The sequence below is a fragment of the Streptomyces sp. NPDC090032 genome, from assembly GCF_044748025.1.
Taxonomy (GTDB): Bacteria; Actinomycetota; Actinomycetes; order Streptomycetales; family Streptomycetaceae; genus Streptomyces.
The window spans coordinates 1-56,259 of sequence record NZ_JBIVFF010000024.1 but is presented as its reverse complement, the minus strand read 5'-3'; the positions used below and the strand labels follow the sequence as shown (position 1 = coordinate 56,259).

The 56,259-nt window shown below is 71.1% G+C and carries 50 protein-coding genes (1 of these 50 only partly in view); 28 read left to right on the top strand and 22 right to left on the bottom strand.

The genetic code is table 11. The features are described from left to right. The 3 genes in view from ACIPWY_RS38515 to ACIPWY_RS38505 are tightly spaced (at most 37 nt apart) and all read right to left on the bottom strand, a layout consistent with a single transcriptional unit that may run on beyond the window. A protein-coding gene (locus ACIPWY_RS38515; RefSeq protein ID WP_393705700.1) for an SDR family NAD(P)-dependent oxidoreductase crosses the window boundary here: on the bottom strand, positions 1-64 show its beginning. 725 nt of this gene lie to the left of the window's left edge; 64 of the gene's 789 nt are visible here — the first part of the coding sequence; its start codon is at positions 62-64; its stop codon lies beyond the left edge, outside the window. A 37-nt stretch (positions 65-101) separates the two neighbouring features. Further along, positions 102-1,550, bottom strand: a complete 1,449-nt coding sequence (locus ACIPWY_RS38510) for an aldehyde dehydrogenase family protein (protein ID WP_393705701.1) — start codon at positions 1,548-1,550, stop codon at positions 102-104. Beyond that, a complete protein-coding gene (locus ACIPWY_RS38505; RefSeq protein WP_401536899.1) occupies positions 1,547-2,782 on the bottom strand; it encodes a M20 family metallopeptidase in 1,236 nt (411 codons plus the stop codon). The genes ACIPWY_RS38510 and ACIPWY_RS38505 overlap by 4 nt, the downstream gene beginning before the upstream one ends. A 142-nt stretch (positions 2,783-2,924) precedes the next feature. On the opposite strand from ACIPWY_RS38505, the gene ACIPWY_RS38500 reads away from it, so the two are divergent. Then, on the top strand, positions 2,925-3,704 hold the full coding sequence (locus ACIPWY_RS38500; RefSeq protein WP_362910077.1) for a FadR/GntR family transcriptional regulator: 780 nt from the start codon (positions 2,925-2,927) through the stop codon (positions 3,702-3,704). A 179-nt stretch (positions 3,705-3,883) separates the two neighbouring features. On the opposite strand, the gene ACIPWY_RS38495 is transcribed toward ACIPWY_RS38500, so the two are convergent. Next, positions 3,884-4,414: a MarR family transcriptional regulator gene (locus ACIPWY_RS38495; protein ID WP_362910079.1), complete on the bottom strand. Its 531-nt coding sequence runs from the start codon at positions 4,412-4,414 to the stop codon at positions 3,884-3,886. Then, positions 4,411-6,228, bottom strand: a complete 1,818-nt coding sequence (locus ACIPWY_RS38490) for an FUSC family protein (RefSeq protein WP_401536897.1) — start codon at positions 6,226-6,228, stop codon at positions 4,411-4,413. The genes ACIPWY_RS38495 and ACIPWY_RS38490 overlap by 4 nt, the downstream gene beginning before the upstream one ends. 271 nt (positions 6,229-6,499) lie before the next feature. On the opposite strand from ACIPWY_RS38490, the gene ACIPWY_RS38485 reads away from it, so the two are divergent. The 3 genes from ACIPWY_RS38485 (at position 6,500) to ACIPWY_RS38475 (ending at position 8,897) form a co-directional block, all read left to right on the top strand. Then, entirely contained in the window at positions 6,500-7,057 is a 558-nt protein-coding gene (locus ACIPWY_RS38485; protein ID WP_401536895.1) for a DUF5134 domain-containing protein, read from the top strand. Between the two features lie 154 nt (positions 7,058-7,211). Beyond that, entirely contained in the window at positions 7,212-8,147 is a 936-nt protein-coding gene (locus tag ACIPWY_RS38480) for a M56 family metallopeptidase (RefSeq protein ID WP_362910085.1), read from the top strand. 75 nt (positions 8,148-8,222) lie between these two features. Continuing rightward, positions 8,223-8,897, top strand: a complete 675-nt coding sequence (locus ACIPWY_RS38475) for a phosphatase PAP2 family protein (RefSeq protein WP_401536893.1) — start codon at positions 8,223-8,225, stop codon at positions 8,895-8,897. 61 nt (positions 8,898-8,958) lie between these two features. Here ACIPWY_RS38475 and ACIPWY_RS38470 read toward each other — a convergent pair whose 3' ends face one another. Together ACIPWY_RS38470 and ACIPWY_RS38465 are read right to left on the bottom strand one after the other, a co-directional pair. Further along, positions 8,959-9,204: a DUF2630 family protein gene (locus tag ACIPWY_RS38470; RefSeq protein ID WP_362910089.1), complete on the bottom strand. Its 246-nt coding sequence runs from the start codon at positions 9,202-9,204 to the stop codon at positions 8,959-8,961. A 29-nt stretch (positions 9,205-9,233) separates the two neighbouring features. Continuing rightward, the gene (locus ACIPWY_RS38465) at positions 9,234-9,818 is read right to left on the bottom strand and encodes a GNAT family N-acetyltransferase (protein ID WP_362910091.1); all 585 of its coding nucleotides are present in this window, start codon (positions 9,816-9,818) and stop codon (positions 9,234-9,236) included. A 145-nt stretch (positions 9,819-9,963) separates the two neighbouring features. Between ACIPWY_RS38465 and ACIPWY_RS38460 the strand changes: the two genes are divergently transcribed. Then, positions 9,964-10,665: a 2-phosphosulfolactate phosphatase gene (locus tag ACIPWY_RS38460; protein WP_401536910.1), complete on the top strand. Its 702-nt coding sequence runs from the start codon at positions 9,964-9,966 to the stop codon at positions 10,663-10,665. Positions 10,666-10,907: 242 nt separating this feature from the next. On the opposite strand, the gene rox is transcribed toward ACIPWY_RS38460, so the two are convergent. Continuing rightward, the gene (gene rox, locus ACIPWY_RS38455) at positions 10,908-12,524 is read right to left on the bottom strand and encodes a rifampin monooxygenase (RefSeq protein WP_401536908.1); all 1,617 of its coding nucleotides are present in this window, start codon (positions 12,522-12,524) and stop codon (positions 10,908-10,910) included. A 534-nt stretch (positions 12,525-13,058) separates the two neighbouring features. Between rox and ACIPWY_RS38450 the strand changes: the two genes are divergently transcribed. Then, positions 13,059-13,751 carry a TetR/AcrR family transcriptional regulator gene (locus ACIPWY_RS38450; RefSeq protein WP_401536891.1) on the top strand — a complete coding sequence of 231 codons (693 nt, stop codon included), beginning with the start codon at positions 13,059-13,061 and terminating at the stop codon, positions 13,749-13,751. Here the strand turns inward: ACIPWY_RS38450 and ACIPWY_RS38445 are convergent. Beyond that, complete coding sequence (locus ACIPWY_RS38445; protein WP_401536889.1) at positions 13,739-15,241, bottom strand: LVIVD repeat-containing protein; 1,503 nt, start codon at positions 15,239-15,241, stop codon at positions 13,739-13,741. The genes ACIPWY_RS38450 and ACIPWY_RS38445 overlap by 13 nt on opposite strands. Positions 15,242-15,357: 116 nt before the next feature. Here ACIPWY_RS38445 and ACIPWY_RS38440 point away from each other — a divergent pair, with 116 nt between their 5' ends. From ACIPWY_RS38440 to ACIPWY_RS38430, 3 genes are all read left to right on the top strand, one after another. After that, positions 15,358-16,002 carry a DUF305 domain-containing protein gene (locus ACIPWY_RS38440; protein ID WP_362910097.1) on the top strand — a complete coding sequence of 215 codons (645 nt, stop codon included), beginning with the start codon at positions 15,358-15,360 and terminating at the stop codon, positions 16,000-16,002. A 95-nt stretch (positions 16,003-16,097) separates the two neighbouring features. Continuing rightward, positions 16,098-17,447, top strand: a complete 1,350-nt coding sequence (locus ACIPWY_RS38435; RefSeq protein ID WP_393705708.1) for an FAD-dependent oxidoreductase — start codon at positions 16,098-16,100, stop codon at positions 17,445-17,447. Positions 17,448-17,638: 191 nt separating this feature from the next. Next, positions 17,639-19,000, top strand: a complete 1,362-nt coding sequence (locus tag ACIPWY_RS38430; protein WP_362910101.1) for a nucleobase:cation symporter-2 family protein — start codon at positions 17,639-17,641, stop codon at positions 18,998-19,000. Here the strand turns inward: ACIPWY_RS38430 and ACIPWY_RS38425 are convergent. Next, positions 18,956-19,348 (bottom strand): helix-turn-helix domain-containing protein, encoded by a 393-nt coding sequence (locus ACIPWY_RS38425; protein WP_362910103.1) that lies wholly within the window; start codon positions 19,346-19,348, stop codon positions 18,956-18,958. The genes ACIPWY_RS38430 and ACIPWY_RS38425 overlap by 45 nt on opposite strands. Before the next feature lie 165 nt (positions 19,349-19,513). Between ACIPWY_RS38425 and ACIPWY_RS38420 the strand changes: the two genes are divergently transcribed. Beyond that, positions 19,514-20,593, top strand: coding sequence for an NADH:flavin oxidoreductase/NADH oxidase (locus ACIPWY_RS38420; RefSeq protein WP_393705709.1), 1,080 nt, complete (start codon positions 19,514-19,516; stop codon positions 20,591-20,593). Positions 20,594-20,664: 71 nt separating this feature from the next. Here the strand turns inward: ACIPWY_RS38420 and ACIPWY_RS38415 are convergent, their stop codons facing one another. The 3 genes from ACIPWY_RS38415 to ACIPWY_RS38405 all read right to left on the bottom strand — a co-directional run bounded on the left by ACIPWY_RS38415 (position 20,665) and on the right by ACIPWY_RS38405 (position 23,784). Then, positions 20,665-20,919: a type B 50S ribosomal protein L31 gene (locus ACIPWY_RS38415; RefSeq protein ID WP_362910107.1), complete on the bottom strand. Its 255-nt coding sequence runs from the start codon at positions 20,917-20,919 to the stop codon at positions 20,665-20,667. Positions 20,920-21,058: 139 nt separating this feature from the next. Then, positions 21,059-22,606 carry a M81 family metallopeptidase gene (locus tag ACIPWY_RS38410; RefSeq protein ID WP_401536885.1) on the bottom strand — a complete coding sequence of 516 codons (1,548 nt, stop codon included), beginning with the start codon at positions 22,604-22,606 and terminating at the stop codon, positions 21,059-21,061. Then, positions 22,603-23,784, bottom strand: a complete 1,182-nt coding sequence (locus ACIPWY_RS38405; protein ID WP_362910111.1) for an ROK family transcriptional regulator — start codon at positions 23,782-23,784, stop codon at positions 22,603-22,605. Before ACIPWY_RS38405 ends, ACIPWY_RS38410 begins: the two co-directional genes overlap by 4 nt. A gap of 259 nt (positions 23,785-24,043) precedes the next feature. On the opposite strand from ACIPWY_RS38405, the gene ACIPWY_RS38400 reads away from it, so the two are divergent. From ACIPWY_RS38400 to ACIPWY_RS38365, 8 genes are all read left to right on the top strand, one after another. After that, entirely contained in the window at positions 24,044-25,936 is a 1,893-nt protein-coding gene (locus ACIPWY_RS38400) for a peptide ABC transporter substrate-binding protein (RefSeq protein WP_393705711.1), read from the top strand. Beyond that, positions 25,933-26,883, top strand: a complete 951-nt coding sequence (locus ACIPWY_RS38395; protein ID WP_362910115.1) for an ABC transporter permease — start codon at positions 25,933-25,935, stop codon at positions 26,881-26,883. The genes ACIPWY_RS38400 and ACIPWY_RS38395 overlap by 4 nt, the downstream gene beginning before the upstream one ends. Then, the gene (locus tag ACIPWY_RS38390) at positions 26,880-27,785 is read left to right on the top strand and encodes an ABC transporter permease (protein WP_362910117.1); all 906 of its coding nucleotides are present in this window, start codon (positions 26,880-26,882) and stop codon (positions 27,783-27,785) included. The genes ACIPWY_RS38395 and ACIPWY_RS38390 overlap by 4 nt, the downstream gene beginning before the upstream one ends. 27 nt (positions 27,786-27,812) lie before the next feature. Then, positions 27,813-29,864 carry a dipeptide ABC transporter ATP-binding protein gene (locus ACIPWY_RS38385; RefSeq protein WP_393705712.1) on the top strand — a complete coding sequence of 684 codons (2,052 nt, stop codon included), beginning with the start codon at positions 27,813-27,815 and terminating at the stop codon, positions 29,862-29,864. Positions 29,865-29,956: 92 nt separating this feature from the next. Continuing rightward, positions 29,957-31,045 carry an exo-alpha-sialidase gene (locus ACIPWY_RS38380; RefSeq protein ID WP_362910121.1) on the top strand — a complete coding sequence of 363 codons (1,089 nt, stop codon included), beginning with the start codon at positions 29,957-29,959 and terminating at the stop codon, positions 31,043-31,045. Positions 31,046-31,079: 34 nt separating this feature from the next. Next, positions 31,080-31,757: a uracil-DNA glycosylase gene (locus ACIPWY_RS38375; protein WP_362910123.1), complete on the top strand. Its 678-nt coding sequence runs from the start codon at positions 31,080-31,082 to the stop codon at positions 31,755-31,757. Then, positions 31,754-32,800: an N-acetylglucosamine kinase gene (locus ACIPWY_RS38370; RefSeq protein ID WP_393705713.1), complete on the top strand. Its 1,047-nt coding sequence runs from the start codon at positions 31,754-31,756 to the stop codon at positions 32,798-32,800. Before ACIPWY_RS38375 ends, ACIPWY_RS38370 begins: the two co-directional genes overlap by 4 nt. A gap of 133 nt (positions 32,801-32,933) precedes the next feature. Beyond that, the gene (locus ACIPWY_RS38365; protein WP_362910125.1) at positions 32,934-33,884 is read left to right on the top strand and encodes a hypothetical protein; all 951 of its coding nucleotides are present in this window, start codon (positions 32,934-32,936) and stop codon (positions 33,882-33,884) included. Positions 33,885-33,992: 108 nt separating this feature from the next. Here the strand turns inward: ACIPWY_RS38365 and ACIPWY_RS38360 are convergent, their stop codons facing one another. From ACIPWY_RS38360 to ACIPWY_RS38350, 3 genes are all read right to left on the bottom strand, one after another. Then, complete coding sequence (locus tag ACIPWY_RS38360) at positions 33,993-35,033, bottom strand: lactonase family protein (protein ID WP_393705714.1); 1,041 nt, start codon at positions 35,031-35,033, stop codon at positions 33,993-33,995. Between the two features lie 175 nt (positions 35,034-35,208). Beyond that, a complete protein-coding gene (locus ACIPWY_RS38355; RefSeq protein ID WP_393705715.1) occupies positions 35,209-36,567 on the bottom strand; it encodes a nitric oxide synthase oxygenase in 1,359 nt (452 codons plus the stop codon). A gap of 309 nt (positions 36,568-36,876) precedes the next feature. Next, complete coding sequence (locus ACIPWY_RS38350; protein WP_362910129.1) at positions 36,877-38,388, bottom strand: FUSC family protein; 1,512 nt, start codon at positions 38,386-38,388, stop codon at positions 36,877-36,879. Between the two features lie 355 nt (positions 38,389-38,743). Between ACIPWY_RS38350 and ACIPWY_RS38345 the strand changes: the two genes are divergently transcribed. From ACIPWY_RS38345 to ACIPWY_RS38325, 5 genes are all read left to right on the top strand, one after another. Then, positions 38,744-40,213, top strand: a complete 1,470-nt coding sequence (locus ACIPWY_RS38345) for an aldehyde dehydrogenase family protein (protein ID WP_393705716.1) — start codon at positions 38,744-38,746, stop codon at positions 40,211-40,213. 39 nt (positions 40,214-40,252) lie between these two features. After that, positions 40,253-41,821 (top strand): APC family permease, encoded by a 1,569-nt coding sequence (locus ACIPWY_RS38340; RefSeq protein ID WP_393705717.1) that lies wholly within the window; start codon positions 40,253-40,255, stop codon positions 41,819-41,821. Positions 41,822-41,841: 20 nt separating this feature from the next. Further along, positions 41,842-43,386, top strand: coding sequence for a GMC family oxidoreductase (locus ACIPWY_RS38335; protein WP_393705718.1), 1,545 nt, complete (start codon positions 41,842-41,844; stop codon positions 43,384-43,386). Between the two features lie 153 nt (positions 43,387-43,539). Next, the gene (locus tag ACIPWY_RS38330; protein ID WP_362910137.1) at positions 43,540-44,427 is read left to right on the top strand and encodes an LLM class F420-dependent oxidoreductase; all 888 of its coding nucleotides are present in this window, start codon (positions 43,540-43,542) and stop codon (positions 44,425-44,427) included. Positions 44,428-44,595: 168 nt separating this feature from the next. Continuing rightward, positions 44,596-45,183 (top strand): dihydrofolate reductase family protein, encoded by a 588-nt coding sequence (locus ACIPWY_RS38325; protein WP_362910139.1) that lies wholly within the window; start codon positions 44,596-44,598, stop codon positions 45,181-45,183. A gap of 76 nt (positions 45,184-45,259) precedes the next feature. Here ACIPWY_RS38325 and ACIPWY_RS38320 read toward each other — a convergent pair whose 3' ends face one another. Continuing rightward, complete coding sequence (locus ACIPWY_RS38320) at positions 45,260-47,482, bottom strand: NADP-dependent isocitrate dehydrogenase (protein WP_362910140.1); 2,223 nt, start codon at positions 47,480-47,482, stop codon at positions 45,260-45,262. Between the two features lie 220 nt (positions 47,483-47,702). Between ACIPWY_RS38320 and ACIPWY_RS38315 the strand changes: the two genes are divergently transcribed. The 4 genes from ACIPWY_RS38315 to ACIPWY_RS38300 all read left to right on the top strand — a co-directional run bounded on the left by ACIPWY_RS38315 (position 47,703) and on the right by ACIPWY_RS38300 (position 50,639). Then, positions 47,703-48,185 carry an Lrp/AsnC family transcriptional regulator gene (locus ACIPWY_RS38315; protein WP_362910142.1) on the top strand — a complete coding sequence of 161 codons (483 nt, stop codon included), beginning with the start codon at positions 47,703-47,705 and terminating at the stop codon, positions 48,183-48,185. Between the two features lie 25 nt (positions 48,186-48,210). Beyond that, positions 48,211-48,909: an HAD family hydrolase gene (locus ACIPWY_RS38310; protein WP_393705719.1), complete on the top strand. Its 699-nt coding sequence runs from the start codon at positions 48,211-48,213 to the stop codon at positions 48,907-48,909. A 114-nt stretch (positions 48,910-49,023) separates the two neighbouring features. Next, on the top strand, positions 49,024-49,647 hold the full coding sequence (locus ACIPWY_RS38305; RefSeq protein WP_362910146.1) for a PAS domain-containing protein: 624 nt from the start codon (positions 49,024-49,026) through the stop codon (positions 49,645-49,647). Positions 49,648-49,676: 29 nt separating this feature from the next. Next, complete coding sequence (locus tag ACIPWY_RS38300) at positions 49,677-50,639, top strand: threo-3-hydroxy-L-aspartate ammonia-lyase (protein WP_362910148.1); 963 nt, start codon at positions 49,677-49,679, stop codon at positions 50,637-50,639. A 64-nt stretch (positions 50,640-50,703) separates the two neighbouring features. Here the strand turns inward: ACIPWY_RS38300 and ACIPWY_RS38295 are convergent, their stop codons facing one another. Then, a complete protein-coding gene (locus ACIPWY_RS38295) occupies positions 50,704-51,348 on the bottom strand; it encodes a hypothetical protein (protein WP_362910150.1) in 645 nt (214 codons plus the stop codon). Positions 51,349-51,394: 46 nt separating this feature from the next. Further along, positions 51,395-52,501, bottom strand: coding sequence for a chemotaxis protein (locus ACIPWY_RS38290; RefSeq protein WP_401536876.1), 1,107 nt, complete (start codon positions 52,499-52,501; stop codon positions 51,395-51,397). Positions 52,502-52,699: 198 nt separating this feature from the next. Here ACIPWY_RS38290 and ACIPWY_RS38285 point away from each other — a divergent pair, with 198 nt between their 5' ends. Beyond that, the gene (locus tag ACIPWY_RS38285) at positions 52,700-53,962 is read left to right on the top strand and encodes an arginine deiminase (protein WP_362910154.1); all 1,263 of its coding nucleotides are present in this window, start codon (positions 52,700-52,702) and stop codon (positions 53,960-53,962) included. 21 nt (positions 53,963-53,983) lie between these two features. On the opposite strand, the gene ACIPWY_RS38280 is transcribed toward ACIPWY_RS38285, so the two are convergent. The 3 genes from ACIPWY_RS38280 to ACIPWY_RS38270 all read right to left on the bottom strand — a co-directional run bounded on the left by ACIPWY_RS38280 (position 53,984) and on the right by ACIPWY_RS38270 (position 56,129). After that, a complete protein-coding gene (locus ACIPWY_RS38280) occupies positions 53,984-54,847 on the bottom strand; it encodes a 3-hydroxybutyryl-CoA dehydrogenase (RefSeq protein WP_362910156.1) in 864 nt (287 codons plus the stop codon). Positions 54,848-54,913: 66 nt separating this feature from the next. Continuing rightward, on the bottom strand, positions 54,914-55,327 hold the full coding sequence (locus ACIPWY_RS38275) for a Zn-ribbon domain-containing OB-fold protein (protein ID WP_393705720.1): 414 nt from the start codon (positions 55,325-55,327) through the stop codon (positions 54,914-54,916). A 133-nt stretch (positions 55,328-55,460) separates the two neighbouring features. Next, positions 55,461-56,129 (bottom strand): TetR family transcriptional regulator, encoded by a 669-nt coding sequence (locus ACIPWY_RS38270; RefSeq protein WP_393705724.1) that lies wholly within the window; start codon positions 56,127-56,129, stop codon positions 55,461-55,463. Between the last annotated feature and the right edge of the window lie 130 nt (positions 56,130-56,259).

Sequence of the window (56,259 nt, the reverse complement as noted above, 5' to 3'; positions counted from 1 at the left end):
CGCTCGCGCCGCCGACGACCGCGACGCGCCTGCCGTCGAGCCGGAACAGATTCGCGTAGTCCATGAAGTGCTGCTGCCTTTCTGTCTGCTGAGGTGATCCGTCAGGGGCGGATGACGGCCATCCGTGTCACCGTCAGCTCCTCGATGGCGAACCGTGGCCCTTCGCGTCCGGCGCCGGAGTCCTTGACGCCTCCGTAGGGGGCGATGTCGCTGCGGTAGCCGGGGACTTCGTTGATGACGACGCCGCCGACGTCGAGCGCGTCGACCGCGCGGAAGGCGGCGCCGAGGTCGCGGGTGTAGACCGCGGCGTGCAGCCCGTACCGGCTCGCGTTGACCAGGTCGTACGCGGCGTCGAGGCCGGGGACGGAGCGCAGGCACACGACGGGCCCGAACACCTCCTCGTCCCAGGCGGGTTCGCCGTCGGGGACCTCCGCGAGCAGGGTCGGGGCCAGGCACCTCGCGTCCGTGCGGCCGCCGCCCGCGACGACCCGGGCACCTGCCGCCCTGGCCCGCCCGATCCAGTCGAGGACGCGTTCGGTGGCGGCTTCGTCGATGAGGGCGGAGACGCGGGTGGCGGTGTCGCGCGGGTCGCCGACCACGACGTCGGGCAGCCGTTCGGCGATCTTCTTCTCCAGGGCGCCGGCGATCTCCTGGACGGCGATGACCCGCTGCACCGAGATGCAGGCCTGCCCGGACGCGTAGTAGCCGCCTCGGGCCACGGCGTCGGCGGCGGCGTCGAGGTCGGCGTCCGCCGCGACGACGAGCGCCGCGTTGGATCCGAGTTCGAGGACGACCTTGCGGGGCGCAGCGTCGCGCGCGATGCGGTGCCCGACCGTGGCGGAGCCGGTGAAGGAGACCGCCGCGACCTCGGGATGCGTGGTGAGGGTGCGGCCCACCTCGGTGTCACCGGTGACGAGTTGGACCGCTCCGGTCGGCGCGTCCGCCGCGGCGAGGCGCTCACGGACGAGGTGGGTGAGCCAGAGGGTGGCGAGCGGGGTCGCCGGTGCGGGCTTCACGATCACCGGGCAGCCCGCCGCCAGCGCCGGTGCGATCTTATGGGAGGCGAGGAGCACGGGGTAGTTGAAGCCGGCGATTCCGACGACGACCCCGATGGGCCTGCGCGTCCAGAACCCGAACATGCCGTCGCCGGAGGCCTGGAGGTCCAGCGGGACGGTCTCGCCGTGCAGGTGGGCCACCTCGTCGGCGGCGGCCCGCCAGGTCGCGGCGGCGCGCTGCATCTCGATGTCGCAGTCGACGCGCGGCTTCCCGGTCTCCAGGACGAGCAGCTCCGCCATCCGGGACGCGAGGCGTTCCAGGTCGGCCGCGACGCCGGCGAGCACGTCCCGCCGCACCCTCGCCGACAGGGCGGCGACTTGTCTGCGCAGCCCGGCGGCGTGCTCGACGGCGCGCCGCGCGAGGTCCGCGTCACCGACGGGCGCCGAGGCGAACTCGCTGCCGTCGTACGGGAAGACGACGGACTGTCGCGAGGGCGCGGGCACCCAGTCGTCCCCGACCGGCAGGCCCGAGGGCAGTTCTCGCGGAGACGTCATCGCGCCGCTCCCCCATCCGTACGGGTGGTGAGGAATGCCTGCGCGGCGGCCGCGTACACGCGCGTGTACTCGGCGATCTCGCGCACCTCGACGTACTCGTCGGCCTGGTGCGCGATCCACTTGCCGCCCGGGCCGTACACGACGGTGGCGAGACCGGCGTCGCGGGTCAGGACGGTGCCGTCGGTGGTACCGGGCACGGCTCCGAACGCAGGTGCCTGGCCGTGTACTTGGCGGTGCGCGTCGACGAGGGCGGTGACCACGGGGTGGTCCTCGGGGATCTCGATGGCGGGCCGGTCGTCGACGACGGTGAGGTCGACGGAAACCCCCACACCGGAGGCCACCCGTTCCGCGAACTCGCGGACATGCTCGATGAGTTCGGCGTGATCGGTGCCCGGGACGGTCCGTACGTCGATGCCGACGACGCCGTGCGCGGGGATCACGTTGAGCTGGTCGGGGTCCCCGCCGAGGAGCACGGTCGGGGTGACGGTGACGCGGCCGGCGTGGGGGTGCTCGCCGTAGCGCGCCTCGGCCCACTCCTGCACGCCTGCGAGCGCCTCGACGATGCGGGCACCGGCGACGATCGGGCTCCTGCCCTCCTGCGGCATGGCGCCGTGGGCCATCACGCCGTGCAGGTCGAGACGGAGGCGGATGCCGCCGCGCGCCGAGGTGCACACCTCGTAGCCCTCGGGTTCACAGACGATGACACCGTCGACCTCGCGGGCGAGTTCCGTAGCGGCGAACGCCTTCGCGCCGAGCATCAGCCCCTCCTCGTCGCAGAGCACACCGACGACGATGCGGCCGGGGAAGGGTCCGGCCAGCTGAAGGGCACGGACTCCGTAGATCATGGCGGCGACACCGGACTTCATGTCTGCGGAGCCGCGCCCCCACAGTTTTCCGTCGCGGATCTCCGCGCCGTAGGGATCGACGGTGCAGTCGTCCGTGTCGCCCTCGGTCACGACATCGATGTGCCCCTCGAACATGAGCGTGGGGCCGTCCCCGCCGCCGCCCTCGACCACCGCGACGGTGTTGGGCCGCCCGGGGACGACCTCCACCACCTCGTACGTCCAGCCGAACTCCGTGAAGAGCCGCTGGACGAGGTCGGCGGCGGGGCGCTCCACCTCGGCGGCTCCCGCGGCGTTGACGGTGCGCAACCGCACGAGTTCCTGGGTGAGGGCGACCGCGGCCTCGGCGTCGGTCACGGGGACGGGCAGGGCTGTTGAGCGGGAACGCATGGAACCTCCAAGTCGGTCGGCCACGAGGCCAGTCGACTGGTCAGACCAGTTGATTTCCCGTACTCTGCCCCCACGTTCACGCCCGGGTCACTGGCCGGATCATGGATTCACTCCGGCGTAACGGCCCGACACGGAGAGGCCCATGGCGCCCGACGACGATCTCTTCCAGCCGGTCAAGCCGGTCCGCGCCTACCAGCGGGTGGCCCAGCAGATCGAGGAGCGCATCCTCAGCGGCGACCTGCCGCCCGGCTCCCGGCTCCCTGCGGAGCGCGAACTCGTCGTGCGCTTCGACGTGGGCCGCTCCACGGTCCGCGAGGCCCTGCGCGTGCTCCAGTCGGCGGGCCTGATCCGCTCACGGCCCGGCGACCCGCTCGGCGCCGAGGTCCTCGGCGTCTCCCCCGACAACCTCAGCCAGGCTCTGAGCCGCCTGACCCGCTCCCGGATCGCCTCGCTCGGCGAACTGGTGCAGTTCCGCATGGTGCTCGACGCGGAGAGCAACCGGCTCGCCGCCCGCCTGCACACCCCCGACGACCTGGCCCGCATGCGGGAGCAGATAGACCGGATGGAGCGCCTCGGCGCGTCGTCGCGGGGAAACCTGCACGCCTTCAGCGAGGCGGACGCCCTCTTCCACCGGGCCATCGCAGAGGCGAGCGGCAACTCCTTGCTCGGGCTGTGCGCCCGCGCGGTGCACGAAGCAGTGGTCGGGATCATCGAGGAGAAGATCGCGGGCGCTACGGACACCGCCACCTGGATGGAGCGCTCGGTCACCCACCACCGACAGGTGCTCGACGCGATCAGTTCCGGCGACGCGCCGCGCGCGGCCCGGCTCGGCCGTGAGGCGCTGTACGCGTACTACGCCGACCACGTGGAGCCGGAGACGCGGCGGTTGCTCGCGGCGGCGGTGGAGGACCCGACGGAGTAGCGGCTTCCGACGACGGCTAGGGGGAGGCGGAGGCGGACAGGAGTCGCCCTGCCCTGCGACAGTCGACGCCCGTGCTCACCACGTGACCTGGCCGCACGCAGACATGGGGAGGCCCGTCGTCGGCGTGAATCCCCGTACCGGCGAGCACGTCCCGCATCCGCTCCGGTTCGGGGGGCGGATCAGGCGCGCGGACCACCCGGGCGGCCTTCGAGCTGACTGAGCAACTCGCCCAAGAGGACGCTGAGTTGACCCTGCCCGTCGCCACCGAGACCGGACAGCACCGTCTTCTCGTACGCGAGCTGGTCGGGCAGCAGCGCGTCGACCAACTCGCGGCCGGCGTCGGTCAGGCTGAGGTGGGAGACGCGCCGGTCGCGGGTGTCGCCGCGCCGGTCGACCAGGCCGCGCTCCTGAAGCTGCTTGAGCCGCTTGGTGACGGCGGCGCCCGAGGAGAACGTCTCCCGCGCGAGATCGCCCGGGGTGAGTTCGTGGCCGGTGCGGCGGAGCGCGCCGAGCAGGTCGAACTCGGCGCGGGTCAGCCCGGCGCGGCGCAGCGGGGCGTCCTCGGCCTGCTGGAGCAGGGCGGCGCAGCGGTTGATCCGCCCGATGACCTCCATGGGCCCGGTGTCGATGTCGGGGCGGACCGTCTGCCACTGGTGCACCACCGCGGCGACGGTGTCGTCCGCCGTCGCCCTGCCGTTCCGTGTCGTCATGCTCGTGTGTTCTCCCGGGCGTCCGTACCGCCCCTGTGCTCGTCTGCGTTGTGCTCGTGTGCGTTCTCGGGGTTCCCGACGGTCCGCGGCGTCCCGCGTAGGACCGTCGCCGCGAGCGTACGGTGTCCGGCCCGCTCGGCGGTGACCACACGCTCCTCGGGCAGGGCGCGCTGCCACCATTCGCCGGCCGCGGTGTCGTCTGCGGCGCGCAGTTCGACGAGGGCGGTCGCGAGCCGGCGGCGCGCGGACTCCAGCGCGCCGGGCTCCGGACGCGGGTCGGCGAGGGTGCGCTCCGCGGCCTCGCGGGCGCTGTCGGTCGCATCGAGGGCGAGTTCGATGTGATCGGCGGCGCGCCGGTTGGTGACGATCACGGCCGCGATGATGCCGAGCAGCGCCCCTACGAGGGTGTCCACGACCCGGTCCGTGATGAGCTCGCCGGCCTCCTGCGTCCTGGCGAACTCGGTGATCAGCAGCGCCATGGGGGTCACACAGACGCTGCCGAGCCAGTAGTTGCGGGAGATGAACGCCTCCGCGCCGAAGCTGAAGAGCAGGCAGAACAGCACGACGAAGATCTGGCCGGCGTGAGCGAGGGGCACCACGGCGGCGAAGACGAGCACTCCGGCGAGATTGCCGGCCACCCGCTGGACGGTGCGGTTCCAAGTGAGGGTGACGTTGGCCTGATAGAGCGAGGCCGCGGTGACCAGGGCCCAGTACGGGCGGCCGATACCGAGGGCGAGGGACCCGTATCCGGCGAGGGCACAGCCGACGGCGGTACGCAGGGCGACCGGCAGAAGAGGGGACCCGGGGGCGAGCCTGCGCCACAACGACGGCTTGCCGAAGGCGAGTTCGGCCTCGATGCCGAGCACCTCGTCGTCGATGTCGTTGGAGCTAATGGTGTTGGTGGTGGCGTTCTTGGTGTTGATGGTGGCGCTGATGCCGTCGTGGCGGGCCGGGCGCGGGACGGGGCCCGTGCCGCTCAGGCCGGCGGCCCAGTCGCGCAGGAGTGCGGCGTCGGTGTCGGCGGGGGCGGCGAGGGCGACCTCGGCGCGGACCACGAGGCGCTCCAGGCCGCGGCGGGCGGCGCCGCGGTCACCGGTGGCGAGGAGGGACTGCCAGGCGGCGTGCACAGCGGCGGCGGCTCCCGCGCGGGCACGCCCGCGCGCCCCCTCGGGAGCGCTCACGTACACGGCGGCGGCGTTCAGGGCGCGGGCGGTGGCGCGCCGCTCCGGGCCGTGGGGGCGTACGAGGGCGGGGGCCATGCCGACGAGCCAGGCCACGGCGCCCGCACCGGCGGTCAGGGCGAGGTGACCGGGTATCTGCCCCAGGGTCTGTGGGGCGAAGAGGCTGGCGGAACTGATGAAGGTGAGGATCAGGTGACCGGGCGGGCCGATGCGGGTCGCGTCGCACAGGGTCTTCTGGGCGGCGGCGAGAAGCGCGCCGACGGCCACGAGCACGGCCGCCGACGAGGTCAGCGAGGCGGCGAGCAGGGCCACGGCGAGACTCGCGAGCATGCCCAGGACGACCCAGGCGAGGGCCCGGGCACGTGCCGCGTACGGCAGGTTGTGGGCGTAGAGGGCGCACAGCGACCCGGCCATCGTGTACATCGCGAGGTCGAGGCGGCCGAGGGCGAACAGCGTCAGGTTCGGCACCGCCGCGGACACGACGACGCTGGTCGCGGGCTTGAACCAGATGTCGGACGGCTTGTTGAGGCGCAGCACCCCCGCGAGCGGGAGCCGAGGGACGGACCGGGGCCTGGACGGGGACGGGGACGCAGACGGTGCGGGAGGTGGCGTGGGGGGTACTGAGCTGCTCATACGGAGAAGTTTAGCAAGTGTTTTACCCGAAAACTTTCTGTACGGCCGGCACCCGGCCACGGACCAGCCGGTCCGCCGACCGCGCAGCACCCGCGCACGGTCGCACTGCCGAACGCGCCCAGTGCTCCCCTGCGCTCGATTGCGCCCCGCCGCGCACGGGCATCTCGTCCCCGACGCGGTACGGCGTTCGCCGTTCGCGCGCTCACTGTTCGGCGTTTTCCACGTTCAGGGTTCGGGGTTCGGGGTTCGGGATTCGACTGGGGAGGTTCGCGTGCACGGACCGGGCTCGGCCGCCTGGCTGCTCGTCGTGCTGTGCGCGGCGACGGGGGCGTACTGCCTGCTGCGGATGCGCAGCAGGGTCGAGGAGCAGCGCCGCACGGCGGGCGGCGAGGCCCTCATGGGGTTCGGCATGGCTCTCATGGCGATACCCGCCGCGGCGGTCACACCTCCGCGTGCCGCCTGGGTGGCATACGCGCTCGTCTTCGGAGCCGCGGCGCTGCGCACACTGTGGGCGGCCCGTTCGGGCACGCACCACCTGCACCACCTGGTGGGCGCGTTCGCCATGGCGTACATGGCGGTGGCGATGGCCGCGGCGCCGAGCGGCCACGCGGGTCATGGAGGGGCGGGCACACCGCTGGTGACCGGACTGCTCCTGCTCTATTTCGCGGGGTATGTGCTGTGGTCGGGGGCGCGGCTGGTGCCGGTGGCTCCGGTGGCGGCGACCGGGGGCGGCCCGCAGGTGTCCGGATGGGGCGACCGCCCGGAACTGGCACGGGCCTGCCGTCTCGCGATGGGCATCGGCATGGTCGCGATGCTCCTGACCATGTAGACCGGACAGGCTGACAGGCTCCTGACCGGGTAGACCGAACAGCCGCTCAGGGAAACTGCTCCATTACGGACAACTGCCCGTTCAAAACCGTGGCGTACGTCACTTGACGCGACAGCCCGTACCCTCCGGTAGCCCCGGCTCATAGGCTGAGGCCATGACGGTCCCCGTAGCACTGCTGCTGCTCGGCACCCTCGCCGCTGTCGTCGCCCCGCGCCTCCTCGCGCGGGCCGACTGGCCGGAGCGCGAGCCGGTGGTCGCCCTGTGGGTGTGGCAGTGCGTGGTGGCCGGTGTCCTCCTGTGCTGCGCTCTGTCGATGACGCTGAGCGCGGCCGCCGCCTGGCAGTTCGTCCGCGGCCATGTGTTCGCGTCCGCCCCGCACGCCGTCGTCGACGCGTACGCGCTCGGGGCGGCCGGCGGGTGGGCGGCGACGCTGGCCGTGACGCTCGCACTCGGCGGCCTGTGGACCGCGGCGATGCTTGCCCGGGAGATCTTCCGTTCGCGGGCCAGGCGCAGTCAGCGGCGCGCCGAACTCCTGGTGCGTTCCCCGCTGTTGCCGGGCGAGGAACCGGGCAGCGACCGTCTCGTCGTCCTCGAAGGTGAACGCCCCGACGCCTGGTGGCTCCCGGGCGCTGCGCCTCAACTGGTCATCACCACGGCCGCTTTGCGCCGCCTCAAAGGCCGTCAGCTGGACGCGGTCCTGGCGCACGAGATGGGGCACGCACAGTGGCGGCACGACTGGCTGCTGCACTGCTCGGGGGCGCTGGCCACCGGATTCCCGCAGGTTCCGGTCTTCGCCGCGTTCCGCGACGAGATGCACCGGCTCGTCGAACTGTCCGCCGACGACATGGCGTCGCGCCGTTTCGGTCGGCTGACGATAGCCCTCGCCCTGGTCGAACTCAACGAGGACCGCGGGGTGTTCGGCCCCTGCCCCACACCGCTGGCCCATGTGCCGCAGCGCGTGCACCGGTTGCTGACCCCGCCGCGACGGCTCACCCCCGGCCGGCGCCTCCGCCTGACCGCCGCCGCCGCGCTCGTACCGGTGGTGCCGCTCCTGGTGACCTTCGTGCCGGGCCTGCGCGCGCTGGGCTGACCGACGCGGCCCGAGCCGGACTCGTCCGCTCCGCATGATGGCCACCGGCACCGTCCATGGGTGAGGATCTTCCCCATGCATCCGGCACCGGTCGACTCCCCTCCCAGCCCCCGGCATCCGCGGCCCGCACGCGCGACGGCCGTGCTCGCCGCTCTCAGCGCGCTCCTGCTGATCGCGGTGGCCGTGCGCTGGAACCCACTGATGACGCTGGACGTCGAGCTGGCCCGCACCGCCCACCGCTGGGCCGTCGACGATCCCGGGCTGACGCGGGTGAACCGGGTTCTGACGGACTGGTTCTGGGACCCGTGGACGATGCGCGCCCTGTGCGCCGTGGTCGTCATCTGGCTTGTACGGCGTCATAACGCCTGGCGGCTCGCGATGTGGGTGGCCGCCACATGTGCGGTGGGCACACTGATCCAGCAGGGCCTGAAGGCGGCCGTCGGCCGCGACCGCCCCGTGTGGACCGACCCCGTGGATTCCGCGCACTACGCGGCCTTCCCGTCGGGGCACGCCATGACGGCGACGGTGGTGTGCGGGCTGATTCTCTGGCTGCTGCACCGCTACGGCGCGGGGCGCGTCCTGTGGCGCACGGCGTGCGCACTCGCCGCGGTGTCGGTCGTCGGCGTCGGCCTCACCCGGCTGTGGCTCGGCGTGCACTGGCCCTCGGACGTACTCGGCGGCTGGCTGCTCGGAGCACTGACGGTGACCGTGTCCGTGACGGCCTACGAGCGGCTCACAGCGAGCAGCTGACCCATCAGGACCGGGCCGTCGGAACCAGGCCGTCAGAAACCAGGCCGTCGGGACCGGGCCGTCACGACTCGTAGCCCTCGACCTGCGACTCCGGCCTCGCCCTCGCCTCGTCGGGGTTCTCACCGAACTCGGTCTTGGCGCGACGCTGGCGCAGCAGGTCCCAGCACTGGTCGAGCTCGCGCTCCACGGCGGCCAGCCGCTGCTGCTCGGTCGCACCGTCGATCTCACCGGAGGCGAGCGACGCGCGGAGCCTCTTCTCGTCGTCGACCATCGCCGTGATCCGGGCCAGGATCTGCTCTTGATCCATGTCGGTACGCCTCCTAGGTGGCCTGCCCGTCACCCCTTGCCCACTGTAGGGAGCGTTCGCCCGGTGTGCGATCCGGATCCGGTGGGTGCCCAGTACCGCAGCACCCCGTCGTCCTCGCCCGAGTCGTCCCGTACTCCGCCGCAGGACTCGATGACGCGGCGGGAGGCGGTGTTGTCCGTGTCGCAGGTGATCAGCGCCGGGTCGACGCCCAGACCCGCGGCGAGCGGGAGGGCGGCGCGGAGCATCGCGGTGGCGTGTCCGCGGCCACGGGCACCGGGCCGTACGTCGTAGCCGATGTGCCCGTCGCGCAGCCAGGCCTCGGTGAGGCGGTGGCGGATCGCGAGACGGCCGAGGTAGATGTCCCCGTCGACGTACCAGAGGGTCGTGCACTCGACGTCGTACTGCAGGACACTGCGCGGTCCGTGGGTGAGCCGCATGCGGGCGACGTATTCGGCGAAGACGGCCGGGTCCTGCCAGGTGTCTCCGTACGCGCGCAGGCTGAGCCCCGCGGTGGAGTCGTCGTCGGGGCCGCCGTGGCCCTCGTCGCGGGCCTCGTCCATGGCGGCGAGGAAGGAGGCGTGGACGCGGACGTCGGGAGCGATCAGCTGCGGCATCGGGCCAGTGTGCCCGGGAGGCGTCCGCCGCGGCGGGGGTTTTCGGCGCGGGCGGCCGGGCCGGAATCCCGTACCGGGCGGGTGTCCGGACGGCGCACATCAAAATCCCTGGTGCCTTGGGTCAGACCTGCGGATCATGACCGGAATGGACGCTCGTTTTCTTGGAATCGCTGATCTGGTCGAAGCCCCGTCCGTGGCGGTCGTGGTCGACGTCATGCGTGCTTACACCGTGGCTGCCTGGGCCTTTGCCCAGGGGGCGGAGAAGATCGTGCTTGCTGAGTCGCTGGACGAAGCCCTGGCGCTCAAGGCTCGCCACCCGGATTGGGTGGCGCTCAAGGACGGTCCGCCCGCGCCCGGTTTCGACGCCGTCAACTCGCCGGGCCTGCTGAGGTCCGTCGACCTCGGCGGACGGACCGTTGTGCAGAAAACCACCGCAGGGACGGTCGGCGCCCTTGCGGTCAAGGAGGCGTCGCTGGTGCTGTGCGCCGGCTTCGTGGTGGCGGAGGCGACGGCTCGGGTCTTGCGGACGCGCGCGAGTGACAGCGTCACGTTCGTGGTCACTGGCGAAGACGGGCAGGCCGATGAGGATCTGGCGTGTGCGCAATACATCGCCCGGATAGTCACCGAGGCCGGGACGGACGCTGCTGAGTTCCTCCGCCGCGCCGCCGAGTCACGCGCCGCTGCCGAGCTGACGGAGGGTGTGCGTCAAGGAGTCCATCTCGATGACGTCGCACTCTGTCTCGAGCTCGACCGGTTCCCATTTGCCATGGTGGCGGCCTCGGAAGGCTCGCTCATGGTCCTGCGTCCCTGCGCCATGCCTTCGGCGACCGACGGTGCGCCGATCTGATCGATGGCGAGCTTCCAGGGCCGGATTCGCGGCTTGTGGTGAGGCCGGTCCCAGTCGTGGCGCAGTCGCGTCGGTTGGCCTCTTGAACAGCGGCTTGAACAGCGGGGGCCGGTGTCCGGACGGCGCGGCACCGACCCATCCGGACACCGGTCCCCGCCAACCCGTCACCCCTGTCTGACGGATGCGCAGCTTCCAGGTCATTCGCCCGTTCTGCGGCGACCTCTTCGGTTGTTCGGGCGCAATCAGTCGGCGGGCTTGCCGAACCAGCGGGAGAGGTGGTCGTCCAGGTCCTGCTGATCGTCACCGATCCATGCGACGTGGCCGTCGGGGCGTAGCAGGACGCAGGGAACATCGAGTGCGGCAGTGGGGTCCGCGAGGTGGTCGACCCGGTCCGACCAGCCGCCGACGGTCAGGCGTTCGGTGCGGTCCAGCAGCAGGCCGCGGCCGCGATGCAGCAGACCGTAGAGGTGGCCGTGTTTCACGTCGATGTCGGGCAGGCGGCGGCCGAGCAGGGCGGGGCCTTCCCCGAAGTCGTAGCGGATGCCGATCGCGGTGATCTTCTCGATGAGACAGCGGTTCACCTCGTCGAAGTCCATCAGTTCGGTGAGCAGCCTGCGCACGGCCTGCGGGCCCGGTTCGGTGGAGAGCAGTTCCATCTGGGCGCGGGTGTTGTCGAGCACGTCCTCGGCGACCGGATGGCGTTCGGCCTGGTAGGTGTCCAGCAGTGTTCTGGGCGCCCAGCCGCGGATTTGTGCGGCCAGTTTCCAGCCGAGGTTGAACGCGTCCTGAACGCCCAGGTTGAGGCCCTGACCGCCGGTCGGTGGATGGATGTGCGCCGCATCGCCGGCCAGCAGCACCCGCCCGACCCGATAGCGCTCCGCCAGCCGGGTGGCATCGCCGAAGCGGGACAACCAGCGCGGGGAGTGCACGCCGAAATCGGTTCCGGCGACGGTGCGCAGCTGTTGTTCGAACTCCTCGAGAGTGGGTGGCTTCGCGCGATCGCCGAGATTGCTGACATCGCCGGCATCGCTGACCACCGCGGCCGGGACCACGACGCTGTATGTCCCGTCGCCGAAGGGCCTGAGCGAGAATCGCTTGTTGGTCCGGCTGATTTCGGTGACCTTGGCGGCGACCTCCTCCCGCGGCACACCCACTTCCATCTCGCCCATCAGCGTCTCGGTCCGTGAGGGCTCACCGGGGAAGCCGACGCCGAGTAGTTTGCGCACCGTACTGCGCCCGCCGTCACAGCCGACGAGATAGCGCGAACGCAGCTGTACGCCTCCCCCGCCGGCTACGCCCTCACTGGCGGGGGTGCCCCCACTGGCCAGCTCGACGGTCACCGTCACCCCCTCGTCGTCCTGCTCGAAATCGGCCACCGCACAACCGCGCCGGACCTGCGCGCCCAGTTGGGTCGCATGCTCTTCGAGCAGGCGGACGACGACCGGCTGCGGGATGCCCAGCAGATAGGCGTGCGCGGAGTCCAGGCCCTGGGGCGCGGGTTTGTTGATGGCGGCGAAGAATCCGCCGGCCGGTCGTTGCCTTCCGTGTTCGCGCATGCGGTCCAACAGCCCGCGCATTGCCATCAGTTCGAGACTGCGCATGTGCAGACCGACGATGCGGACGAACGAAACGGGCTCGGTTTCCTTCTCCAGAACGAGTACCCGCACATCGTGCAGCCGTAGTTCGGCGGCCAGGATCGCGCCGGTCGGCCCGCACCCGGCAATGATCACGTCGAACATGAGGGGCGCACGATCGTCGCCGGAGGTGGGCGACCGGAGTCCGGGGACGTCGCTCACGGTGGAGTCGCGCCCGACCGCATCGTTCGAAGACGGCTCGGTGGTGAACTGCGAAGAGTCCATGGGTGTTGCCTTTCGGGAGTGCCTTGTTGTGGAGGCGCTCCCGGCGACACCTACGTCAATCGCCGGCCCGTGACGGAAAGGGGGAGCACCCACGTCGATACTGCGTTCATGGGTCTCACCTCCTCGGGCGGTGTCACGTTCCACCGCAAGCTACAAGCCCGACCTTCACCCCGTCCAATCTTTTCCCAGCCACGTGATCACGACGCGGCGTCGAAAGGCCCGAGAGCCCACGCGCAGGTGTCTCCCTGCATCTGACTGGCATCTCCCCCGTATCTCCCAGGGAGGAATTCGCGGCTCGGCGAGGCCGGTCCCGGTCGTGGCCCTGTCCCATCGGATGGCCTCGAAACCAGCGGCGCCGGGGTCCGGCAGGCGCCGACGCCGTCCGGACACCGGCCCGGTAGGGCCAGGCGTATCCGACGATCCCCCGCGTCGCCGGATACGCCCGGAAGCCCTGGCCAAAGGTTCGCAAAGGGCCCTCTGCCAGGGACGTACTGAGTATACTGGCTGGGAACCAGTCAACGCAGGAGTTACAGGATGTCCCCGCGCAGCGCATCGGTCAATGAGGAGTTGCGGCGGCGATCCCGCGAGCGGCTTCTGCAGGCGACGGTCGAGCTCGTCGCGGAACGGGGGTACGACGCGACGACCCTCGGCGACATCGCGGACCGCGCAAGTTCGGCGCGGGGGCTGGTCTCGTACTACTTCCCGGGCAAGCGGCAGCTGCTCCAGTCCGCGGTGCACCGCCTCATGCACCGGACGCTGGAGGCGGCGCTGGAGCACGAGCCGCACACCGAGGACGGGCCGGAGCGGCTCGCGCGGGCCGTCGACGCGATCCTGGGTCTGGCCGTCGACCATCCCGTCCTGATGCGGACGCACATGGCGGGGATCCTTCAGGCCGAGGGCTTCGTGCAGTGCCCCGAGCAGCAGAGGCTCGCCGAGTTGCTGCGCGACACGGTTCTGCGCAACGGCTCGCTCAGCGTCGACCGCGATTATCCGCTGCTGCGCTCCCAGCTGATGGGCGCCGTGTTCACGGCGCTGGTCCCGGGGGCCCCGATGCCGCTGCCGACCCTGCGGGCGGAGCTGTTCGCCCGGTACGGGCTCGCGTGGGAGCTCGGACTCCGGCCGGACGGCGCGGCGAGCGACGCGGCGGCCGGCGGGAGAAGCCCGGAGAGGGCTCCGGACTTCTCCCCATACTTCGACTCCGGACGTCCGGAGTCTCAGTCGAAGTAGTCCGGCTGCGTCTGGACGTTCAGCTCGCCGACGCGAACCCGATCGGCCGGGTCGGTGCGCCGGTCACTGAGCTTCAGGACGTCGAAGCCCTTGGCGATGTCGTTCGAGTAGATGTAGCCGTTGTAGTAGTACGCGGACCAGGAGCCGCCCACCTGGAGCGTGTCCGTGGTGAGCGGGCCGCGCTCGAAGTAGCCGATCTCCTTGGGCTTCGAGGAGTCGGTGAAGTCCCAGACCGAGACGCCGCCCTGGTACCAGGCCTGGACCACGATGTCCTTGCCCTTGACGGGGATCAGCGAGGCGTTGTGCGCCACGCAGTTCTCGGTTTCCGCCTGGTGGCGGGGGATCTTGAAGTAGCTCTTGAAGACCAGCTTGCGGTGGTCGCCCTTGCCGACGATGGCGTAGATGCCGTCGGCGCCGCGGTCCGGCCCCACGGCCTCGTTGCAGGTGGCCGCCCCGCCGCCGCCCAGCTCGTCCGTGAAGATGACCTTGTCGGCCTTCTGGTTGAACGTCGCCGAGTGCCAGAACGAGAAGTTGGTGTTGTCCTCGACCTGGTCGATGACCTTCGGGTTCTCGGGGTCCTTGATGGAGAACAGGATGCCGTCACCCATGCAGGCGCCGGCGGCGAGGTCCTTCGAGGGCAGGACGGTGATGTCGTGGCAGCCGGTGGTCTTGGAGACGCCCGGGTTGGTGGGTCCGCCGGGGTTGCCGCCGCCGTCGGGTCCCTCACCGGGGAACAGGACGGGGAAGTTGACCAGCGCGGCCTTCTCGGGTGCCTTGCGTGGCACCTTGATCACGGAGATCCCGTCGTGCGGCGGCTGGCAGTCCGGGAACGTCGCGCTCGGTGAGTACGAGGAGACGTAGACGTAGACGTTCTTCTTCTCCGGGACCAGCGTGTGCGTGTGCGAGCCGCAGGCGGTCTCGACGGCGGCGACGTACTTCGGGTTCCTCTTGTCGCTGATGTCGAAGACCTTCATGCCCTCCCAGGAGGACTTCTCCGTGGCGGGCTGCGTGGTGCTGGCACAGGAGTTGTCGCTGCGCGACGAGTCCGTCGACAGGAAGAGCAGGTCACCGGAGACGGAGATGTCGTTCTGCGATCCGGGGCACAGGACCTGCGCGACGGTCTTCGGTGCCTTCGGGTTGCTGATGTCGAAGATGCGGAAGCCGTCGTAGTTGCCCGCGAAGGCGTACTTGCCCTGGAACGCGAGGTCCGAGTTGATGCCCGGCAGCACGTCCTTGGGGATGTTGGCGAGATGTTCGATGTTGTCGGAGTGGACGACCTCGTCCTGGGCGGGTATGTCGCCGTTCGCGATCGCCGCCCGGGTGTCGGCCGCCACGCTCTTCGAGAGCCGCTCGGTCTTGGCCGGGGCGTCTCCCGGGTCGGGGGTCGCCGCCGCCGGCCCGCCCATGAGCAGCGCGGCCAGCAGTCCGGCCGCCGTCGCGGCAACTCCCAGCCGTCTGCGGCGCGTTCGGGACTCGTTCAACAGGGTCACTGTCGTCTCCCTTGTCGATGACTTCCCCGTCTCCCCCTTTCATGCGGGAGCGGAGCACGGACCCCCCGAGTATCGTCTTCATCATGCACAGATCAACAGATGGCAACGTACTCGTCATGAAAGTTGTTCTGCCGTTGACGGTCGCGGTCGCCGCGCTCGTACTCGGCGGCTGTGACACGGCGTCGGACGGTGGGGACAGGGACACCAAATCCCGTGCGCAATCGGGGCCTTCGGTGATCGCGCCGGGCAAGCCGGGCGAGGGCGCCGAGACGCTGTCGGCCCAGGATGCGAAGAAGCGCAAGCCGGACGACAGCCCGAACTCGGCCGACTTCAGTTACGCGCAGATGATGATCGCGCATCACACCCAGGCCCTGCAGATGACCGAACTCGCCCCGAAGCGCGCAGAGTCGGGCCAGGTCAAGCGGCTCGCGGAGCGCATCGCGGCGGCGCAGGGACCGGAAGTCGGGGCCATGGAGGGCTGGCTGAACTCCCACGGCAGGGAACGCGAGAGCGGCGGGCACCACGAGCACGAGGCGATGCCGGGGATGGCGACCGAGGCGCAGCTGAAGACGTTGCGCGCGGCGCACGGCGCGGCCTTCGACGAGCTCTTCCTGAAGCTGATGATCACGCATCACACCGGGGCGGTCACCATGGCGACGGACGTGCTGTCCGAGGGGAACAACGTCCAGGTCGAGGAGATGGCGAACGACGTGATCGCGCAGCAGACGGCCGAGATCGGGCGTATGCGGAAGATGTCGTGACGCCGGGCGGGTGAGCTCCCTGCGCGTCGCACCCTCCCGGCCCGGCCCTCGCGGTGTCATGCTGGAAGTCCGTCGGCCTGCGGAAGGAGTCCGCCGTGCTGCGCGTCGCCGTTGTGGGGTCGGGGCCGAGCGGGGTGTACACCGCGCAGAGCCTGGTCGAGCAGGAGCGGGTGCCGGATGTCCATGTGGACGTCCTGGACCGGCTCCCCTGCCCGTACGGCCTGGTGCGCTACGGCGTGGCACCGGACCACGAGAAGATCAAGTCGCTGCAGAACAATCTGCGCACGGTCCTGCAGCACGAGCGCGTCCGCTTCGTCGGCGGCGTAGAGGTCGGCCCCGGTCTGCCCCCCGACCGGCTCCTGGAGATGTACCACGCGGTCGTCTACTGCGTCGGGGCCGCGACCGACCGCCGGCTCGGCGTACCGGGCGAGGACCTGCCGGGCAGCTGGTCGGCGACCGACTTCGTCTCCTGGTACAGCGCGCATCCTGACGCGGTGGCCGAGGGCTTCGTACGGGGTGTGGAGTCGGCCGTCGTCATCGGCGTGGGGAACGTCGCCGTGGACGTCACGCGGATCCTGGCCCGTGGCGCGGCCGAGCTGGCGCCCACGGACATGCCGCAGGCGGCGCTCGGGGCACTGGCCGACAGCCGGGTTCGGGACGTGTACATGGTGGGGCGGCGCGGCCCTTCGCAGGCCCGGTTCACCACCAAGGAGCTGCGTGAGCTCGGCACGCTGCCCGGGGTCGAAGTGGTCGTGGACCCGGCCGAGTTGGCACTCGACCCCGGCTACCTCGACCCGTCGGGGCTCCCGGCGGCGAACCGGCGCAACGTCGAGGTGCTGCGCGGCTGGGCCGAGCGCCCGTCGCCGGGCCTGTCCCGCCGCATCCATCTGCGCTTCTTCCAGCGGCCCGTGGCGCTCCTCGAGGGGGCGGCGGGCCGGGTGTCGGGCGTGCGGTTCGAGCACACCGCGCCGGACGGCTCGGGCGGCGTGACCGGCACCGGCCGCTACGACGACATCGACGCTCAGCTCGTCCTGCGCTCGGTCGGATACCGCGGAGTGCCGCTGGACGGGCTGCCGTTCGACGCGGCCACGGGGACCGTGCCCCATCGCGAGGGGCGCATCCTGCGGGCCGGCGAGGTCTCGCCCGGCGAGTACGTCGCGGGCTGGATCAAGCGCGGCCCGACGGGCGTGATCGGCACCAACCGGCCGTGCGCCAAGGAGACCGCGCAGTCACTGCTCGACGACGCCGCGGCGCTGGCCGTCCGGGACGTCCCGGATGACGCGCTCCCCGGCCTTCGCGCATCGGGCTGCGCCGCCGTCGAGTGGCCCGGGTGGCTCGCGATCGAGCGCGCGGAGGCGGAGCTGGGCCGGTCCCTGGGGCGCGGCCCGGTGAAGATCCCGGACTGGGCGGGCCTGCTGGCGGCGGCCCGCGACGGGACGACGTAGCGCCTGAGCAGCGGTACGCACGGACGCCAGAAGCCCGGGAAGGGCGACACATCCCGGCAACAGTCGCGAAATCAACAAACCGTTTAAGGCTCATACGGTCTCGTGCTGTCCGCCTCGTCCCCCGCACCCGCCCCGCCTCTGCCCCCGCATTTGCCTGCGCGTTCGCGTTCCGACAGCCCCTTGGAGAGCCCATGGCAGCCCCGGCCGCCCCACCGCCCGTCCACCCCGTCGACGAGGTGCCGCCCGTGCGGCAGCTGGCCGTCTTCGGGCTTCAGCACGTGCTCGCCATGTACGCGGGCGCGGTGGCCGTGCCGCTGATCGTGGGCGGCGCGATGAAGCTGTCGCCCGCCGACCTCGCATATCTCATCACCGCGGACCTGCTGGTGTGCGGCATCGCGACGCTGATCCAGTGCGTCGGGGTGTGGCGGTTCGGCGTCCGGCTGCCGATCGTCCAGGGCTGTACGTTCGCGGCGGTCTCGCCGATGGTGCTCATCGGCACGACGGGCGGCGGGCTTCCCGCGATCTACGGGGCGGTGATCGTCGCCGGGCTCGCGATGATGCTGCTCGCGCCGGTCTTCGGCAGGCTGCTGCGCTTCTTCCCGCCGCTGGTCACCGGCACGGTCATCCTGATCATCGGTGTCTCACTGCTGCCCGTGGCGGGCAACTGGGTTGCGGGCGGCGCGGGTTCGAAGGACTTCGGCGCCCCGAAAAACGTCGCCCTCGCGGCGTTCGTCCTCCTGGTGGTGCTGGCGGTGCAGCGGTTCGCGCCGCCGTTCCTGAGCCGCGTCGCCGTGCTCGTGGGCATAGTCGTGGGCACGGCCGTCGCCGTACCCACCGGTTTCACGGACTTCGGGGGTGTCGGTGACGCGCACTGGGTGGGCGTCAGTACGCCGTTCCACTTCGGCACTCCGACGTTCCACGGCGCGGCGATCGTGTCGATGCTGATCGTGGCCCTGGTGACGATGACCGAGACCACGGGCGACTTCATCGCGGTGGGCGAGATGACGGGGCGGCCCGTCCAGCCGCGCTCCCTGGCGGACGGCCTGCGCGCGGACGGCTTCTCCACGGTCCTCGGCGGCGTGTTCAACACGTTCCCGTACACCGCGTTCGCGCAGAACGTCGGTCTTGTGGGCATGACGCGGGTGCGCAGCCGCTGGGTCGTCGCCACGGCGGGCGGGATCCTGGTGCTGCTCGGCCTGCTGCCCAAGCTGGGCGCGGTCGTCGCCGCGATCCCGGCGCCGGTGCTCGGCGGCGCGGGCCTGGTCATGTTCGGCACGGTCGCGGCGAGCGGCGTGCGGACGCTGGCCCGGGTCGACTTCGCCGGCAACCACAACCTGACGGTCGTCGCCGTGTCGGTGGCTGTGGGCGTGCTTCCGGTGGGCGTCTCCGGGATCTACGCGAAGTTCCCCGACTGGTTCCAGACGATCATGGACAGCGGGATCAGCGCGGGCTGCATCACGGCGATCGCCCTCAACCTGCTGTTCAACCACCTTCCGGGAAGCGGGAGTTCAGCCCCCGAGGCCACCGGCTCCGTCGGAGCCCCCCTCACCTAGCCGCTCGTCCTGCCGGGCGGCCGCCGCGAGGACGCTGTCGAGAAGGCCGGGGAAGAGTGCGTCCAGGTCGGCGTGGCGCAGCGCGCTCATCTTGGCGGTGCCCCGGTAGATCTGCCGGATCACGCCGCTCTCGCGCAGCACGCGGAAGTGGTGCGTGGTGGTCGACTTCGTGACCGGCAGGACGAAGTGCGAACAGGCGAGTTCGGCGTCCTCACCCTCCTCGGCCGCCAGCTCCCGCACCACCCGCAGACGCATCGGGTCGGCGAGCGCGTGCAGCACCGACTCCAGGCGGATCTCGTCGCGCGTGGGATGAGCAAGCGCCCTGCTGCTCGGTGCGGCGGTCGTCACGGCGGCTCCACTTCGTTCGGCCCGGTGTGCGGACGGGGGTGACGGGTGCGGTGCGGTTGCGTCAGGCCCATTGTACGAGGCTCGTCGTAGTTTGACAGGCGCCGTACTACGATGACTATCGTACGAGGACCTGCCACGCCCGTCGTGAACGCATTGGAGTCTGCCGTGAGCGCGCTGTTCGAGCCCTACACCCTTCGGTCGCTGACCATCCCCAACCGGGTCTGGATGCCGCCGATGTGCCAGTACAGCGCTGCTCCCGAAGGCCCGCTGACCGGCGCCCCGCACGACTGGCACTTCGCGCACTACGCGGCCCGTGCCGCCGGCGGCACCGGGCTCATCATCGTCGAGGCCACCGCGGTCAGCCCCGAAGGCCGCATCAGCCCGTACGACCTCGGCATCTGGAACGACACGCAGGTCGAGGCGTTCCGCCGGATCACCGCCTTCCTCAAGGCGCACGGCACCGTCCCCGGCATCCAGCTCGGTCATGCCGGCCGCAAGGGGTCCACCGACCGGCCCTGGAAGGGCGGCGCCCCGGTCGGCCCCGACGCGCACGGCTGGGACTCGGTCGCGCCGAGCCCGCTCGCCTTCGACGACAAGCACCCCGTCCCGGCCGAGCTGACCGTGGAGCGGATCCGCGAGATCGTCGGCCAGTTCGCCGAGGGCGCCCGCCGCGCCCTGAACGCGGGCTTCGACGTCGCCGAGATCCACGGCGCGCACGGCTATCTGATCGGCCAGTTCCTCTCGCCGCACTCCAACGTCCGCACGGACGAGTACGGCGGCTCCTTCGACAACCGGGTGCGCTTCGCCCTCGAGGTCGTCGACGCCGTCCGCGAGGTGTGGCCGGATGACAAGCCGCTCTTCTTCCGTATCTCCGCCACCGACTGGCTCGAGGAGAACGGCTGGACGCCCGAGGAGACCGTGCGCCTCGCCACCCTCCTCAAGGAGCACGGCGTCGATCTGCTCGACGTCTCGACCGGCGGCAACGCGTCCGGCGTCCGCATCCCGGTCGGCCCCGGCTACCAGGTTCGCTTCGCCGCGCGGGTGAAGGCCGAGACGGAGCTGGCCGTGGCCGCCGTCGGCCTCATCACCGACGTGGAGCAGGCCGAGAAGATCCTCGCCAACGGCGAGGCCGACGCGGTCCTGCTCGGCCGTGAGCTGCTGCGCAGCCCGTCGTGGGCGCGCTCGGCGGCGCGCGAGCTGGGCGGGGACGTGCACGTGCCGGACCAGTACCACCGCTCGGTCTGAGCCCCGGCGGTACGGCGGTCGAGCAGCCAGCAGTCAGGCGCAGGCACCCAGGCAGTCAGGCGCTCGGAGAGTCAGCCTTTGTCCTGCTCGCCGTACCGCTTCTCGAACTTGGCGACCTGTCCCTCGGCGTCGAGCACCCGCGCCTTGCCCGTGTAGAAGGGGTGCGACTCGGAGGAGATCTCCACGTCGACGACGGGGTAGGTCTCGCCGTCGTCCCACTCGATCGTCTCCTGGCTGGCGGCCGTCGAGCGGGTCAGAAAGGCAAAGCCCGCCGACCGGTCACGGAACACAACGGGGCCGTAGGCGGGCTGTTTGTCCTGCTGCATCGTGTCTCCTTCAGCGCGCGGTTGAGCGCACCGGCTCGTCGACTGCCGGTACGGGCCTCTCCAGCCTCACCCGGAAGCCGCCGCTCCGCGACTCCGTCCGCTCCACGACTCGCAGAAAGCACAACCGCAGGAGCGCCGCCTACAGGAGCGTGGCCGTGAGGTCCGGGCCAGGTCCGTCCGCGTACGCGCCGTCGTCGAACGGGTACAGCGGCCGCTCGACCCGGTGGTGGCCCAGCCGCAGCAGGTCCTGGTCGACGCCGCCCGGGGTGAGGGCGAGCAGCCAGTCGGCAGCCATCTCGTGGAGTTCGGGCTCCAGATAGCCGATCTTGACGACAACCAGGTCGTAGGCGCGCGGGTCGACCCCGAGGCCGCCCTCGGCGGGGCCCATGAAGTCGGCGAGCGTGTGGAACGGCTTGCGGCGCTCCACGAGGACGACGGTGAGTCCGCCGACGCGCACGGCCGCCATGTCGACGCCACGGTCGTAGGCGCCGCCCTCGGCCCGGTCCTTCTGTTCAGTGGCGCGCTGCAACGCGGTGACGGTGCCGGTGAGTTCGTACGGTCCGCCATGGCCGGCATCGACCTTGCCGCCGACACCGAGGGTGACCTCGGCGCCCACTCCCGCCTCGAAGCAGCGGGCGACGGCGACCGGATCGGTGATGCCGGGGTGCACGGCCGTGACCTCGCCCGTGCGGACGGCGTCGTTGGCGAGGAGCTTGCCCAGCATGTACGCCAGGTCGCCGGCGCCGCCCGCGGTCGGGTTGTCGCCGGAGTCGCTGATGAGGAACGGGCGCTTGCCGGAGGCCACCGCCTTCTCGATGCACTCCTCGGCGCTGCCGGTCGGACCGACGAAGGCGAAGTCCCTGCGCGCGTCCCAGTAGCGCCGGGCGAGCTTCTCGGCTTCCGCGGCGGCGAGTTGGGCGTCGTCGCCGGTGACGACGATGGCGGCCTTGCAGCGCGGCTCGTCCGCCCAGGCGTAGCCGACCCACATCGCCGCGTCGAGGATGCCTTCCTTGCCCTCGATGTCGGCGAGTGAGGCGTACAGGGACTTGGCGGGTTCGAGGCGTGTGCTGGTCTTCTCGCCGGGCAGCAGGACGGGGACCTGGACCCAGGCGCGGTGCGGGCGCGTGCCGTCGCGCAGGCAGCGCACGAGGTTGCGGGCGGCGCGCTCGCGGGTGTCCCAGGCGTCCTCGTGCGGGGCGAGCCGGTGGGCCGTGAGCAGGTCGCAGGGGGCGGCGAAACGGCGCGAGACATTGCCGTGCAGGTCCATCGCGGCGGACAGCAGCGGGCGGGTGCCGTGCGCGTCGAGGGCAGCGCGGACCGCGTCCGTCAGGTCGCCCTCGGCGTCGGTGAGCCCGATGACGCTCATGGCGCCGTGGATGTCGTAGACCATGCCGTCGAGGGGGCCTGCCTCGCGTATGCGGGTGACGAGTTCGTCCTTGAGGATCAGGTACGACTCCGCCTCGACCGGGCCGCCTGGCAGGGAGGTCGCGTGCAGCAGCGGCACCCATTCGACCAGGCCGGCGAGGTCGGAGTCGGGCCGGGTCCAGGTGTAGCGGTCGAGGAGTTCCTGGCCGCGCGTCTGCCGGAAGTCGTCCGTCGTGGAGCGGTGCGGACAGAACGTGGAGGACTCGATGCCGATGCCGCCGATGCCGATGCGCAGGCGGCGTGCGGGGGCGGTGCTGGTCATGCTGAGGCGCTCTCTTCCTGGGGGACGGGTGCGGTGGGGAGGTTGTGGCGCAGGGCGGTGAGGCCCGCGCCGAGCAGTCCCGCGTCGCGGCCCGTGACCGTCGTGGTGATGTCCAGGTCCGCGGTCGCGAGCGGCAGGCAGCGCTCGTACAGGACTCCGCGGACGGCTGCGACCAGGGGCTCGGCGGCGGCGAGTGCGCCGCCGAGCGCCACGGCCTGCGGGTTGAAGAAGTTCACGACGACGGACAGGACCGTGCCGATGTGCCGGCCCGCGGTGCGGACCAGGGTCGTGGCCTGCGGGTCGCCGTCCGCGACAAGCTGGAGGAGCTCGGTGGTGGAGGCCACCTCGACGCCCTGCCCGGCGAGTTCGCGAATCAGCGCGGCGCCGCTGGCGACCGTTTCCAGGCAGCCGATGTTGCCGCAGCTGCACGGGCGGTCCTGCGCGGCCTCCACGCGTACGTGGCTGATGTCGCCGGCGCAGCCGTTGGCCCCGTCGTGCGGGCGGCCGGCGGAGATGATGCCGCTGCCGATGCCGCGGCCCGCCTTCACCACCACCATGTGGTCGAGGTCGGGGCGGGCCGCGCGGTGTTCGCCGACGGCCATCATCGTGGCGTCGTTCTCCACGGTGACGGGCAGGCCGAGGCGCTCGGCGAGGACGTCGCGCAGCGGGTAGCGGTGCCAGCCGGGCATGCGGGACGGGCTCAGGACACGGCCCTCGCCCGGCTTGACCGGACCGGGGAAGCCGACGCCGAGCGCGCGCACGGTCCGGCCCGCCTCACGCTGGCGCGCGGCGAGTTCGGCGACCTGGCCGCAGAGCCAGTCGACGGCCGACTCGGGTCCGACCGTGATGTCGTGCGGCAGGTCGACGGCGTCGAGGACGGTCCCGTCGAGGCCGACGACGCCGAGCCGTGCGTGATGGCTGCCGAGGTCGGCCGCGAGCGCGACGCCGCCCTGGGCCCGCACGCGCAGCAGGCGGGGGCGCCGCCCGCCTCGGGAGGCGCCCTCGCCCGACTCGGTGAGCACGCCGGCCGCCACGAGTTCCTGCACACGCAGCGAGACGGTGGAGGGGGCGAGACCCAGCTCGCGTACGAGATCGGCCCGGGAGGTGGCGGCGCCCGAGGAGACCAGGTGCAGGATGTGCTGCGCCGACCCCGGTTCGCCCTGCGATGTGTCGGCCATACCGCCCTCTTCGTTGCTCGGCAGCTTCTTGGCTGCTTGCTTCAGCGCGCTGATGTTCCGCGAGTTCGTTCGACGAGTTCCTTCGATGACAACTCGAACCCTAGATGGAATCGAACCAAGATGGCCATACCTTCGGGCCGAAGAGCTATTTGCCGAATGAAGCTATTGACTTGTTTTCGCCGACCGGCCTAGCGTTCGGGCGCCGCCCCGTCGCACTCCGGTACGGGGCCGTCCCCCGTCCCCTTGGAGGCCCTCCGGCATGCGCTCATTCAGGTCAACGGCCGCCGTCCTCGTCCTCGCGGCGGCGCTCACCGGCTGCACGCACGAGGGCGGCAGCATCGCCATGGGGCCGACCGGCGGCACCCCCGTGGAGGGCGGCACGGCCACGATGGCCCTGCCTCCCGCGGCCACCCCGAACTGGATCTTCCCGATCGGCGCGCCCGGCTACGGGGCCTCGTACAACTACGGCATCCAGACACTGCTGTTCATGCCGGTCTACGACGCCGTGCAGCTCAAGGGCGAACTGACCACGCACGGTCCGAGCACGCTCGGCCTCGAACCGAAGTACAGCGACGGCAACAAGACGGTGACCGTACCGCTGCGCGAGGGCGTGAAGTGGTCCGACGGGAAGCCGGTCACCTCCCGCGACCTCGAGTTCTGGTTCAACCTCGTCAAGGCGAACAAGGCCGACTGGGGCAGCTATTCGGTCGGCACGATGCCGGACAACGTGAAGCGGTTCGAGGTCGTCGACGACCACACGGTGCGGCTGCACCTCGACCGGGCGTACAACCCGGACTGGTTCACGGCCAACCAGCTCACGCTGATGCGCGCCCTGCCCCAGCACGCGTGGGACGCCACGAAGGACGGCGGCACGGTCGGCGATCACGACCGCACCACCAAAGGCGCCAAGGCCGTCTTCGCCCGGCTCACGCGGCACGCCAAGAGCCTCGGCTCGTACGGCAGCGATCCCCTCTGGAGGACGGTCAACGGGCCCTGGAAGCTTGCCGGTTGGCGGGACAGCGGTCAGGTGACCGTCGTCCCGAACGAGAAGTTCACCGGCCCCGACTCGGAGCGGCCGCACCTGGACAAGGTCGTCTTCAAGCCGTTCACCACCGCCGACTCCGAGTACAACGTGCTGCGCTCCGGCGGCGTCGACTACGGCTACATCCCGCCGTCCGTCATGGCGCAGAAGGCGAAGTTCGAGGACAAGGGGTACCGCGTCGATCCGTGGGAGGGCTGGGCCGCGACGTACATCGTCTACAACTTCAACTCCACCCACGCCGGGCCCCTGATGAGCCAGCTGTACATCCGGCAGGCGATGCAGCACCTCGTCGACCAGAAGGCGATGAGCGACGTCATCTGGCAGGGCAGTGCCACGCCCACGCTGGGTCCGGTGCCGGTGACGCCGAAGAGCCAGTACCTGTCCCCCGCCATGGCGCAGAACCAGTACCCCTTCTCCGTACGCACCGCGCGCGAGCTGCTCTCCGCGCACGGCTGGAAGACGCGCGACGGCATCGCGCGCTGCGCACGCCCCGGCACCGGCGACGACGAGTGCGGCGCCGGCGTCAAGGAGAACGCTCCCCTGGAGATGACCCTGCTCTCGCAGTCGGGTTCCACCGAGACGACGAACATGATGCAGGAGCTGAAGTCGTCGCTCAGCCGGGCGGGCATCGGCCTGACCGTGCGCCAGCAGCCCCTGAACTCCGTACTCGGCAACTCCGTGCCGTGCACCGCCAAGGACCCCGGCTGCGACTGGGACATGTCCTTCTTCGGTACGGCCGGCAGCTGGTACTACCCGCTCAACCCGAGCGGCGAGCAGCTCTTCTCCACGGGGGCCTCCGCCAACTTCGGCAACTACAGCGACAGGAAGGCCGACCGGATCATCCGGGCCGTGCAGTTCTCGCCGGACATGAAGGCGGTCCACCAGTACGGCGAGTACCTCGCGGCGCAGCTGCCGGTGATGTGGATGCCGAACCCCGCGTACCAGGTGTCGGTGATCCGTAACGACCTGCGGGGCATCGAGCAGAACCCGACGGTCACGTTCGCGCCGCAGCACTGGTACTTCGTCAAGAACGACAAGCAGCACACGAACGACAAGCAACACGCGAACGGCACGAACAACAAGCACGCCAAGAAGGGAGCCGCGAAGTGACCGGCTTTCTGGTCAAGCGCTTCCTACAGGCCCTGGTCGTCCTGTTCCTCGTCTCGGTCATCGTCTTCACGCTGCTGCATCTGCTGCCGGGCGGCCCCGCCCGCGCCATCCTCGGCCCGAAGGGCACCCCCCAGCAGATCGAGCACTTCAACCACCAGCAGGGCTACGACCGTTCACTGCCGACGCAGTACGTGATGTATCTGAAGCGCCTGCTCACCGGCGACCTCGGCGACTCGTACAAGCTCAACTCGCCGGTCTTCGAACTGCTCAAGCAGCGCCTGCCGAAGACGCTGCTCCTGACGGTCCTGTCCACGGTCCTCGCCGTCGTCATCGCCGTCCCGCTGGGCCTGCTCCAGGCCGTCCGGCGCGGCAAGGCCTCGGACTACGCACTCACGGGACTCGCCTTCCTGCTGTACGCGACGCCCGTCTTCTTCCTCGGCCTCATCATGATCATCCTGTTCGCGCAGGTCATGCCGATCTTCCCGGCCGAGGCACCGCAGGGCGAGACGATCGGTCAACTCCTCGGCGATTTCGCGGGGTTGATCCTGCCGGTGGTGACCATGGCCTTCGGGATCGTGGCGATGTTCAGCCGCTACATGCGTTCCGCCGTGCTCGACAACCTCACCGAGGAATACGTCCGCACGGCCATGGCGAAGGGCCAGTCCAGCCGGCGGATCATGGTCAGGCACGTGCTGCGCAACGCCCTGATCCCCCTCGCGACCCTCCTCGGGCTCTACCTCCCGACCCTGTTCAGCGGCGCCCTCGTCGTCGAGTCGATGTTCAACTACCCGGGAATGGGGCTGCTGTTCTGGAACGCGGCCCAGGGCTCCGACTTCCCGGTGCTCCTCGGCGTGACCCTCGTGGTCGGTATCGCCACGGTCCTCGGCTCGCTGCTCACCGACGTCCTGTACGCCGTCCTCGACCCCCGGATCCGGAGCGTGGCATGAGTACGTCCGCCGTCCTTCCCGTCCAGCCGGGCCAGGAGGAAGCCGCGCAGGCCACTCCCTCCCTCGCCCGCCGCACCCTGCGCGTCTTCACCGGCAACAAGCTGGCCCTGACGGGCGTCGTGGTCCTGGTCCTGCTGCTCGCCTTCTGCTACCTGGGCCCTCTCGTCCATCCGACCGAACAGATCCACACGGATCTCGCGCGGGCGAACCTCTCCCCCGGTACTGCCGGACACCTCCTCGGCACCACCGACCTGGGCTACGACCTGCTCGGCCGGCTCATGGTCGCCGGGCGGACCTCGCTCGAAATCGGCCTGGCGGCCGGCCTGTTGGCGACGCTGTTCGGCACCGTGTACGGGGCTGTCGCCGGGTACTTCGGCGGCTGGGTCGACGCCGCGATGATGCGAGTCACCGACGCGGCGCTCGCCATCCCCGCGATGTTCCTGCTCGTCGTGGTCGCCGCGATCATCACGCCCAGCAAGGGCGTCCTCATCCTGATCATCGCCGGGGTCGCCTGGCTCTCCCCCGCCCGCCTGGTGCGCGGTGAGGCGCTGTCGCTGCGCAACCGGGAGTACGTCCAGGCCATGCGGATGATGGGCGGCGGCGGCATGCGGGCCGTGTTCAAGCACATCGTGCCGAACGCGATCGGCACGGTCATCGTGAACTGCACGTTCCAGATCGCCGACGCCATCCTCTACGTCAGCTATCTCGCGTTCCTCGGACTCAGCATCCCGCCGCCGTCGGCCGACTGGGGCTCGATGCTGTCCGCCGGTATCACCTATACGCAGAACGGCTACTGGTGGCTGATCTTCCCGCCGGGCATCGCGATCGTCCTGGTCGTCGCCGCGTTCAACTTCATCGGCGACGGACTGCGTGACGCGTTCGAAGTACGGCTGCGGAAGTAAGGGACCGAGGCATTGAGGAAAGCAGACATGACCGAGCCCCTGCTCAGGATCGACGACCTGCGCGTCGACATCGCCACCCGCGACCGCACCGTCCACGCCCTCGACGGGATCTCCCTCGACCTGGCCGCCGGTGAGGCGCTCGGCGTCGTCGGCGAGTCCGGCTGCGGCAAGACGATGACCGCGCTCAGCGTCCTCGGACTCCTGCCGCCCGGCGGGCGGATCACCGGCGGGCGTGTCCTGTTCGACGGAGTGGACCTGGCCGCCGCGCCCGCCCCCGTCCTCCAGGACGTACGCGGCAACACCATCGGCATGGTCTTCCAGGACCCGCTGACCTCGCTCAACCCGACCATGACGATCGGCCGGCAGGTCGCCGAGCCCCTCCTCCTGCACCGCGGCGTCTCCCGCAAGGAGGCCTGGGCACGGGCCGAGGAGACCCTGCGGCTCGTCGGCATGCCGCAGCCGGCCGAGCGCATGAAGGCGTACCCGCACCAGCTGTCGGGCGGCATGCGCCAGCGCGTCGCCATCGCGATGGCCCTGGTCTGCGAACCGAAGCTGCTCATCGCCGACGAGCCGACGACCGCGCTCGACGTGACGACCCAGCACCAGATCCTGGAGCTGATCGACGACCTGCGCGAGCGGCTCGGCATGGCGATGATCCTGGTCACGCACGACCTCGGAGTCATCGCGAACCGCGTGGACCGCGTCGCCGTCATGTACGCGGGCAAGGTCGCCGAGCAGGCCGACGTCCGCGGCCTGTTCGCCCGCCCGCGCCACCGCTACACGGAGGCCCTGTTCGCGGCGCTTCCGGAGCGGGCGGGCGACAGTGGCACCGAACTGCACACGATCCCCGGGCTCCCACCGAACCTGACGGTGCGCCCGGAGGGCTGCCGGTTCGCGCCGCGCTGCCTGTTCGCCACGGACGAGTGCCGCACCCAGGAGCCGCCGCTCGCCGACGACGGACTACGGGGAGCGGAGCACCGGTTCGCCTGCTTCCACCCGGTGCCGGACGGGTCCGGGGGAGGCGGAGCGGCCGACGTCATCGCGCCGGCCACGATCCCCGCACAGTCGGCCCCGGGCGCGCCGCTCCTCGAACTCGACGCTCTCGTCAAGGAGTTCCCCCTCAAGGGCGGCCCGTTCTCGCGCAGTCGCGGCACGGTCAGCGCGGTGGGCGGGGTGTCGCTGACCATCCGCAAGGGCGAGACGTTCGGCATGGTCGGCGAGTCCGGTTGCGGCAAGACGACGCTCGGCCGGATCGTCGCGGGCCTGGAGGACCCGACGGCCGGATCCGTGCGCTTCGGCGGCGAGGACCTGGCGGGCCTCACGCGAGCCGGGCGCCGGGCGCACCGCCGCCGGATCCAGCTCATGTTCCAGGACTCGACCGCGGCCATGGACCCGCGGATGCGGGTCGGCGAGATCCTGCGGGAACCCCTGGTCATCCAGGGCGTCGGCAGCCGCGCCGAGCAGGAGGCGCAGATCGGCACCCTCCTCGACGCGGTGGGGCTGCCGCGCGGCGCCGTGCACCGCTATCCGCACGAGTTCTCCGGCGGCCAGCGCCAACGCCTCGGCCTGGCAAGGGCGTTGACGCTGTCGCCCGATCTGGTGGTCGCGGACGAGCCGGTGTCGGCGCTGGACGTGTCCGTGCAGGCGCAGATCCTCAACCTGATGCGGGAGCTCCAGCGCGAGCGCGGTCTGACGTATCTGTTCATCTCGCACGACCTCGCGGTGGTGCGCTACCTCGCCGACACCGTGGGCGTGATGTACCTCGGCAAGCTCGTCGAGACCGGTCCCGCGGAGGAGGTGTACGCGCGTCCGCTGCATCCGTACACGCGGGGTCTGCTCGACACGGTGAACGTGCCCGATCCGTCGGCCGCGGCCGGTTCCGGATCTCCGCTGACGGGCGAGACGCCGTCCGCGGCGAAGCCGCCGTCGGGCTGCCGGTTCCGCACCCGCTGCCCGCTCGCGCGGGACGTGTGCGCCGAGGTCGAGCCGCCGGTCGCGGCGCCGCGCGGCGCCGGCCACCAGGTGGCCTGTCACTTTCCGCTTCCGGTGCCCGACGAGGTGGCCGCCCAGCCGGTGTGACCTGCGACGATGCCGCCTCCGAGGGTGACTGTCAGTGGTCGGGTGCAGACTGGCCCGTACCTGAGACAAAGGCGTCCTCGGAGGTGTCCGGCATGACTGAAGTGCTGCTGACGGTAGGCACACGCAAAGGGCTTTTCATCGGCCGCAGGCGGGGCGGCGGCCCATGGGAGTTCGACGAAGGGCCGTACTTCAATTCGCAGGCCGTGTACTCGGTGGCGATCGACACGCGGGGCGAGGTCCCGCGGCTCCTCGCGGGCGGTGACAGTGCGCACTTCGGCCCGTCCGTCTTCCACTCCGACGACCTGGGCCGTACGTGGACCGAGCCGTCGCGCCCCGCCGTCAAGTTCCCCAAAGACACGGGGGCCTCGCTGGAGCGCGTGTGGCAGTTGCACCCGGCAGCCGCGGAGCCGGACGTGGTGTACGCGGGCACCGAGCCCGCTGCGCTCTACCGCTCGGAGGACCGGGGCGAGACGTTCGACCTGGTGCGTCCGTTGTGGGAGCACCCGACGCGGTCGAAGTGGGTGCCCGGCGGCGGCGGTGAGGGGCTGCACACGGTGGTCACCGATCCGCGTGACGCGAGCGCGGTGACGGTCGCGGTGTCCACGGCCGGGGTGTTCCGCACACGGGACGGCGGACAGAGCTGGGACCCCGCCAACTCCGGAGTCTCGGCGGTCTTCCTGCCGGATCCGAACCCCGAGTTCGGCCAGTGCGTCCACAAGGTCACGCAGGACGCGGCCGACCCGGACCGCCTCTACCTCCAGAACCACTGGGGCGTGTACCGCAGCGACGACGGCGGGACGCTGTGGAGCGACATCGGGGCGGGCCTCCCCTCGACGTTCGGCTTCGCCGCCGCCGCGCATCCGCACCGCGGGGACACGGCGTACGTCTTCCCGATCAGCGCCGACTCGGACCGTGTGCCCGCGGAGCGACACTGCCGCGTGTTCCGTACGCAGGACGCGGGCAGGAGCTGGGAGCCGCTGACGGCGGGGCTCCCGCAGGGCGATCACTACGGGACGGTGCTGCGCGACGCGATGTGCACGGACGACTGCGACCCGGCGGGCGTGTACTTCGGCAATCGCAACGGCGAGGTGTACGCGTCGGCCGACGACGGGGACAGCTGGCGGCAGTTGGCCTCCCATCTGCCGGACGTGCTGTGCGTGCGAGCGGCCGTGGTCGGTTGATCGGCCCGGCGGTCACGGCAGTAGGGTGACGCCCGTGGCACCACGACCCTTGCACGAAATCGTAGAAGCCGGCTGGGCGAAGGCCCTGGAACCCGTCGCGGGACAGATCACCGCCATGGGTGAGTTCCTGCGCGCGGAGATCGCCGCGGGACGCACCTACCTCCCGGCCGGGGCGAACGTGCTGCGCGCGTTCCAGCAGCCGTTCGACGAGGTGCGGGTCCTGATCGTCGGCCAGGACCCCTATCCGACGCCGGGACATGCCGTCGGGCTCTCGTTCTCGGTCGCGCCCGAGGTGCGGCCGCTGCCCGGCAGCCTCATCAACATCTATCGCGAGCTGAACACGGACCTGGGTCTGTCACAGCCGTCGAACGGTGACCTGACGCCCTGGACGCGGCAGGGCGTGCTCCTGCTCAACAGGGCGCTCACCACGGCCCCGCGCCGCCCCGCCGCACATCGCGGCAAGGGCTGGGAAGAGGTGACGGAGCAGGCGATCAGGGCGCTGGCCGCGCGCGGCCGTCCGCTCGTGTCCGTCCTGTGGGGCCGCGACGCCCGCAATCTGCGCCCTCTCCTCGGTGACCTGCCGTCCGTGGAGTCCGCACACCCCTCCCCCATGTCGGCCGACCGCGGTTTCTTCGGCTCGCGCCCGTTCAGCCGGGCCAACGACCTGCTGGTGCGGCAGGGCGGGCAGCCGGTGGACTGGCGGCTGCCGTGACACGCGAGCCCGCCGCTGCCGGGCCGGGTGACGGCGGGGACTATCCCGCGGGCACCGATTGGGTCCTCGGCGTCGACTCCGGTGGTTCCGGTCTGCGCGTGGCGCTCGCCTCGGCCGCGGACCTGACCCGTCCCGAGACGACGGTGTCCCGCGAGCCCGTGCGGACCGGCGCGGCGGGCATCGACGCCGGGCATCTGCTCGCACAGATGCTTCCGATGGCCCGGGAGCTGCTCGCCCGCGTCGGCGACCGCGGCCCGGGCGTCCCGCGGCTGAGGGCGGTCGCCGTCGGCGCGGCCGGCATGGCCACCCTCGGCGACGGCCTGCGCGCCGGGCTCCCGGACGCGCTCGCGGCCGAACTGGGCGTGCGGCGGCTCGCGTTGGCCGCGGACGGGGTCACCGCGTACGCGGGCGCGCTCGGCCAGCGGCCCGGCGCGGTCGTCGCCGCGGGCACCGGCATGATCGCGCTCGGCACGGACCTCGGCAGCTGGCGCAGGGCCGACGGCTGGGGGCATCTCCTGGGCGACTGCGGGGGCGGCGCGTGGATCGGCCGTGCGGGCCTGGACGCGGCGATGCGGGCGTACGACGGGCGCCGCGGGGGCTCTGCCGCGCTGCTCGCCCTCGCCGAGGAGCGGTTCGGCCCGGCGGCCGGGCTGCCCGCCCGGATCTATCCGCGTACGGACCGTCCCGCCGTCCTCGCGTCTTTCGCACCTGATGTGGCCCGCGCCGCAGTCGACGACTCCGTGGCCGCCGGAGTCCTGCGCGAGGCGGCCGGCCATATCGCCGAGGCGGCGGCCGCTGTGTGCCCGGCGGGCGAAGGCAGTGAAGTGGCGCTCACCGGCGGTCTGTTCAAGATGGGTGAGCCGCTGCTCGCCCCGCTCCGGGCCGAGCTCGCGGACCAACTCCCGTACGCCGAAGCCGTGTCGGCGACCGGCGACCCCCTGTACGGTGCGCTGGTGATCTCCGCCGCGCTCGCGCTCGACGGCCTGCTCCTGCCGTGCGACGGCAGGCTCCTCCACGTCCCCCCGGAGGGTGCCGACCGCTGAGGGCCGCCCCCTGCGCCCCCTCTGACCTGGACAGTTGAGCCATTCGTCGCCGAAAGGATAAATCCGGACGGATACCGCTCAGCTGCCCCCTCCCCGAACAAGGGAGACCCGCGAGCCAGTAGCATGCGGCGGCATGAGCTCCCCCACTGGGCCTGCATCCGGCCTGCCTGTACGAATGCCGCGACCCCGTCAGCCCGGTCGGCACCGCCGCCCGGAACCCGTGGCCGCCCCCGAGGGCGCACCCGCGCTCGTCCTCGCGGTGCCTGGCACGCCCAGCAGTGCCTCGCGCAGCCTCGCCGAAGAGGTCGTGAGCATCGCCCGCTCCGAGCTGCCGGGCCTCGACGCCCGCATCGGTTACCTCGACGGTGACGACTCGGAGGCCGCCGAGGCTTCCCCGTTCGCCGAGTTCCCCTCCCTTCGTGCCGTGCTCGCGCGCGCCGCGAAGGAGCGCACTGCCCGTTTCGAGCAGGCCCGTGCCGCGGGCGCCGACGTCGCGGAGCCCGACGGACCGGTCGCCGTGGTCGTGCCCCTGCTCGCGGGCCCGGACAGCGCGCTCACGCGCCGCATCCGGCAGGCCGTCATCGACAGCCGTACGGCCGCCGAGCTGACGGATGTCCTCGGCCCGCACCCGCTGCTCGCCGAGGGCCTGCACGTGCGTCTGTCGGAGGCGGGCCTGGCCCGTGCCGACCGCGCCCGGCTGTTCACGGTGGCGACCGCCGCCGACGGGATCATCCTCGCCTCGGTCGGCGGCGACGAGGCCGTCCAGGCGGCCGGGATCACCGGCATGCTCCTGGCCGCGCGCCTCGCGGTGCCGGTCATGGCCGCCGCGCTCGACGAGGAGGGCGCCATCGCGGCGACCGCCGAGCAGCTGCGCGGCTCCGGCTCGCAGCAGCTGGCGCTCGCCCCGTACCTGATCGGCCCGGAGATAGACGCGAGCCTTCTTGAGGCAGCGGCGAACGAGGCCGGCTGCGCCTCCGCCGAGTCGCTGGGCGCCTACCCGGCGATCGGCAAGCTGGCCCTGTCGAAGTACGCGACGGCGCTGGGCATCGCCCCGCAGCAGCCGCAGGGCGCGCCGGCCCTCTAAGGGATCCGGACCGCACGCAGGCACCGGCGACGGGCCCGAACCCCGATGGGGTCGGGCCCGTCGCCGTACCCGCTCGGGACCGGTCCCAGAACCCGCTCAGGACCGGTCTCAGCCGAAGATCACGCAGGACGCGGCGGGCGCCTCGATGGAGCCGCTGCGGCGCGGGAGGCCGGTCTCGCGGTCCACCGCGAACCAGGTCACGTCGCCGGACCGCTCGTTCGCCACGTACAGGAAGCCGCCCGACGGGTGCAGCGCCAGGTCGCGGGGCCAGTCCCCGCCGCAGGACACCGTGGCGCGCAGCGTCGGCCGGTCGCCGGTGGCTTCGAGGGTGAGGACGGAGATGACGTTCGCGCCGCGCGTGGCGGTCCACAGGAAGCGCCCGTCGGGCGCCACGACGACCTCGGACGGAAACGCGTCGCCGTGCGGCGCGTCCGGCAGCACGGAGGTCTCGCCGAGCGGCTGCAGAGCGCCGTCGACGGCGTCCCACTGGCAGACGGTGACGGTCGGTGTCAGCTCGTTCAGGATGTACGCGCGGTCGCCGCGTGGGTGGAACGCCAGGTGCCGCGGTCCCGAGCCGGGCCGCAGCGCGACCTCGCGGTGGACGTCCAGGCGCCCGTCCTTCATCGAGCACACCCGTACGGAGTCGGTGCCGAGGTCCACACTGACGGCCCAACGGCCGCTGGGGTCCGGCACCACCTGGTGGGCATGCGGGCCCTGCTGGCGCTTGGGGTGCGTGCCCGAACCCTCGTGGCGCAGCACGTCGGCGGACTCTCCGTCGAGAGTGCCGTCCGGCCGCAGCTGTACCGAAGTGACACTGCCCGAGCCGTAGTTGGCGGTGAGCAGATGGCCGTCGTACAGGGCGAGATGGGTGGGGCCCGAGCCGCGGACGAGCACGCCGCGCCCGGCGAGTTCCGGCTTTCCGTCCTTGGTACGGAACGCGGCGACGGCTCCCTCGGCGGTCTCGCTCACCGCGTAGAGGATGTCGCCCGCGGGAGAGAGCGCGAGGTAGGACGGGTCGGGGAGCGTGTCGACGGCGCTGAGCACGGTGAGTGAGCCGCTGTCCGCATGGACGGACGTGGTGAGGATCCCGGATCCTCCCGCGGCGGTGAAGGATCCGATGTACGCCCGTCCGCCCTGCCTGTCGCCCACGCGAATCCCCTTGCGCCGCACACACGGTGAGCCCTGTGCTCGCCGTTCGTGCGGCCGACGGTAGCAGCGGGTCCAGGGCCTTTCGTTTGGATCAGGCCGGATCAGGGAGCGCGGTCCGGTGCGGCAGATGCGCGGGCCGGACCCCGCGAGCCCCGAATGATCCGAACGAATGGCCCTAGACCGGGAACTCGCCGGACGCCCTGGCGAGCGCCTCGGGATGCTGCACGTACGCCGGCGTGCGCTCCGTCGTGTCGTACGTGCGGTGGAAGACCGGGGTCGCCGAGCCGGAGATCGGCGGCACGATCCAGGACCAGTCGGCGCCGACGGTACGGCCCTTGCGCTCCTCGCGGTCGAGGTGCGTGAGGAAGCGCCGCGACTCGGTGTGATGGTCCGTGACGGTGACGCCGGCGCGGTCGAAGGAGTACAGGACGGCGCGGTTCAGCTCGACGAGTGCACGGTCCTTCCACAGGGACCGGTCGCTGGTGGTGTCGAGGCCGAGGCGCTCGGCGATGCGCGGCAGGAGGTCGTAGCGGTCGGTGTCGGCGAGGTTGCGGGCGCCTATCTCGGTGCCCATGTACCAGCCGTTGAAGGGGGCGGCCTGGTAGCAGATCCCGCCGATCTCCAGGCACATCGTGGACAGGGCGGGCACGGCGTGCCAGCGCAGCCGCAGCCCGGCCCACCAGTCGAATTCCTCGTGCTCGATGGGCACTTCGAGGACCGCGTCGGGCGGCAGGTCGAAACAGCGCGGCTTGTCGTCGGTGCCCTGGACGATCAGGGGCAGTACGTCGAAGGGGGTGCCGTCCCCGCCGCGCCAGCCGAGGCGCCGGGCGAGCGCGGTGAGGCCCTCGTTGCGCGGGTCGCCGACGACGCGGCCGTCGCGCTGGACGTATCCCGCGTACCGGATGAGCTGTTCGTTCCAGATGCGGGGTCCTGGGCGGTCGGGCGCGTCGGGTGCGAAGACGGTGATCAGAGGACGGATGCGGCCGCCTTGGGATGCCTCGCGCAGATGGTCGGTGCAGGCGGCTGCGATGTCCTCGGCCGCGGTGAGGTGGCGGAAGTCGCGGACGTGCAGGGAGTTCCAGTAGAGGCGGCCGATGCAGCGGTTGGCGTTCCGCCAGGCGACGCGGGCCCCGAAGATGAGCTCGCGCTCGGTGTGGCGATACGTTCCTGTGTCCGCGACCTGGCCGTACACCTCCGCGAGGCGAGCGGACGGGTCGCCGAGCCGCTCCTCGGCGTGGTGGGCGCGAATGAAGCCGGAGGCGGCGGGCCAGAGTTCCGGGGTGCGGGGGGCTGGGTCACGGGGGCCGGGGATGTGGTGGTGGCCGATGCCGGCTGAGGCGAGGGCGTCGGCGTTGGCGTGATACGCGGCGCCCCCTGCCGGACAGCGGTCGTGCCGCTCCTGGAAGCCGCCGTCCCCGGCCGCGGCTCCGTCCCTGGACTCGCCTCGGTCAAGCCAACCCGCGGCTCCATCCCTTGCCTCGGCTCGGTCCAGCCAGCCGGCGGGTCCGTCGGTTCTCTGCGGTGTGTCGGGCATGGCGCACTCCCAGGGGTCCCCGGCCACGGACCCTCCCGCGGGGCCGCGTACTCCGTGCGTCCACATGATGCCGCTTTGTCACCCGTCCGGGGGGGCGATCCGCTATCCACGTGACAGGCGAACGCGCCCCGGAACATGCCGGGGCGTCCGCCTCGCGGGCCGTTGGCGCAGGTGGGAGAGGTGAAGCAGCGCCGCGCCCGTACGCGCGATCGGGCACCGGTTTTTCGAGAGGGGGCGAGCAAGGCAATGCGGGGGCGCGAAATTTGCAGCGCGCCCCCCGCGGCGGGCGGACAGCGCCGCCTCGCCGGCTCAGGCGCCGACCGCGACCCGGTCGGATCCGCGCAGCGGGACGGCGAGTTCGAGCAGGGCCCGCTCCAGCGCGTGGAGGTGCGTCAGCACCGGTTCGCCCTCGACCGCCTGCGGCAGCGCCCCGGCTTCGGCGTGGCGGCGCTGTCCGCCCGCCGGCATGTCGGTGAGCGCCTCGACGGCGGTCTCCACGCGCCAGCAGGCCGCGGCGAGCCGGGCGTCGTGCGAGGCCTCCGGGTCGGCGGCGACGGAGGCGAGCCCGCGCACCTCGCGCGCGCAGTCGTCGAGCAGGGCGAGTACGTGCCGGGCCCGGCCCATCCGCGCCCGCATCGGGCTGAACGGGTGCACCAGGGGAGCCAGCGAGAGCCGCACCCGGCCGAGGATCGACTCCAGCTCGGCCACGCGCCGGGTCGGGTCGGCCGTCGGTGAGCCCGCCAGCCGGGCGGCGGCCTCGGCGGTGCAGGCGTGCACGCAGCGCAGGGCGCGCTCGACCCACGCGTCGGTGACGGAGTGTGTGGTCACCGGCAGCACGAGCAGCACCGCGAGCACCGCACCGAGCGCCCCGACGGCGGTCTCACCGACCCGCAGGGCCAGCAGCGCCGGGTCGAGCACGCCGAGCAGCCCGTAGAGCATGCTCGCCATGACGGTCACGGCGAGCATCATCCACGTGTACGAGACGGCGGCGGTGTAGAAGATCCCGAACACGCTGAGCGCGACGATCACGGCCGCCGCGACGGGCTGGTCGTGCAGCGGCACGGCCACCGCGAAGCCGAGCACGATGCCCAGCACCGTCCCCAGGAACCGGCGGAATCCACGGACCGTCGTCTCGCCGCGGGACGTGGTGTTCACGAACACCCACCACGTGGCGCCCACGGCCCAGTACCAGCGCTGGTCGGACAGCACCTGGCCGAGGGCGAGCGCGAAGCCGGCGCCCACGGTCGCCTGCACGGCCTGCCGCGTCGTGATGCGCGCGAGCCCGCTCCCGCCGGTGGGCGCCGCCACCGCCGCGGGCACCGGCAGCCCGCGCTCGTAGCACCACAGCCCGAACCGCACGACGGACGCGGCGGCGAGCGAGAGGAGTACGGCGGCGTACAGCTCGGGGAGCTGGGCCGGCACGGTGTGCAGGAACTGCGCGGCGAAGAAGGTCATGAACGCGAAGACGCCGAGGGAGTGTCCGCGCGGCCCCCACCGCCGCGCGTACACCCCGGCGCCGACCACGGCGAGGAACGCCAGGTCACGAGCCACGGGTACGTCGTGGAGCGCGGCCGCGAGCCCGAGCACCGGGAGGCCTACGGCCGGAAGCAGCGCGGTCGTCACGGCCTGTCCGCGCACCGTCGCGTCGGTCACGGTGAACAGGGCGAGCAGCGCGGCCAGGCCACCCGTGATGGCCGCGACGAGCGAGTGTCCGGCGAGCCCGCACAGGGCCACCGCGAGGCTGATGCCGAGGACGCCACGAGCCGCGAAGCGCAGCCGCAGCCGCCCCGGATCCGGAGCCATGAACACCCTCTTCAGCACAGCCGCCCACCCTTTCCGCGTCACCGCGAAACTCCGCATGAAAAAGGCGCCGCGGAGATCCCGCAGCGCCATCGACGGGCACATCACAGCATCTCAAGGGCCTATGGATCAACAGCGGGAGAAAGTCTTGGGCCAATGGCCCAGTCAAACGCTCCGCGCGTGGGCCGCGAGGGGACCAACGGACCACGCCGATCATGAAGTGCCGATCATGAAGATCCGGCAACGGGATGCCCCTCACCTCACCGCTGGCCCCCGCGGTGCTGCACAGACGTCGCCGCGTACTTACTGTCGGCTAGTGGGGCACCACACTGCGTGCTCGGGAGCTGGATCGAACGTCCGACCCGGAGGAGTCTGCATGCCTGAGCTGTTCATCGGTGGCAGGTGGATCGCTGCCGTCGACGGGCGGGTGCGAGAGATCCGCTGCCCGGCCGACGGCACGCTGGTCGCCACGGTCGACGAGGCGGGTCCGCAGGACGCGGCGGCGGCGGTCGCCGCGGCCCGTGAAGCCTTCGACCACGGACCGTGGCCCGCCACACCGGCCGCCGAGCGCGGCGCGCTGCTGCTGCGCGTGGCCGCCCTCATCGAGCGTGACAAGGACGCACTCGCCCGCGCCGAATCCCTGGACACCGGGAAACGGCTCGTGGAGAGCGAGTACGACATGGACGACATCGCCAACTGCTTCCGCTACTTCGGCAACCTGGTGGCCGCCGGCGGCACCGACCGGATCGTCGACACCGGCAGCCCCGGCGTGGACAGCCGCGTGGTGCACGTGCCGGTCGGCGTGTGCGGACTGATCACTCCCTGGAACTATCCGCTGCTGCAGACCGCCTGGAAGGTCGCCCCCGCGCTCGGCGCGGGCAACACCTTCGTCCTCAAGCCCAGCGAGCTCACCCCCCACACCGCGATCATCCTGATGCGGCTGCTGGCCGAGGCCGGACTGCCCGACGGGGTCGCCAATCTCGTCCTCGGCACCGGTCCGGACGCGGGGGCACCGCTCACCGAGGACCCTCGGGTCGACATGGTGTCGTTCACCGGTGGTCTCGTCACGGGCCGGCGCATCATGGCCGCGGCCGCGCCCACCGTGAAGAAGGTGGCTCTGGAGCTCGGCGGCAAGAACCCCAACATCGTGTTCGGCGACGCCGACTACGAGACGGCTCTCGACTACGCCCTGATGGCCGTGTTCCTGCACTCCGGTCAGGTCTGTTCGGCCGGGGCGAGGCTGCTGGTCCAGGACGAGCTGCACGACAGGTTCGTCGAGGACCTGGTGGCGCGGGCCCGGGCGATCCCGATGGGCGGCCCGTTCGACGAGGATGCCCGCACGGGCCCGCTGATCTCCGCCGCCCACCGCGACAAGGTCGAGGCATACGTGGCCGCGGGTGTCGCGGAGGGGGCGGTGCTGCGCTGCGGTGGCGTCCGGCCCGAGGACCCGGCGCTGCGGGACGGTTACTACTACCCGCCGACCGTCCTCACCGAGTGCACCCCGCGCATGTCGGTGGTGCGCGACGAATCCTTCGGTCCGGTCCTGACCGTCGAGCGGTTCCGCGACGAGGCCGAGGCGGTCGCCCTCGCGAATGACACCGTCTACGGCCTGACCGGAGCGGTCTGGACGCAGAACGCCGAGCGAGCCGAGCGGGTCGCGTCCCAGCTGGACGCCGGGACCGTATGGATCAACGACTTCCACCCGTACGTGCCGCAGGCCGAGTGGGGCGGTATGAAGCAGTCCGGCGTCGGCCGGGAGCTGGGGCCGACCGGCCTCGCGGAGTACCAGGAGGCCAAGCACATCTGGCGTAACACCGCGCCACGGCCGCAGCGGTGGTTCGAGTGAGCCCTGGGCACGCCACCGGTGCGGGAGAGGAGAGCGGCGATGCCGGACATTCCACCTGACGGGCCTGGTCACGACGCGAGTGGAGACGACCAGGACGCCGCGCTCACGGAGCTGGGCTACAAGCCCGAACTCAAGCGCACCCTCGGCAATTTCCACACCTTCGCCGCCGGAATCAGTTACATCTCGATCCTCACAGGCACCTTCCAGCTGTTCTACTTCGGCGTCAGCTTCGGCGGGCCGGCCTACTGGTGGTCGTGGCCGATGGTCTTCGTCGGGCAGCTGATGGTGGCGCTGAGCTTCTGCGAACTCGCGGCGCGCTTCCCCGTCGCGGGGTCGGTCTACAACTGGGCCAAGCACACGGGCGGTCCGCACATCGGCTGGCTGGCGGGCTGGATGATGACGATCGCGACCATGGTGTCGCTGGCCGCCGTGGCTCTCGCGTATCAGCTGACGCTGCCTCAGATCTCGAGCTTCTTCCAGGTGATCGGCGACGGGACGGGACCGTACGACGCGGCCGCCAACGCCGTGCTCCTGGGCACGATCCTCATCCTCTTCACCACCCTGATCAACGCCTTCGGCGTCAAACTGATGGCGACCATCAACTCCGCCGGGGTGTTCATCGAGCTGATCGCCGCGGTCGTGCTGGTGGGCCTGCTGGCAGCGCACATCACCCGCGGTCCGAGCGCGATCGTCGACACCGACGGCTACGGACAGGGCCAGCCGCTCGGCTACCTCGGCGCGTTCCTGACCGCGTCGCTCGCCTCGGCGTACGTGATGTACGGCTTCGACACCGCCTCCTCGCTCGGCGAGGAGTCCAAAGATCCGGCCCGCAACGCTCCGCGCGCCATCCTGCGCGCACTCACCGCCTCCTTCGTCCTGGGCGGCCTGATCCTGCTCTTCGCGCTGCTCGCCACCCCTGATCTGCAGGCCAAAGAGCTGTCGGTGGACGGCCTGCAGTACGTGGTGAAGGCCACGCTCGGCGAGACGGTCGGCCTGGCCGTGCTGTGGTGCGTCGTCATCGCCATCACCGTGTGCGCCTTGTCCGTACAGACCGCGGGCCTGCGCATGGCGTTCGCGATGGCCCGCGACAACAACCTGCCGGCCGGCTCCAGACTGGCCAGGATCAGCCCGCGGTTCAAGACACCCGTGGTCGCCACGTGCCTGATCGGGATCGTGGCGATCGCCATCCTCGTCGTCAACATCAAGCAACCGCAGATCTTCTCGGTTGTCACCAGCATCGCCATCATCATGATCTACATCGCGTATCTGCTGGTCACGGCGCCCATGCTGGTACAGCGGCTGCGCGGCGAGTGGACTCCCGCGCCCGGCTACTTCTCACTGGGCCGCCTCGGCCTGCCGGTCAACATCCTGGCGGTGCTCTGGGGCGCCGCGATGTCGGTCAACCTGCTGTGGCCGCGCGCCGCCGTCTACAACGCCACCGGACCCCAGCACTGGTACCTGCGATGGGGCGGCGTCCTGTTCGTCGGCATCGTCGCGGCCGCGGGCTTCGCCTACTACTGGTTCGTGCAGCGCAAGAAGACCGGCGTGATCGCCGAACACGCCGTCGGAGGACCGCCGGAGCCCGCACCGGCCCACGGCGGATCCTGAGTCGAGAAGGAGCAGCAGAGGTGGATGAGTTCGATTACGTCGTGGTCGGCGGTGGTACGGCCGGGGCGGTCGTGGCCGCGCGACTGAGCGAGGACCCGGCCGTCACCGTCTGCGTGCTGGAAGCCGGCCCCTCCGACGTCGGCGACGACAGCATCCTGCGGCTCGAGCGGTGGATGGCCCTGCTGGAGTCCGGTTACGACTGGGACTACCCGGTGGAGCCCCAGGAGAACGGCAACAGCTTCCTGCGGCACGCCCGCGCCAAGGTCCTCGGCGGCTGCTCGTCGCACAACTCGTGCATCGCGTTCTGGGCACCGGCCGAGGATCTCGACGAGTGGGAGTCGCTCGGCTGTACGGGGTGGAGCGCCGCGGACTGCTACCCGCTCTACCGGCGCCTGGAGACCAACGACGCGCCCGGGGACCACCATGGCCGCTCCGGCCCCGTCACCATCCGCACGATCCCGCCCGACGATCCCTGCGGCAGGGCCCTGTTGGCGGCCTGCGCCGACGCGGGCATTCCCACCACTCCGTTCAACACCGGCTCCACGGTGGTGCGCGGCGCGCACTGGTTCCAGATCAACGCCCGCGAGGACGGCACCCGTTCGTCCGCGTCCGTGTCGTATCTCCATCCGATTCTCGGCAGCCGGCCGAATCTGGAGATCCGTACCGGGCGCCAGGCCAAGCGGCTGCTGTTCGACGACAGCAATCGCTGCACCGGTGTCGAATACCTGGAGCCCGACACCACCCACAGCGGCTCGGTCGCGGCGCGGCGTGAAGTCATCGTGAGCTGCGGGGCCATCGACTCGCCGAAGCTGCTGATGCTGTCGGGCATCGGACCGGCCGGGGATCTGCAAGATTGCGGCGTCGGCGTGCGGGTGGACTCCCCCGGGGTCGGCTCGCGTCTCCAGGACCATCCCGAGGGTGTGATCATGTGGGAGGCGAAGCAGCCCATGGTCACGAGGTCCACCCAGTGGTGGGAGATCGGCATCTTCACCGGAACCGAACCCGGCCTGGACCGGCCCGACTTGATGTTCCACTACGGCTCGGTGCCCTTCGACATGAACACGTACCGGCGCGGCTACCCGACGACGGACAACGCGTTCTGTCTCACGCCGAACGTCACCCGGGCCCGGTCCATGGGCACGGTGCGACTGCGTACCCGCGACTTCCGTGACAAGCCCAGGGTCGACCCGCGGTACTTCACGGATGAGCACGACATCCGCGTGATGATCCACGGGCTCCGGCTCGCACGGGAGATCGCGGCGCAGGCGCCGATGGCCGCGTGGGCGGGTGCCGAACTCGCCCCGGGCCCGGCGGCCCAGTCCGACGACGAGTTGTTCTCGTACATCAAGGAGACCCACAACACGGTGTATCACCCGGCGGGAACGGTCCGGATGGGGCCGGTGTCCGACGCGGACTCTCCGCTCGACCCGCAACTGCGGGTCAAGGGGGTCAGCGGGCTGCGGGTGGCCGACGCGTCGGTCATGCCGTTCCTGCCCGCCGTCAATCCGTGCATCACGACGATGATGATCGGCGAGAAGTGCGCCGACATGATCAAGGCTGATTGATCCGGGGAGGGTGTTGCCGGTGCGGCATCGACGCGGCGGACCACCCGCCTGCGCGGCCGTCGCGCACGGTTTCGCGGTGACGGAATACAAGATCGTCCACAAGGGTTGCGGCAGACGTCGGACATCGATCCACCTGGCAGCGGGAGACAGCTCATGAGCTTCAGCGACAGCAGCAGCACGCAGGCATCCGCGATCGGCAGGTACGGCCTGTGGAACACCGGGCTGCGCGACCCGGACCCCGCTCGGGTGGCCGAACTCGCCGAAACAGCCGCGGAGTTGGAGCAGCTCGGCTACGGCGCGCTCTGGCTCGGCGGCAGCAGTGGCATCGAACACGCCGCCCCGCTGATCGAGGCCACCTCGAAGATCACCGTCGCGACCGGCATCCTCAGCATCTGGCAGTACGAGGCGCGGGAGACCGCCGACCTCTGGACCGCCCTGGAGGCCGCCCACCCCGGCCGGTTCCTGCTCGGCCTCGGCGTCAGCCACGCGAAGCTCGCCGCGCAGTACAAGCGGCCGTACGGCGCCATGGCCGACTACCTCGACGCACTCGACGCCGCGGGGATTCCGGCCGACCGCCGTGTGCTGGCCGCGCTCGGCCCGCGCATGCTGGAGCTCTCCCGGGACCGTGCCGCCGGCGCGCACCCGTATCTGGTCACCCCGGAGCACACCGCGCAGGCCCGTGAGACGCTCGGCCAGGGGCCGCTGCTCGCGCCGGAGTTCACCGTGGTCCTGGAGGCCGACCCGGACCGCGCCCGGGCGACCGCCCGCGAGACGCTCGCGCTCTATCTGCAGCTGCCCAACTACACCAACAGCTGGCTGCGTCTCGGCTTCACCGAGGACGACTTCGCGAACGGCGGCAGCGACCGGCTCGTCGACGCCCTCTTCGGCTGGGGCGACGAGCAGCGGGTGCGCGAGCGGATCGACTCCTTCCTGGACGCGGGCGCGGACCACGTCGCCATCCAGGTGCTGACCCCGGGCGAGGACCGGGGCGGCCTGCCCCGGGAGAAGTGGCGGCGGCTGGCGACGGTACTGGAACTCTGAGGCCAGGGGCACAGGGCTCGGGGCGTGAAATCCGCGCGTGAACTCCTGTGCCTCCCAGGTCTTCCCCTGTCGCACGCCCGATGCGCAGCGCACCCTCATACGGTTCGGACATGACCGGCGGCAGTGATCCGCGCGGCCACAACCACCGTGAGAGATGAGTGAGTTGGGATGCGAGACATCGTTCTGGGCATGTCGGTTTCCCTCGACGGCTACATCGAGGGACCGGGCCGCGACATCAGCTGGCACCGGGTCGACGAGGAGCTGCACCGGTACTTCAACGCGGAGCTCGCCGGGATGAGCGCCTTCATCGACGGGCGGGTCACCCATGAGCTGATGGTGTCGGTCTGGCCGACCGTCGACGACGACCCGGACTGCGGCGAGACGATGGCCGAGTTCGCCGGCATCTGGCGGAACATGCCCAAGATCGTGTTCTCCAGGACGCTGGAGAACACCGCGGAGAACACCGACTGGAACACGACGATCGTGCGGGACGTCGTCGTGGAGGACATCCTGGCGCTCAAGGCGCAGCCCGGCGGGGACATGTCACTGGGCGGGGCCGGTCTCGCTGCGACGTTCATGGAACTCGACCTGGTCGACGAGTTCCGCGTATACGTCCATCCGGTGCTGATCGGGGGCGGGAAGCCGCTCTTCCCGGCGGCGGGCCGAGCGGTCGCGCTCCGGCTCGTGGAGACCCGGACGTTCGGGAACGGGGTCGTCATGCTGCGCTACCGGCGCGCGTCGGAGGCAGCCTCGTAGCCACCCGTACCGCGGATACGGGACCGCCCCGGTCGGCTGGTGCCGACCGGGGCGGAACGCGTCAGACCGGGAGTGCTCAGGCGAGCGACGCGATGGCCTGGTTGAACGTGGCCGACGGGCGCATGACCGCCGCGGCCTTGGCGGCGTCGGGCTGGTAGTAGCCGCCGATGTCGGCCGGGTTGCCCTGGACGGCGATCAGCTCGTCGACGATCGTCTGCTCCTGCTCGCCGAGGGTCTTGGCGAGCGGCGCGAACGCCTCGGCGAGCTGGGCGTCGTCGGTCTGCTTGGCCAGCTCCTGGGCCCAGTACAGGGCGAGGTAGAAGTGGCTGCCGCGGTTGTCGATGCCGCCCAGCTTGCGGCTCGGCGACTTGTCCTCGTTGAGGAAGGTGCCGGTCGCGCGGTCGAGGGTGTCGCCCAGGACCTTGGCGCGGGCGTTGCCCGTGGTGGTCGCGAGGTGCTCGAAGGAGACGGCGAGGGCGAGGAACTCACCGAGGCTGTCCCAGCGCAGGTAGTTCTCCCTGACGAGCTGCTGGACGTGCTTCGGGGCGGAGCCGCCGGCGCCCGTCTCGAACAGACCGCCGCCGTTCATCAGCGGGACGACGGAGAGCATCTTCGCGCTCGTGCCCAGCTCGAGGATCGGGAAGAGGTCCGTCAGGTAGTCGCGCAGCACGTTGCCGGTGACGGAGATGGTGTCCTCGCCGCGGCGGATGCGCTCCAGGGAGAACGCGGTCGCCTCGACCGGGGACATGATCTCGATCTGCAGACCGTCCGTGTCGTGGTCGGCCAGATACGTCTTGACCTTCTCGATGAGCGTCGCGTCGTGCGCGCGGCCCTCGTCGAGCCAGAACACGGCCGGGTTTCCGGTCGCGCGGGCGCGGGTGACGGCGAGCTTGACCCAGTCCTGGATCGGCAGGTCCTTGGTCTGGCAGGCGCGGAAGATGTCGCCCTCGGCGACCTCCTGCTCCAGGACCACGTTGCCCGCGGTGTCCACGAGGCGGACGGTGCCCGCGGCCGGGATCTCGAAGGTCTTGTCGTGGCTGCCGTACTCCTCGGCCTTCTGCGCCATGAGGCCGACGTTCGGCACCGAGCCCATGGTGGACGGGTCGAAGGCGCCGTTGGCGCGGCAGTCGTCGAGGACGACCTGGTAGACGCCGGAGTAGCTGCTGTCGGGCAGCACCGCGAGGGTGTCGGCCTCCTCGCCGTCCGGGCCCCACATGTGGCCGGAGGTGCGGATCATGGCCGGCATGGACGCGTCGACGATGACGTCGGACGGTACGTGCAGGTTGGTGATGCCCTTGTCGGAGTCGACCATGGCGAGGGCGGGACCCTCGGCGATCTCGGCCTCGAAGGACGCCTTGATCTCGGCGCCCAGGTGGGGCACGGAGTCCAGGCCCTTGAGGATGGTGCCGAGGCCGTCGTTCGGGGACAGGCCGGCGGCGACGAGCGCCTCGCCGTACTTCGCGAACGTCTTCGGGAAGAAGGCGCGCACGACGTGGCCGAAGATGATCGGGTCGGAGACCTTCATCATCGTGGCCTTGAGGTGCACGGAGAACAGGACGCCCTCGGCCTTGGCCTTGGCGATCTGCGCCGTGAGGAACTCGCGCAGCGCGGCGACGCGCAGGACGGAGGCGTCGACGACCTCGCCCGCGAGGACCGGGACGGACTCGCGCAGGACGGTGGTGGTGCCGTCGGCGGCCGCCAGCTCGATGCGCAGGGTGCCGGGCTCGGCGATGACCGCGGACTTCTCGGTGGAGCGGAAGTCGTTGACGCCCATGGTGGCGACGTTGGTCTTCGAATCCGGCGTCCACTTGCCCATGCGGTGGGGGTGGGCCTTGGCGTAGTTCTTGACCGACGCGGGGGCGCGGCGGTCGGAGTTGCCCTCGCGCAGGACCGGGTTGACGGCGCTGCCCTTGACCTTGTCGTAACGGGCGCGGACGTCCTTGTCCTCGTCGGTCTGCGGGTCGTCCGGGTAGTCCGGCAGCGCGTAGCCCTGGCCCTGCAGCTCGGCGATGGCCGCCTTCAGCTGCGGGATGGAGGCCGAGATGTTCGGCAGCTTGATGATGTTCGCGCCGGGCGTCTTCGCCAGCTCGCCGAGCTCGGCGAGCGCGTCGTCGATGCGCTGGCTCTCCGCGAGGCGCTCCGGGAAGCTGGCGATGATCCGCCCGGCCAGCGAGATGTCGCGGCTCTCCACACTGACGCCGGCGGTCGAGGCGTAGGCCTCGACCACGGGCAGGAACGAATACGTCGCGAGGGCCGGGGCCTCGTCGGTGTGCGTATAGATGATGGTCGAGTCAGTCACCGGGTGCTCCGCTCCACAGTCTGCGTCTCTCGTCTGCAACATTGCTCGACATCAAGATATCTCGTGACCGACCCCCACTCGACAGGACCCCGCACCGGATACGGCACCGGATCCAGGCCCCCTCCCCCGGCACACGCCGCCGGCCCACCCAATCCCGGATCCTCTGGACCATTGGTACAGTCATCCGGCGATCACCGCCCCGCGAAGGAGGCCGCAGCCCATGGCCGTGGACGAGTTGGACACCCGCATCCTGCGTCTCCTCCTGGAGCAGCCGCGCACGAGCGTGCGTGAGTACGCCCGCATCCTCGGCGTGGCCCGCGGCACGCTCCAGGCGCGCCTCGACCGGCTGGAGCGCGACGGGGTGATCACCGGCACCGGCCCGGCCCTCTCCCTCACCGCGCTCGGCCACCCGGTCCTCGCGTTCGTCCACATCGAGGTCACGCAGGGCCATCTCGAAGAGGTGGGCGACGCGCTCGCAGGCGTCCCGGAGATCATCGAGGCCTTCTCGATCACCGGCGGCGGAGACCTCCTGACGCGGGTGGCGGCCCGCGACAACGGTCATCTGGAGGACATCGTCCAGCAGCTCAACCGGCTGCCCGGAGTGGTCCGCACCCGTACCGAGGTCGCGCTGCGCGAGCGCGTGCCGCACCGGGTCCTGCCGCTCGTCTCGGCGATCGGCCGGGCCGCCGCCGAGCGCCGGTGACCACGGCCTTGGCATCCTGGAGCGCATGAGCACCCTGGGCAGCACCGCCGTCGTCTTCGATCTCGACGGAACCCTCGTGGACAGCGAGCCGAACTATTTCGAGGCGACCCGGCGCACCCTCGCCGAGCACGGCGCCCCGGACTTCACCTGGCGGGAACACGAGTCGTACGTCGGTATCAGCACCCAGGAGACCATCGAGGGCCTGCGGCGCACGTACGGCATCCAGGCCCCGGCCGAGGTACTGCTCACGGAGATGAGCACCCGCTATCTGACTCTCGCCCGGGCCGCCACGGCGGTCTATCCGCAGATGCGGAAGTTCGTGGAGCGGCTGTACGAGGCGGGGGTGCCGATGGCCGTCGCGTCCGGATCGCCGCCCGAGGCCATCGACGCGGTCCTGTCCGGCACCGGCCTCGACGCACAGCTGAGGGTCTTCGTCTCGGCGGACCAGGTCGCCCACGGCAAGCCGGCGCCCGACGTGTTCCTGGAGGCGGCGCGCAGGCTCGGCGTGATGCCCGCGCACTGCACGGTGGTGGAGGACGCGATTCCGGGGGCCGCGGCCGCGCATGCCGCGGGGATGCGGTGCATCGCGATCCCGTTTGTGCCCGCGCAGGCCGACGATCCCGCGTTCGCCACGGCGGGGCTGCTGTTCCGGGGCGGGCAGCGGGAGTTCACGGCCGAGGCCGCGTACGACTGGCTGGCGAGGACGGCTGCTGCGGGCATGTGAACGCCAGGGTTCCCTGGGCAACAGCTGACGTCTCCGGACGGATCGGCTCCGGACAGATCGGCTCCGGACAGATCGGCTCTGGACGGATCGTCCAGCTATTTATAAACTGTCAGCATGTCCGAACCCGGTCACACCCATCTCATGGAGCAGCTCCAGGAGGTCGCCAAGGGGCTCGCGGCCACGTTCGCGCCGTTCTGCGAGGTCGTCGTGCACGACCTCGACGACCCGGACCACGCGATCGTCGCCATCGAGAACAACCTGTCGGGCCGTTCCGTGGGCGATCCCGCCACCGAACTCGGGCTCGCGCGTCTGGCCGACGACGCGTACCCGCAGATCGTGGCGAACTACCCGAACCGGTTCGCGGACGGCCGCCGGGTCAAGAGCACGTCGATCGGTATCAAGGACGAGCGGGGCCACTACGCCGGCGCGCTCTGCCTGAACATCGACATGACCGTCTTCGACGGTATCGGGACCGTGCTCGACCACTTCGGCCGCTCCGACGGTGCCGCCGCCCCCGCCGAGTCGCTCGACCCGGCGAACGGCGACGCCATCCGCGCCCGTATCGACGCGTTCGCCGCCGACCGCGCGACCACGCCGCGCGCCCTGCGGACGGCTCAACGCCGGGAGCTGGTACGGGAGTTGAAGGCCCAGGGCTTCATGGAAGTACGCCGGTCGGCCGGCATCGTCGCCGACCACCTGGGTGTGTCGAGGGCGACGGTGTACGCGGATGCCAAATGAGGCGGACGCCAAATGAGAGGGAGTCACCCATGACCGACCTGCCGACCTACGACGACGTGGTGCGCGCGCACGAGCGCGTCGCGCCGCACGCCCACCGCACCCCCGTGCTCACCTCGCGCCTCACCGACTCCGAACTCGGCTTCTCGCTCCATTTCAAGTGCGAGAACTACCAGCGCATGGGCGCCTTCAAGTTCCGCGGCGCGTTCAACGCGCTGTCCAGGTTCTCCCCTGAGCAGCGCCGCGCCGGCGTCGTCGCCTACTCGTCCGGCAACCACGCCCAGGCCGTGGCGCTGTCCGCCGCCATCCTGGACATGCCCGCGACCATCGTCATGCCGCACGACGCGCCCGCGGCCAAGCTGGCCGCCACCAAGGGGTACGGCGCGGAGCTCGTGATGTACGACCGCTACACCGAGAACGTCGAGGAGATCGGGCACCGGGTCGCCGCCGAGCGTGGCCTGACGCTGATTCCCCCGTACGACCACCCGGATGTGCTGGCGGGTCAGGGCACCGCGGCCAAGGAGCTGTTCGAGGAGGTCGGCGAACTCGACGCGCTGTTCGTGCCGTTGGGCGGCGGCGGGCTGCTCTCCGGGTCGATCCTCGCCGCCCGCGCCCTGTCCCCTGGCTGCGCCGTCTACGGCGTCGAACCCGAGGCGGGCGACGACGGCAGGCAGTCCCTGCGAGCGGGCCGCATCATCGACATCGACACCCCGCAGACGATCGCGGACGGCGCGCAGACACGGCACCTCGGCAAGCACACCTTCGCCGTCATCAAGGACGGCGTCGACGACATCCTCACCGCCACGGACGACCAGCTCGTCGAGTGCATGCGGATCTTCCACACCCGGATGAAGACCGTCGTCGAGCCGACGGGCTGCCTCGGTTTCGCCGCCGCCCGCGCCCTGGCCGGGCAGCTGAGCGGCCGCCGCGTCGGTGTGATCGTCAGCGGCGGCAACGTCGACGTCGAACGCTTCACGGAGCTGCTCCGGCCCTGATATGAGGCGCCACTCAGCAGGTCTGCTTCCTGAACAGCGCCGCGCCCTCAACAGCGCGTCGCCCTCAGTAGCGCTGCGCCTTGGCGATCTTCGCCGTCAGCTTCATCTCCGGGGGCTTGCGGCTGATGGCGAGCGGCTGGGCCCGCTTGCCGGGGTCGAGGTTCTCCGCGCCGACGTACCGGGTCTCGACGACCTTGCCGTCGGCGTCCTTGAAGTCGACCTGCACGGCGTACGACGCCTTCTTGTCGGTGCGGTTGGTGATGTTGACGACGACGGCGAACACGCCGCCCGTCTGGGACCGCGGCTTCCCGGTGAGGGCGACGTCGGCCGTGGCATTGCCCTGGCCCTTGACCTTCAGGAGTTCACTGGCGGCCGCGGCGTTGGCCCGCTCCACCTCGGCCGACACGGACGCCTCGAACTCCGAGGCCCTGGCCGACGCGGAGCTCGCGGCCGCCGAGGCCTCCGCCTTCGCCGAGGCGACGGCCGACTCGGCGGCCGACGCCATCGCGGAGGGCGGGGTGCCCGAGAAAGAAGCCGTATTGGGGGGTGTAGGGCGCGGGCTGACGCTCGACGAGCTGTCGTTGCCGCTGTCCGTGCTGCATGACACGAGGGCCGCGGCGCTTGTGGTGGCGGCGAGCACCGCGAGGACGGCCGTCATGGACCGTCGCCGGCGCGGCGCCGGCCTCTTCGCGGGGGAACCGGCATTCATTCAGACGTCTCCTTGCATCTTGTTGCATCTTTGCGAAAGCTCTGACTCAGTAGCGCAGGATGGCGACGATTCCCGTCCCGTCCGGGAGAGTTCCGTCAGGGAGGGTCCCGTCAGGGACGAAACGCACCTCGGCGCCCGTCTCCAGGGCCCGTTCGACCAACTCGTCGACGATGTCGTCGTGGGCGTCCAGGTCACCGGGCTCGGCCGGGACCAGGTGGTCGCCGTCCAGCCGGACAGTGGTGCGGAAGTGCTCCTCCACGACGAGTACGCGGACCCGCCCGGCGGCGACGTGCTCCCCCACCTCGTCCACGCCCGCGGCGAACTCCCGCCAGCCCCGCGCGCGCTCGACGTCCGCCATGGTGGCGGCCACGCGTTGCTGCTCCTGTGCGGTGACGGCGGGCAGGACGGCCTCGCGCACAGCCTCGGCGCCGGCGCTCGCGAGCCCGCCGTGGGCCACGGGGACGGCGTGCTCGGTGGCGGTTCCGACCTCGTTCAGCAGGGTGACGGCCGCCTGCTCACCGGCGACGTACAGCGGCGCGGTAGGAGCGAGGGCCTCGTCGAGCGCTGTGTCGACCGCCCGCAGAAACTGGCGGGTCCGCTCGTCGCGGTAGGTGCTCGGCAGGTCCCCTACGCGCTCCTTGCGCTCGGCGTCGGGGTCGTCCAGGCTCCGGGTCAGCGGGAACCCGGCGATGCGCTGCTCCACCAGACGCCGCGCGTCACCCCTCCACAGCGCGGCACGGTCCGCCGAGACGGCGAGGACCCAGTAGGGCTGTTCGGCGGTGTACGCGGCCACGAGATTGCGGGTCAGGAAGGTGTCCGCGAGGACGACCCGTTCGGGGACGGTGCGCGGCAGCGACCATACGTGGTGCTCGCCCGGGGAGGCGAAGATCGCCAGACCGTCCTCGGCGTGGTCGAGGTCGATCTCCGCGAGCGCCAGATCCAGCTGCTCGACGACGTCCTGGCGGCGCTCCGGGCTCACCGCGGGATCGGCGTCCAGCTCCTTGGCGGCGTCGGCCAGCAGATTGCGCAGCCGGATGGGGTCCTGCGCGTTGTCCGGCTTGCGCCGGTGCGTGGGCACGAGCACGGACACCGCCGGATACTGCCGGGGCCGTCGCAGAGAGGCGAGCACGGCCGGGGTCAGTTCGGACTGCATGGGAGCGCCTTCCGGAGGCGTGAGGGTTTCACAAGGCTTCCTCGATGCACGATATGCCCGAATTCCCGGTCCGGCGCGCGGCGCTGCTCCCCAACCACCCTTCGAGGGGCGTCCAGGGCCTTTTGCGAATATTGTCGTCGCCTGTCGGATCCGACGCCCACGGCCGGAGGAAGACATGACGAGGGCAAAAGACACATCGTGACCAGCAACGACATCACTCCCCTGCCGCCGCTCGGCGTCCACTCCGAGGTCGGCACGCTGCGCAAGGTCCTGGTGTGCGCGCCCGGCCTCGCCCACCGCAGGCTCACCCCGACGAACTCGGACGACCTCCTCTTCGACGACGTGATGTGGGTGGAGAACGCCCAGCGCGACCACGCCGACTTCGTCGGCAAGCTGCGCGGGCGCGGCGTCGACGTCGTCGAACTGCACGAACTCCTCACCGAGACGATGACGATCCCCGAGGCGAAGGCCTGGCTGCTCGACCGCAAGATCGTCGCGAACGAGGTCGGGCTCGGCCTCATGGACGACACCCGGGCCTTCCTCGACGAGCTCAGCCCGCACCGTCTCACCGAGTACCTGATCGGCGGCCTGGCCACCACCGACCTGCCGGACGAGTTCCGCTCCGACTACGTCGCCCTCGTCCGCGAGTCGACGGGCGTACGCGAGTACCTGATGCCACCCCTGCCCAACACCCTCTACACCCGCGACACGACGTGCTGGCTGTACGAAGGCGTCACTCTCAACCCGCTGTACTGGCCCGCACGCCGCGACGAGACGCTGCTGATGAAGGCGATCTACACGTTCCACCCCGCCTTCATGGGCTCCACCGTGTGGTGGGGGGACCCGGAACGGGACTGGGGCCAGGCCACGTTCGAGGGCGGCGACATCATGCCCGTGGGCAACGGCATCGTCCTGATGGGCATGAGCGAGCGCACCTCACGCCAGGCGATCACCCAGGTGGCAGCCGCGCTGTTCGAGAACGGCGCGGCGGAACAGGTCATCGTCGCCGGCCTGCCGAAGCTGCGGTCCGCCATGCATCTGGACACCGTCTTCACCTTCGCGGACCGCGACATCGTCACGCTCTACCCGGCCATCATGGACGCAGTCCACACCTTCACGCTGCGCCCCGGCGGCGATCCGTGCGGCCTCCACATCACCGACGAGGGCTCGCGCCCGTTCGTCGACGTCGTGGCGAAGGCTCTCGGCCTCGGCGCACTGCGTGCGATCGAGACCGGCGGCGACGTCTACGCCTCCGAGCGCCAGCAGTGGGACAGCGGCAACAACGCCGTGGCGATCGAGCCCGGCGTCGTCATCACGTACGACCGCAACACCCAGACGAACACCCTGCTGCGCAAGGCGGGCGTCGAGGTCATCACCATCGTCGGCGCGGAGCTCGGCCGCGGCAGAGGAGGCGGGCACTGCATGACATGCCCGCTGATCCGGGACCCGGTCGACTTCTGACCGGCGCCGAGTCCGCCCGGCTCAGCTGTCGTACGCGTAGAAGCCCCGGCCGGACTTCCGGCCGAGGGCGCCCGCGGCGACCATGCGGCGCAGCAGCGGCGGGGGCGCGTACAGCGGCTCCTTGAACTCGTCGTACATCGACTCCGCGATGGACTGGGCGGTGTCGAGGCCGATGAGGTCGAGGAGGCGCAGCGGGCCCATGGGGTGGGCGCAGCCGAGCACCATGCCGTTGTCGATGTCCTCGGCGGACGCGGCGCCCGACTCCAGCATCCTGACCGCGGCGACGAGGTAAGGGATCAGCAGGGCGTTGACGACGAAACCCGCCCGGTCCTGGGCGTGGACGACGGTCTTGCCGAGCCGCCGCTCGGCGAAGTCCGTCACCGCGTCGGTGACGGACTGCGCGGTGAGCTGGGTCGGTATGACCTCGACGAGGCGCTGTACGGGTACGGGGTTGAAGAAGTGGACGCCGACGACCTGCTCGGGGCGCGAGGTGACCGCGGCGAGGTCGATGATCGGGATGGAGGAGGTGTTGGAGGCGATGACCGCGTCCCCGCCCCCGAGCACCCGGTCGAGCTCCTTGAACACAGCGGTCTTCACGTCAGGCTGCTCGGCGACGGCCTCGACGACCAGGTCGCGGTCGGCGAAGTCCTCGAGGTCGGTGGTGAACTCCAGCCTGGCGAGGGCGGCTTCACGCTCGTCCGCGCTCAGCTTCCCGCTGCGCAGGCCGCGGTCGAGGGACGCGGTGATACGGGACCGGCCCGCCGCGAGCGCCTCTTCACCGCGCTCGGCGACCAGGACGTCCAGACCGGCGCGGGCGCAGACCTCCGCGATGCCCGATCCCATCAGGCCGCAGCCCACCACGCCCACTCCGGCGAACTCACGCATCGAAGAACGTCCTCTCTCACGGCGGCTCACGCTTGCCGGGCCGCCAGTTGTCGAAATACGGCAGGGTCACTGCCAGTCGGTGCGTCCGCCCGTGTCGCACAGCTCGAAGACCACTTCCCCGGCGTCGGGGTCGCTGCCGGCCACGGGTCGCACCCGGGCCCCGATCCACACCAGGTTCGGGGCGGCGCCGACGACGCGGCACCGGAACACGAATCCTTCGGGGAAGCGGACGAGGGACTCGTTGCGCGCCGTCCCCGTGTACCGGTTCACGACACTGGACTGCACGACGACGCCGAGCCCTTCGCTGTGTTCGGGCTGGAGATCGCTCGACGCGCACACCGGGCACAGGAGCCGCCTGAAGGAGGCGGTGCCGCACCATCGGCAGCGCTGGATCGTCAGGCCGGCGCCCTCGCGCCGGGTCGGCGGGGTATGGGACACCTCGTGCCCGGTAGGCGCGGTGTGGATTGCTGTCTCGGACACGGCTCGGCCCCCTGCGCTCGGCTCTGATGCGCGGCGCCATCGCGTCGGCGCCTCCGCACCGTATGGCACTCAGTGTCGGACTGTAAAGGTACTGAGTGCCAAATCTGGCCGGATCCGCCCCGGGTCGGAGTCCTCAGCCCTGCCCGAGGGCCGACTCGATCTGCTGGACGACCTGCCACATCGGGGCGCCCTTCGGGGCGACCATCACGACCACCTCGTCCTCCGTGGCGGCCCGGGTCACCCCCTCGTCCGCGCCGCTCCACACACCGCGCACCATCGCGAGAGCGTGGTCCACGGCCGCGTACGGGTCCCCTTCACCACCCGAACGGAGCCAGGAGCGGAGCCCGTTGTTATGGGCTGCGACGACGGACGCGGCGATCACCTCGGCCCGCAGGCCGCCGTCCCGCTCCCCCTCGAAACGCGCCCGCAGATAGCCCGCGAGCGTGCGCTCGTAGCGCCGCACCACCGAAAGTTCGTACGTCCGCAGGCCCGGCACCTCACGCGTGAGGCGGTAACGCTGCACGGAGAACTCGGGGTTGGCCGCGTACATGCGCAGCACGAGACGCGCCGCGTCGGAGACGGTGGCCACCGGGTCACTGCCGTCGGCCTCTTCGAGGAACGCGGTCATGTCGGCGAGGCAGCGCTCGTGATCCGGGAAGACCGCGTCCTCCTTGGACGGGAAGTACCGGAAGAACGACCTGCGCCCGACGCCCGCCCGGGCGACGATGTCGTCGACCGTGGTCCGCTCGAAACCCCGGTCGAGGAAGAGCTGGAACGCCGCCTCGGCGAGCACCTCGCGCATCGGCGCTTTCTTGGCCGGTCTGGTCGCCTCAGTCATGCCGGGAACGTAACACCGAAGCGGCTCCTCTGGCACCACGTACCTTGCCAGAGGGTACTGAGTGCCATAGTGTCGCTTTCAGGAACCACACAGG

What these genes read in the sequence shown, in the direction of transcription:
- rox (WP_401536908.1), bottom strand. Translation starts at nt 12,524, where the DNA reads ATGGACTCTTCGCAGTTCACCACCGAGCCGTCTTCGAACGATGCGGTC.
- ACIPWY_RS38415 (WP_362910107.1), bottom strand. Translation starts at nt 20,919, where the DNA reads ATGCAGCAGGACAAACAGCCCGCCTACGGCCCCGTTGTGTTCCGTGAC.
- ACIPWY_RS38310 (WP_393705719.1), top strand. Translation starts at nt 48,211, where the DNA reads ATGAGCACCCTGGGCAGCACCGCCGTCGTCTTCGATCTCGACGGAACC.
- ACIPWY_RS38280 (WP_362910156.1), bottom strand. Translation starts at nt 54,847, where the DNA reads ATGCGTGAGTTCGCCGGAGTGGGCGTGGTGGGCTGCGGCCTGATGGGA.
- ACIPWY_RS38315 (WP_362910142.1), top strand. Translation starts at nt 47,703, where the DNA reads ATGGCCGTGGACGAGTTGGACACCCGCATCCTGCGTCTCCTCCTGGAG.
- ACIPWY_RS38500 (WP_362910077.1), top strand. Translation starts at nt 2,925, where the DNA reads ATGGCGCCCGACGACGATCTCTTCCAGCCGGTCAAGCCGGTCCGCGCC.
- ACIPWY_RS38495 (WP_362910079.1), bottom strand. Translation starts at nt 4,414, where the DNA reads ATGACGACACGGAACGGCAGGGCGACGGCGGACGACACCGTCGCCGCG.
- ACIPWY_RS38470 (WP_362910089.1), bottom strand. Translation starts at nt 9,204, where the DNA reads ATGGATCAAGAGCAGATCCTGGCCCGGATCACGGCGATGGTCGACGAC.
- ACIPWY_RS38410 (WP_401536885.1), bottom strand. Translation starts at nt 22,606, where the DNA reads ATGACCAGCACCGCCCCCGCACGCCGCCTGCGCATCGGCATCGGCGGC.
- ACIPWY_RS38475 (WP_401536893.1), top strand. Translation starts at nt 8,223, where the DNA reads ATGCATCCGGCACCGGTCGACTCCCCTCCCAGCCCCCGGCATCCGCGG.
- ACIPWY_RS38305 (WP_362910146.1), top strand. Translation starts at nt 49,024, where the DNA reads ATGTCCGAACCCGGTCACACCCATCTCATGGAGCAGCTCCAGGAGGTC.
- ACIPWY_RS38325 (WP_362910139.1), top strand. Translation starts at nt 44,596, where the DNA reads ATGCGAGACATCGTTCTGGGCATGTCGGTTTCCCTCGACGGCTACATC.
- ACIPWY_RS38510 (WP_393705701.1), bottom strand. Translation starts at nt 1,550, where the DNA reads ATGACGTCTCCGCGAGAACTGCCCTCGGGCCTGCCGGTCGGGGACGAC.
- ACIPWY_RS38450 (WP_401536891.1), top strand. Translation starts at nt 13,059, where the DNA reads ATGTCCCCGCGCAGCGCATCGGTCAATGAGGAGTTGCGGCGGCGATCC.
- ACIPWY_RS38340 (WP_393705717.1), top strand. Translation starts at nt 40,253, where the DNA reads ATGCCGGACATTCCACCTGACGGGCCTGGTCACGACGCGAGTGGAGAC.
- ACIPWY_RS38460 (WP_401536910.1), top strand. Translation starts at nt 9,964, where the DNA reads ATGGACGCTCGTTTTCTTGGAATCGCTGATCTGGTCGAAGCCCCGTCC.
- ACIPWY_RS38295 (WP_362910150.1), bottom strand. Translation starts at nt 51,348, where the DNA reads ATGAATGCCGGTTCCCCCGCGAAGAGGCCGGCGCCGCGCCGGCGACGG.
- ACIPWY_RS38345 (WP_393705716.1), top strand. Translation starts at nt 38,744, where the DNA reads ATGCCTGAGCTGTTCATCGGTGGCAGGTGGATCGCTGCCGTCGACGGG.
- ACIPWY_RS38385 (WP_393705712.1), top strand. Translation starts at nt 27,813, where the DNA reads ATGACCGAGCCCCTGCTCAGGATCGACGACCTGCGCGTCGACATCGCC.
- ACIPWY_RS38490 (WP_401536897.1), bottom strand. Translation starts at nt 6,228, where the DNA reads ATGAGCAGCTCAGTACCCCCCACGCCACCTCCCGCACCGTCTGCGTCC.
- ACIPWY_RS38365 (WP_362910125.1), top strand. Translation starts at nt 32,934, where the DNA reads ATGAGCTCCCCCACTGGGCCTGCATCCGGCCTGCCTGTACGAATGCCG.
- ACIPWY_RS38480 (WP_362910085.1), top strand. Translation starts at nt 7,212, where the DNA reads ATGACGGTCCCCGTAGCACTGCTGCTGCTCGGCACCCTCGCCGCTGTC.
- ACIPWY_RS38330 (WP_362910137.1), top strand. Translation starts at nt 43,540, where the DNA reads ATGAGCTTCAGCGACAGCAGCAGCACGCAGGCATCCGCGATCGGCAGG.
- ACIPWY_RS38390 (WP_362910117.1), top strand. Translation starts at nt 26,880, where the DNA reads ATGAGTACGTCCGCCGTCCTTCCCGTCCAGCCGGGCCAGGAGGAAGCC.
- ACIPWY_RS38505 (WP_401536899.1), bottom strand. Translation starts at nt 2,782, where the DNA reads ATGCGTTCCCGCTCAACAGCCCTGCCCGTCCCCGTGACCGACGCCGAG.
- ACIPWY_RS38290 (WP_401536876.1), bottom strand. Translation starts at nt 52,501, where the DNA reads ATGCAGTCCGAACTGACCCCGGCCGTGCTCGCCTCTCTGCGACGGCCC.
- ACIPWY_RS38270 (WP_393705724.1), bottom strand. Translation starts at nt 56,129, where the DNA reads ATGCGCGAGGTGCTCGCCGAGGCGGCGTTCCAGCTCTTCCTCGACCGG.
- ACIPWY_RS38380 (WP_362910121.1), top strand. Translation starts at nt 29,957, where the DNA reads ATGACTGAAGTGCTGCTGACGGTAGGCACACGCAAAGGGCTTTTCATC.
- ACIPWY_RS38465 (WP_362910091.1), bottom strand. Translation starts at nt 9,818, where the DNA reads ATGCCGCAGCTGATCGCTCCCGACGTCCGCGTCCACGCCTCCTTCCTC.
- ACIPWY_RS38440 (WP_362910097.1), top strand. Translation starts at nt 15,358, where the DNA reads ATGAAAGTTGTTCTGCCGTTGACGGTCGCGGTCGCCGCGCTCGTACTC.
- ACIPWY_RS38300 (WP_362910148.1), top strand. Translation starts at nt 49,677, where the DNA reads ATGACCGACCTGCCGACCTACGACGACGTGGTGCGCGCGCACGAGCGC.
- ACIPWY_RS38430 (WP_362910101.1), top strand. Translation starts at nt 17,639, where the DNA reads ATGGCAGCCCCGGCCGCCCCACCGCCCGTCCACCCCGTCGACGAGGTG.
- ACIPWY_RS38355 (WP_393705715.1), bottom strand. Translation starts at nt 36,567, where the DNA reads ATGCCCGACACACCGCAGAGAACCGACGGACCCGCCGGCTGGCTGGAC.
- ACIPWY_RS38400 (WP_393705711.1), top strand. Translation starts at nt 24,044, where the DNA reads ATGCGCTCATTCAGGTCAACGGCCGCCGTCCTCGTCCTCGCGGCGGCG.
- ACIPWY_RS38405 (WP_362910111.1), bottom strand. Translation starts at nt 23,784, where the DNA reads ATGGCCGACACATCGCAGGGCGAACCGGGGTCGGCGCAGCACATCCTG.